The organism is Kiloniellales bacterium, from assembly GCA_030066685.1.
GTDB lineage: Bacteria > Pseudomonadota > Alphaproteobacteria > Kiloniellales > JAKSBE01 > JAKSBE01.
Map to the genome: position 1 here is coordinate 1 of JASJBF010000053.1, position 53,771 is coordinate 53,771.

General features: G+C 69.1%; 50 protein-coding genes. 30 read left to right on the plus strand and 20 right to left on the minus strand.

The genetic code is table 11. From position 1 onward, the window contains the following. A partial coding sequence (locus tag QNJ30_25850) for an enoyl-CoA hydratase-related protein (protein ID MDJ0946888.1) occupies positions 1–594 on the plus strand: 594 nt, incomplete at its 5' end. 103 nt (positions 595–697) lie between these two features. Then, positions 698–1,810, plus strand: coding sequence for a hypothetical protein (locus tag QNJ30_25855; GenBank protein MDJ0946889.1), 1,113 nt, complete (start codon positions 698–700; stop codon positions 1,808–1,810). A 26-nt stretch (positions 1,811–1,836) separates the two neighbouring features. Here QNJ30_25855 and QNJ30_25860 read toward each other — a convergent pair whose 3' ends face one another. Further along, positions 1,837–2,559 (minus strand): TIGR04283 family arsenosugar biosynthesis glycosyltransferase, encoded by a 723-nt coding sequence (locus QNJ30_25860; GenBank protein ID MDJ0946890.1) that lies wholly within the window; start codon positions 2,557–2,559, stop codon positions 1,837–1,839. A gap of 311 nt (positions 2,560–2,870) precedes the next feature. On the opposite strand from QNJ30_25860, the gene QNJ30_25865 reads away from it, so the two are divergent. Next, the gene (locus tag QNJ30_25865) at positions 2,871–3,227 is read left to right on the plus strand and encodes a DUF488 domain-containing protein (protein MDJ0946891.1); all 357 of its coding nucleotides are present in this window, start codon (positions 2,871–2,873) and stop codon (positions 3,225–3,227) included. Positions 3,228–3,315: 88 nt separating this feature from the next. Then, positions 3,316–4,359 carry a proline racemase family protein gene (locus QNJ30_25870; GenBank protein MDJ0946892.1) on the plus strand — a complete coding sequence of 348 codons (1,044 nt, stop codon included), beginning with the start codon at positions 3,316–3,318 and terminating at the stop codon, positions 4,357–4,359. Here QNJ30_25870 and QNJ30_25875 read toward each other — a convergent pair. After that, positions 4,356–4,772, minus strand: coding sequence for a PaaI family thioesterase (locus QNJ30_25875; GenBank protein MDJ0946893.1), 417 nt, complete (start codon positions 4,770–4,772; stop codon positions 4,356–4,358). The two genes, QNJ30_25870 and QNJ30_25875, sit on opposite strands and share 4 nt — an antisense overlap. Before the next feature lie 164 nt (positions 4,773–4,936). On the opposite strand from QNJ30_25875, the gene QNJ30_25880 reads away from it, so the two are divergent. The 7 genes from QNJ30_25880 to putA all read left to right on the plus strand — a co-directional run bounded on the left by QNJ30_25880 (position 4,937) and on the right by putA (position 17,164). Then, positions 4,937–5,743: a hypothetical protein gene (locus QNJ30_25880; protein MDJ0946894.1), complete on the plus strand. Its 807-nt coding sequence runs from the start codon at positions 4,937–4,939 to the stop codon at positions 5,741–5,743. Then, the gene (locus tag QNJ30_25885) at positions 5,673–7,328 is read left to right on the plus strand and encodes a DNA polymerase Y family protein (GenBank protein ID MDJ0946895.1); all 1,656 of its coding nucleotides are present in this window, start codon (positions 5,673–5,675) and stop codon (positions 7,326–7,328) included. The genes QNJ30_25880 and QNJ30_25885 overlap by 71 nt, the downstream gene beginning before the upstream one ends. A gap of 30 nt (positions 7,329–7,358) precedes the next feature. Continuing rightward, on the plus strand, positions 7,359–10,616 hold the full coding sequence (locus tag QNJ30_25890; GenBank protein MDJ0946896.1) for an error-prone DNA polymerase: 3,258 nt from the start codon (positions 7,359–7,361) through the stop codon (positions 10,614–10,616). Positions 10,617–10,654: 38 nt separating this feature from the next. Continuing rightward, positions 10,655–11,245: a DNA-3-methyladenine glycosylase I gene (locus tag QNJ30_25895; protein MDJ0946897.1), complete on the plus strand. Its 591-nt coding sequence runs from the start codon at positions 10,655–10,657 to the stop codon at positions 11,243–11,245. 81 nt (positions 11,246–11,326) lie between these two features. Then, positions 11,327–11,971, plus strand: a complete 645-nt coding sequence (locus QNJ30_25900) for a heme-binding protein (GenBank protein ID MDJ0946898.1) — start codon at positions 11,327–11,329, stop codon at positions 11,969–11,971. 113 nt (positions 11,972–12,084) lie between these two features. After that, on the plus strand, positions 12,085–13,857 hold the full coding sequence (locus QNJ30_25905; protein MDJ0946899.1) for a hypothetical protein: 1,773 nt from the start codon (positions 12,085–12,087) through the stop codon (positions 13,855–13,857). A gap of 154 nt (positions 13,858–14,011) precedes the next feature. Then, entirely contained in the window at positions 14,012–17,164 is a 3,153-nt protein-coding gene (gene putA, locus QNJ30_25910) for a bifunctional proline dehydrogenase/L-glutamate gamma-semialdehyde dehydrogenase PutA (protein MDJ0946900.1), read from the plus strand. 151 nt (positions 17,165–17,315) lie between these two features. On the opposite strand, the gene QNJ30_25915 is transcribed toward putA, so the two are convergent. Beyond that, the gene (locus QNJ30_25915; GenBank protein ID MDJ0946901.1) at positions 17,316–17,891 is read right to left on the minus strand and encodes a helix-turn-helix transcriptional regulator; all 576 of its coding nucleotides are present in this window, start codon (positions 17,889–17,891) and stop codon (positions 17,316–17,318) included. A gap of 177 nt (positions 17,892–18,068) precedes the next feature. Here QNJ30_25915 and QNJ30_25920 point away from each other — a divergent pair, with 177 nt between their 5' ends. Beyond that, positions 18,069–18,548 carry a hypothetical protein gene (locus QNJ30_25920; GenBank protein ID MDJ0946902.1) on the plus strand — a complete coding sequence of 160 codons (480 nt, stop codon included), beginning with the start codon at positions 18,069–18,071 and terminating at the stop codon, positions 18,546–18,548. 163 nt (positions 18,549–18,711) lie between these two features. Here the strand turns inward: QNJ30_25920 and QNJ30_25925 are convergent, their stop codons facing one another. Beyond that, complete coding sequence (locus QNJ30_25925) at positions 18,712–18,882, minus strand: hypothetical protein (GenBank protein ID MDJ0946903.1); 171 nt, start codon at positions 18,880–18,882, stop codon at positions 18,712–18,714. A gap of 488 nt (positions 18,883–19,370) precedes the next feature. On the opposite strand from QNJ30_25925, the gene QNJ30_25930 reads away from it, so the two are divergent. Further along, on the plus strand, positions 19,371–19,790 hold the full coding sequence (locus QNJ30_25930; protein ID MDJ0946904.1) for a hypothetical protein: 420 nt from the start codon (positions 19,371–19,373) through the stop codon (positions 19,788–19,790). Positions 19,791–19,812: 22 nt separating this feature from the next. Continuing rightward, entirely contained in the window at positions 19,813–20,313 is a 501-nt protein-coding gene (locus QNJ30_25935; protein MDJ0946905.1) for a GNAT family protein, read from the plus strand. A gap of 194 nt (positions 20,314–20,507) precedes the next feature. Here the strand turns inward: QNJ30_25935 and QNJ30_25940 are convergent, their stop codons facing one another. The 10 genes from QNJ30_25940 to QNJ30_25985 form a co-directional block, all read right to left on the minus strand. Next, entirely contained in the window at positions 20,508–21,137 is a 630-nt protein-coding gene (locus QNJ30_25940; GenBank protein ID MDJ0946906.1) for a MarC family protein, read from the minus strand. A 102-nt stretch (positions 21,138–21,239) separates the two neighbouring features. Further along, positions 21,240–22,298 carry a Glu/Leu/Phe/Val dehydrogenase dimerization domain-containing protein gene (locus QNJ30_25945; protein MDJ0946907.1) on the minus strand — a complete coding sequence of 353 codons (1,059 nt, stop codon included), beginning with the start codon at positions 22,296–22,298 and terminating at the stop codon, positions 21,240–21,242. Between the two features lie 233 nt (positions 22,299–22,531). Then, positions 22,532–23,947 (minus strand): sulfatase-like hydrolase/transferase, encoded by a 1,416-nt coding sequence (locus QNJ30_25950; GenBank protein MDJ0946908.1) that lies wholly within the window; start codon positions 23,945–23,947, stop codon positions 22,532–22,534. 13 nt (positions 23,948–23,960) lie between these two features. Continuing rightward, positions 23,961–25,139: an iron-containing alcohol dehydrogenase gene (locus tag QNJ30_25955; GenBank protein ID MDJ0946909.1), complete on the minus strand. Its 1,179-nt coding sequence runs from the start codon at positions 25,137–25,139 to the stop codon at positions 23,961–23,963. A gap of 15 nt (positions 25,140–25,154) precedes the next feature. Then, entirely contained in the window at positions 25,155–26,546 is a 1,392-nt protein-coding gene (locus QNJ30_25960) for an aldehyde dehydrogenase family protein (protein ID MDJ0946910.1), read from the minus strand. A 113-nt stretch (positions 26,547–26,659) separates the two neighbouring features. Beyond that, entirely contained in the window at positions 26,660–28,030 is a 1,371-nt protein-coding gene (locus tag QNJ30_25965) for a glutamine synthetase family protein (GenBank protein MDJ0946911.1), read from the minus strand. A 99-nt stretch (positions 28,031–28,129) separates the two neighbouring features. Further along, positions 28,130–29,188: a TRAP transporter substrate-binding protein gene (locus tag QNJ30_25970; GenBank protein ID MDJ0946912.1), complete on the minus strand. Its 1,059-nt coding sequence runs from the start codon at positions 29,186–29,188 to the stop codon at positions 28,130–28,132. Positions 29,189–29,252: 64 nt separating this feature from the next. Continuing rightward, positions 29,253–30,581 carry a TRAP transporter large permease subunit gene (locus QNJ30_25975; protein MDJ0946913.1) on the minus strand — a complete coding sequence of 443 codons (1,329 nt, stop codon included), beginning with the start codon at positions 30,579–30,581 and terminating at the stop codon, positions 29,253–29,255. Next, a complete protein-coding gene (locus QNJ30_25980; protein MDJ0946914.1) occupies positions 30,578–31,087 on the minus strand; it encodes a TRAP transporter small permease subunit in 510 nt (169 codons plus the stop codon). Before QNJ30_25980 ends, QNJ30_25975 begins: the two co-directional genes overlap by 4 nt. A gap of 1 nt (position 31,088) precedes the next feature. Then, on the minus strand, positions 31,089–31,904 hold the full coding sequence (locus QNJ30_25985; GenBank protein MDJ0946915.1) for an N-formylglutamate amidohydrolase: 816 nt from the start codon (positions 31,902–31,904) through the stop codon (positions 31,089–31,091). Between the two features lie 117 nt (positions 31,905–32,021). Between QNJ30_25985 and QNJ30_25990 the strand changes: the two genes are divergently transcribed. Further along, positions 32,022–32,894, plus strand: coding sequence for a MurR/RpiR family transcriptional regulator (locus QNJ30_25990; protein ID MDJ0946916.1), 873 nt, complete (start codon positions 32,022–32,024; stop codon positions 32,892–32,894). Between the two features lie 15 nt (positions 32,895–32,909). Here the strand turns inward: QNJ30_25990 and QNJ30_25995 are convergent, their stop codons facing one another. From QNJ30_25995 to QNJ30_26005, 3 genes are all read right to left on the minus strand, one after another. Then, complete coding sequence (locus QNJ30_25995; GenBank protein MDJ0946917.1) at positions 32,910–33,533, minus strand: hypothetical protein; 624 nt, start codon at positions 33,531–33,533, stop codon at positions 32,910–32,912. Positions 33,534–33,777: 244 nt separating this feature from the next. After that, positions 33,778–34,377: a 2-hydroxychromene-2-carboxylate isomerase gene (locus tag QNJ30_26000; protein ID MDJ0946918.1), complete on the minus strand. Its 600-nt coding sequence runs from the start codon at positions 34,375–34,377 to the stop codon at positions 33,778–33,780. Positions 34,378–34,453: 76 nt separating this feature from the next. Continuing rightward, the gene (locus tag QNJ30_26005) at positions 34,454–35,362 is read right to left on the minus strand and encodes a division plane positioning ATPase MipZ (protein MDJ0946919.1); all 909 of its coding nucleotides are present in this window, start codon (positions 35,360–35,362) and stop codon (positions 34,454–34,456) included. A 301-nt stretch (positions 35,363–35,663) separates the two neighbouring features. Here QNJ30_26005 and QNJ30_26010 point away from each other — a divergent pair, with 301 nt between their 5' ends. Both QNJ30_26010 and QNJ30_26015 read left to right on the plus strand, forming a co-directional pair. Then, positions 35,664–36,359 (plus strand): ParA family protein, encoded by a 696-nt coding sequence (locus QNJ30_26010; protein ID MDJ0946920.1) that lies wholly within the window; start codon positions 35,664–35,666, stop codon positions 36,357–36,359. Between the two features lie 221 nt (positions 36,360–36,580). Then, the gene (locus QNJ30_26015) at positions 36,581–37,168 is read left to right on the plus strand and encodes a DUF2336 domain-containing protein (GenBank protein MDJ0946921.1); all 588 of its coding nucleotides are present in this window, start codon (positions 36,581–36,583) and stop codon (positions 37,166–37,168) included. Positions 37,169–37,190: 22 nt separating this feature from the next. Here QNJ30_26015 and QNJ30_26020 read toward each other — a convergent pair whose 3' ends face one another. Then, positions 37,191–38,807 carry an acyl-CoA synthetase gene (locus tag QNJ30_26020; GenBank protein ID MDJ0946922.1) on the minus strand — a complete coding sequence of 539 codons (1,617 nt, stop codon included), beginning with the start codon at positions 38,805–38,807 and terminating at the stop codon, positions 37,191–37,193. A gap of 127 nt (positions 38,808–38,934) precedes the next feature. Between QNJ30_26020 and QNJ30_26025 the strand changes: the two genes are divergently transcribed. The 6 genes from QNJ30_26025 (at position 38,935) to QNJ30_26050 (ending at position 44,652) form a co-directional block, all read left to right on the plus strand. Continuing rightward, the gene (locus QNJ30_26025; GenBank protein ID MDJ0946923.1) at positions 38,935–39,777 is read left to right on the plus strand and encodes an SDR family oxidoreductase; all 843 of its coding nucleotides are present in this window, start codon (positions 38,935–38,937) and stop codon (positions 39,775–39,777) included. Between the two features lie 10 nt (positions 39,778–39,787). Then, positions 39,788–40,462, plus strand: coding sequence for a DUF2927 domain-containing protein (locus tag QNJ30_26030; protein MDJ0946924.1), 675 nt, complete (start codon positions 39,788–39,790; stop codon positions 40,460–40,462). Beyond that, complete coding sequence (locus QNJ30_26035; protein ID MDJ0946925.1) at positions 40,459–41,022, plus strand: hypothetical protein; 564 nt, start codon at positions 40,459–40,461, stop codon at positions 41,020–41,022. The genes QNJ30_26030 and QNJ30_26035 overlap by 4 nt, the downstream gene beginning before the upstream one ends. Positions 41,023–41,119: 97 nt before the next feature. Then, a complete protein-coding gene (locus QNJ30_26040; GenBank protein MDJ0946926.1) occupies positions 41,120–43,192 on the plus strand; it encodes a molybdopterin-dependent oxidoreductase in 2,073 nt (690 codons plus the stop codon). 10 nt (positions 43,193–43,202) lie between these two features. After that, the gene (locus QNJ30_26045) at positions 43,203–43,952 is read left to right on the plus strand and encodes a VWA domain-containing protein (GenBank protein ID MDJ0946927.1); all 750 of its coding nucleotides are present in this window, start codon (positions 43,203–43,205) and stop codon (positions 43,950–43,952) included. A gap of 7 nt (positions 43,953–43,959) precedes the next feature. After that, complete coding sequence (locus QNJ30_26050) at positions 43,960–44,652, plus strand: DnaJ domain-containing protein (protein MDJ0946928.1); 693 nt, start codon at positions 43,960–43,962, stop codon at positions 44,650–44,652. A 21-nt stretch (positions 44,653–44,673) separates the two neighbouring features. Here the strand turns inward: QNJ30_26050 and QNJ30_26055 are convergent, their stop codons facing one another. Continuing rightward, positions 44,674–45,252 (minus strand): hypothetical protein, encoded by a 579-nt coding sequence (locus tag QNJ30_26055; GenBank protein ID MDJ0946929.1) that lies wholly within the window; start codon positions 45,250–45,252, stop codon positions 44,674–44,676. A 279-nt stretch (positions 45,253–45,531) separates the two neighbouring features. On the opposite strand from QNJ30_26055, the gene galU reads away from it, so the two are divergent. Genes galU through QNJ30_26070 form a run of 3 tightly spaced genes read left to right on the plus strand, consistent with a single transcriptional unit; the run spans position 45,532 to position 49,164 of the window. Further along, entirely contained in the window at positions 45,532–46,422 is an 891-nt protein-coding gene (galU, locus tag QNJ30_26060) for a UTP--glucose-1-phosphate uridylyltransferase GalU (protein ID MDJ0946930.1), read from the plus strand. 25 nt (positions 46,423–46,447) lie between these two features. After that, the gene (locus QNJ30_26065; GenBank protein MDJ0946931.1) at positions 46,448–47,788 is read left to right on the plus strand and encodes a UDP-glucose/GDP-mannose dehydrogenase family protein; all 1,341 of its coding nucleotides are present in this window, start codon (positions 46,448–46,450) and stop codon (positions 47,786–47,788) included. Beyond that, positions 47,785–49,164 carry a phosphomannomutase/phosphoglucomutase gene (locus tag QNJ30_26070; GenBank protein MDJ0946932.1) on the plus strand — a complete coding sequence of 460 codons (1,380 nt, stop codon included), beginning with the start codon at positions 47,785–47,787 and terminating at the stop codon, positions 49,162–49,164. Before QNJ30_26065 ends, QNJ30_26070 begins: the two co-directional genes overlap by 4 nt. A 24-nt stretch (positions 49,165–49,188) precedes the next feature. Here QNJ30_26070 and QNJ30_26075 read toward each other — a convergent pair whose 3' ends face one another. Continuing rightward, a complete protein-coding gene (locus tag QNJ30_26075; protein ID MDJ0946933.1) occupies positions 49,189–50,856 on the minus strand; it encodes a serine hydrolase in 1,668 nt (555 codons plus the stop codon). 224 nt (positions 50,857–51,080) lie between these two features. Between QNJ30_26075 and QNJ30_26080 the strand changes: the two genes are divergently transcribed. The 4 genes from QNJ30_26080 to QNJ30_26095 form a co-directional block, all read left to right on the plus strand. After that, positions 51,081–51,830, plus strand: a complete 750-nt coding sequence (locus tag QNJ30_26080; protein ID MDJ0946934.1) for a hypothetical protein — start codon at positions 51,081–51,083, stop codon at positions 51,828–51,830. Between the two features lie 203 nt (positions 51,831–52,033). Beyond that, positions 52,034–52,621: a phasin family protein gene (locus QNJ30_26085; GenBank protein MDJ0946935.1), complete on the plus strand. Its 588-nt coding sequence runs from the start codon at positions 52,034–52,036 to the stop codon at positions 52,619–52,621. Between the two features lie 168 nt (positions 52,622–52,789). Next, entirely contained in the window at positions 52,790–53,122 is a 333-nt protein-coding gene (clpS, locus tag QNJ30_26090; GenBank protein ID MDJ0946936.1) for an ATP-dependent Clp protease adapter ClpS, read from the plus strand. Positions 53,123–53,129: 7 nt separating this feature from the next. Next, on the plus strand, positions 53,130–53,771 hold a 642-nt coding region (locus QNJ30_26095; protein MDJ0946937.1), incomplete at its 3' end, for a Clp protease N-terminal domain-containing protein.

A 53,771-nucleotide genomic window follows, 5' to 3' on the forward strand; every position in this document is an offset into this window, starting at 1 on the left:
GCCGGGGCCGACATCGCCGAGTTCCCGGCGCTCCGGGCCTCGGCCGCCCAGGCCAAGGCCTATGCCGAGCGCATGGAGCCGGCTCTGGAGGGTCTGAAGCATTGCCGGCACCCGAGCGTCGCCATGATCCTGGGGGCCTGCAGCGGCGGCGGCCTGGAACTGGCCGCGCTCTGCGACATTCGGATCTGCGGCGAGGGCGCGCGCCTGGGCATCCCGATCAACCGGATCGGCCACGCCTTGCCCTATCCGGGTCTCGAAGCTCTGGTCGCCCTGGTCGGCCGGGCCGGGGCCGCCGAGCTGCTGCTCGAGGGCCGGGTCCTGACCGCCGCCGAGGCCCGGGCCCGCGGCCTGGTCCAGCGGGTCCTGCCCGACGCCGAGGTCGAGGCCGAGGTCCACGCCACCGCGGCGCGGATTGCGGCCGGGGCGCCCCTGGCCGCCCACCTGCACCGGGCCTGCCTGAACCGCCTGGAAGACCCGGCACCGCTCAGCGCCGCCGAGGCCGAGCTGCCCTACAGCGCCTGCGACAGCGCCGACTACCGGGAGGGCATCGAGGCCTTCATGGCCAAGCGCCCGCCGCGCTTCCGGGGCCGCTGATCCGACCGCCCGGGCACGCTTCAAATCCCCGTGAAGTCAGGGTCCGTTAACCGGATTTTGCCCCGATGAGGCTTGAGTGGAGGCCCTTCGAGGAGGAACGGGCATGGCGGAGGTCGGCTCCACGGACTGGCATTCGGTGCGCGTCAAGGTCGACCTCTCGACCCTGCCGCAGACCGTCGACCTTTCGCCCTCGCGTGCCGGGGCGGTCGTCCAGATCGTCTTCGGCACCGCCTGGACCCTCTTCGTCTGGAGCATGGTCACCGAGGTGCGGCAAGACGATCTCCTCGTCCTCGTTTTTGCGGTGCCCTTTTCCCTGATCGGCCTCGGCATGGCCCTGCACGGGCTCGCGACCCTGCGGCGCAAGCGCAGCGTCGTGTTCCGCGGCGACGGCGTCGAGGTCGAGGGCCGGGGCCTCTGGGGCGCGGAGTCCTGGTACCAGCCCTATACGGCCTTCAAGGGCGTCCTGCATCGCGAGGAGGTCGTCAAGACCAAGAACAGCACCACGACCTATCAGATCGTCGAGCTGCTCCACGAAGACCCCAAGCGGTGCGTCCTGCTCTACGTGAAGGCTACGACCGAGCGGCCGCGCGAGCGCTGGGAGGGCTATGCCCGGCGGCTAAAGCTGCCGGCGCTGGAGGCGGGGGCCGACGGCGTGGTCGAGCGCGCCCACGGTGACCTCGACAAGTCGCTGAAAGACCTGGTCGGGGAAGGCAAGATCACCCATGCCTTCGATCCCGAAGCGGCGGCCCCCCGGGGCCTCTACGTCGAGCGCCGCGACGCGGACTCGCTCAAGGTCGTGATCACGGCGGGCCGCTATCCGATCTGGTTCCTGGCGCTCTTCATGCTCGCCGGGGCGGCCATGATGGTTGGAGCCTTCTTCAACGAGCAGAACCCCGTCGTCCTCTTCGGCGCCGGCCTGCTGTTCGGCGGCCTGCCAGGCTACATGCTGGTCCGGGACCGGGCCGCCCGCCGCGAGATCAGCCTGGACCGCCGCCGCCTTACCGTGACCGACGCCCTGCGGCTGAACCGCCACAGCCGGGACGGACTGATGCTGGACGAGATCGAATCGATCGCCATCCGCCCGGCCCGCGGAAATTCCGGGCGCGAGCTGGTGATCGCCAGCGACCGCGGTCCGATCCACGTCGGCCTGGGCCTGTCGAAGGAAGCCCTGGCCTGGCTCAAGGACTTCATCACCGCCGCCATCGCGACAGCCTGAGCCGGTCCGGCCGGCTGGCCGGAGGTTCAAGCTGTGCCCTTGTCTGCCGCCGCCCGCCTCCGGCCCCGGCGGCGCTGCGCTTCGTAGCGCCGGGCTAGCACTTCGGGCGAGATCCCGAGGTGAAACAGCAAGTGGATCTCGATCCAGCCCCAGACGATGGCGACGGGTCGGCGGCCTGCGAAGCGCCGCGACGAAGTGGTCAGGGGCGGCTCCTCGATGCAGCAGGTCCGGCCCTTCTTTTCCAGGCGCCGGGTGAAGTCGTAGTCCTCCATCAGCGCGATCCGGCGGATTCCGCCGATTTCCTCGTAGGCGCTGCGCCGCACGAAGATCGCCGAATCGCCGTAGTAGTAGCCCAGGCTGCGGATCCAGGCGTAGAAGCCGGTCAGCCAGCGGCTGAAGGGCGTGTCGCCGTCGAAGACCAGACGGAAGTTGCCGCCCGGTCGGGCCGGATGGGCGGCCAGGGTCGCGAGGATCTGCGCCAGCCCGCCGGCGGGAAAGCGCGAGTCCGCATGGAGAAAGAGCAGGATCTCGCCCCGCGCGGCCGCGGCACCGGCCGCGAGCTGCCGGCCGCGGCCGGGCGGCGAGGGTAGCACGCGCGCGCCGGCCTCACGGGCCAGGACGTCGGTTCCGTCGTCGCTGCCGCCGTCGACAACGATGACCTCGTGGGCCGGGGCCTCGGCGGCGAGATCCGCCAGGAGGCCCGGCAGGCGCTGCGCCTCGTTCAAGGTCGGCACGACGATCGAGATCATGCCGGGCCTTCCCTGGCGCGCGACGGCCTCTGACCGCTTCAAGTCACTGTGCCTCTGCGGCGGCTTCATCTGCTCTCCGCCGACGACGGCTGTGACGCCCGAAGATCGACTGCTCATGAGAGGTGACATAGACCTGAGCGGAATGCCGGAAAGACACGAATCCCTTGCAGGCTCTTCAAAGTCGCGTGAGTGCCCTGACTACTGCGCCAAGCGGCAACCGGCTTCAGGCATCATTCGAGGCGCCGTGCCCGGTTTCAGGCCGGTCGATATGATGGATATCCGTTTTCCAACTTCGAGCCCTTGGAGGTGTCATGGTCCGGATCAAGCGTGTCTATGCGCCGCCCGCGCCGGAGGACGGCTATCGGGTGCTGGTCGACCGGCTCTGGCCCCGGGGGCTCGCCAAGGAGGCCGCCGCGGTTGCGCTCTGGCTCAAGGAGATCGCGCCTTCGACCGAGCTGCGCAAATGGTTCGGCCATGATCCCGAGCGCTGGCCGGCGTTCACGCGCCGCTACCGGGCGGAGCTGAAGGCTCCCGAGCGGACGGCCGCGCTGGAACACCTGCGCCAGGTTGTGCGAGATCACCAGACGGTGACCCTGCTGTTCGGCGCCCGGGACGAGGCGCTCACCCATGCGGTCCTTCTGCGGGAGCTCCTGACCGGTCCGGACTGAGGTCAGCCGTCGCGCAGCGGCTCTGGCCTTCGCCGCGCCGATGCTCTAAGGAGCTTGAGAGTCGGACGCGGCAAGCGGGATTTCGGCGATGCGCTCAAGCAAAGCGGTCCATGTCATCGGCTGCCACGCCGAGGGCGAGGTCGGCGACGTCGTCGTCGGCGGTGTGGCGCCGCCGCCGGGCGAAACCCTCTGGGCGCAGGCGCGCTGGATCGCCGAGGACGGGCGCCTGCGGGACTTCCTGCTCAACGAGCCGCGCGGCGGCGTGTTCCGCCACGTCAACCTCCTGGTTCCGGCCGTGGACCCGCGAGCCGCCATGGGCTTCATCATCATGGAGCCCATGCACACCCCGCCGATGTCCGGCTCCAACGCGATCTGCGTCGCGACGGTGCTGCTGGACAGCGGGATCCTAGCCATGACTGAGCCGGAGACCCGCTTCCACCTGGAGGCGCCGGGCGGGGTGATCGAGGTCCGGGCGGCCTGCCGCGACGGCAAGGCGGAGCGGATCACGATCCGCAACGTCGCCAGCTTCGTCGGTCGGCTCGACGCGGCGCTGGAGGTCGAGGGCCTGGGCAGCTTGACGGTCGACACCGCCTACGGTGGCGACAGCTTCGTCGTCGTCGACGCGGCGGCCCTGGGCTTCGAATTGACCGCCGCGGAGGCGCGGGATCTGGCCGAGGCCGGCGCCCGGATCACCGCGGCCGCCAACGCGCAGCTCGGTTTCTGGCACCCCGAGAACCCGGATTGGTCGCACATCTCCTTCTGCCTCTTCGCCGGCCCCCTAGGCCGGGAGGACGGTCTCTGGAGCGGCCGCAACGCCTGCTGCATCGATCCCGGCAAGATCGACCGCTCGCCGACCGGGACCGCGCTCTCGGCCCGCATGGCCCTGCTTCACGCCCGCGGCAAGATGAAGTTGGGCGAGGGCTTCCGCGCCCGCTCGATCATCGACTCCCGCTTCGAGGGCCGGATCGAGGCCGAGACCAGCCTCGGCGGCCGCCCGGCTATCCTGCCCTCGATCTCTGGGCGGGCCTGGATCACCGGCAGCCACCAGTACCTGCTCGACCCCGACGATCCCTGGCCTGCCGGCTACCGCCTGTCGGACACCTGGCCGATGCCGCGGAAGCCGAAGCCTTAACCGGCCTCGGGCTCGCTGCCGCGGCGGTACTTGAAGACGCCGCTGCCCTCGGCGACCGGGCGGCCCTCCTGGTTGACGACCTTGCAGTCGCAGAAGAAAAGCTGCCGGCCGCCGCCGGTCCGGCGCGCCTCGGCGGTCAGATGGTCGCCTTCGCGGACCGGGCCCAGGAAGTGGCAGGTCAGCGAGACGGTCATGGCCCGGCGCGGCCGTGCCGGATCCGGGCTGTAGCAGCCGCAGTAGCCGCAGGCGGAATCGATCAGGGTGGTCATGACGCCGCCGTGCAGGACCCCGCTGCGGTTGAGGTGCTCTTCCCGGATCTCCAGGCTGACCTCGGCGTGGTCGTCCCGCCAGGCGGTGACCCGGTAGCCGACCAGCTGGGCGAAGCGGCCCTGGTAGAGGTCTTGGCTCGACATGCCCGCAGGCTGCCCGAGGCGGGCCCGACTTGTCCAGGGACCTGGGCGGAGCGCCGGGGCAGGCTCCGTAACTTGACTCCGGCAGGCGGGCTTTGTAGAACAAACATAGAACAGAACAAAAGCGGAACATCATGCCGTCGGGGCCGGAAAATTGCGAAGCGGAGTTGCCGGAAGACTGCGAAGCTTGGGGGCTCGAGGCGCTGCGGGCGCGGATCCGCCTGCTCGAGCGTGGCGCCGGCCGGGCGGCGTGCGACGGCCTCGCCCTGGGCCTGCCTGCCCTGGACGCCGCGCTGCCGGCCGGCGGCCTGCCCCTGGCCGCCTTGCACGAGATCGCGCCGGGCAGGCCGGACTGGGACGACGGTCCCGTGACCGGCTTCTGCCTGGCCCTGCTGGTCCGGCTCGCCGCCCGCCGACCGGGGCCGGTGCTCTGGCTGGCCTCGAGCGGCGATCTCTACGCTCCCGGGCTGGCGGCCTTCGGCTTCGATCCGAGCCGCCTGATCGAGGGCCGGGCCAGGGGCGATGGCGAGGTCCTCTGGGCCATGGAGGAGGGTCTGCGCTCGGGCGCCCTGGCCGCGGTGGTGGCGGAGGTCGCCGAGCTCGAGGCCACCGCCGCCCGGCGCCTGCAGCTGGCGGCGGAATCCGGCGGACTTCCGGCCTTTCTGCTGCGCCGCTGGAGCCGGCCGGGGGCCGCGGCGCCGATCGCGGCGGCGACCCGCTGGCGGGTTTCGGCGCTGCCGGCCGACAGTTCTGCCCTGCCGGACAGCGGCATCGCCGAGCCGCGGCCGCGCTGGCGGGTCGAGCTCCTGCGCTGCCGGGCCGGACGACCGGGAAACTTTCTGATGGAGTGGGATCATGCGACGGGTGATTTCAGTCTGGTTGCCCCGTTTTGCGACCGACCGGGTGAGGCAGAGGGAAATCCGGGGGCAGGGGTCCCGGGGCGAGGCGCCGCGCAAGCCCGCCGGGCCGGCTAGGCCCCGGGTCCTGCTGCGCCAGGAGCGCGGCTGCCTACTGCTGGCGGCGGTCGACGCCCGGGCCGCGGCGGCCGGGCTGGCGCCGGGGCTGCCCCTGGCCGATGCCCGGGCGATCCGGCCCGACCTGGAGACCGCCGAGCACGATCCCGCGGCCGACCTCCGGGCCCTCTCGGCCCTGGCCGCCTGGTGCGGCCGTTTCACCCCCTGGATCGCCCCCGACCGCAGCGGCTGCGACGGCGGCGGGGCGGCCGGCCTGCTGCTCGACGTGACCGGCTGCGCCCATCTCTTCGGCGGCGAGGACGCCCTGCTGGCGGCCCTGGTCGCCGGCCTGGAAAGCCAGGGCTATACCGCCCGCGCCGCCCTGGCCGACACCCCGGGCCTGGCCTGGGCGGTCGCCCGTTTCGGCCCGTCCGAAGGCACCGGCCGCGTCGTCCCGCCCGGCGCGGCCGAAGCGGCCCTGGCCGAATTGCCGGTCGCGGCGCTGCGCCTGGGCCCCGGCCAGGTCGAACTGCTGGAGCGCCTCGGCCTGCGGCGGGTCGGCGACCTCTACGATCTGCCCGCCGGCAGCCTGGCGCGGCGCTTCGGGCCCATGGTCGCGCACCGCCTGGCCCAGGCCCTGGGCCGGGCGCGCGAGGCGATCTCGCCCCTGACCCCGGTGCCGCCCTTCGTCGAACGCCTGGCCCTGCCGGAGCCGAGCGACGCGCCCGAGGCCATCGCGCTGGGCCTGGAGGCCCTAATCCTGGCGCTCTGCCGCCGCCTGGAGGAACGCGGCCAGGGCGCGCGGCGCCTGGTCTTCACCCTCTACCGGGCCGACGGCAGCCTGAATCGCCTGAGGCTCGGCACCAGCCGGCCGAGCCGCGAGCCCCAGCACCTCAAGCGGCTCTTCGCCCAGCGCCTGGAGCGGGTCGATCCCGGCTTCGGGGTCGAGGTCATGACCCTGGCCGCCACGGCGGCCGAGCCGCTCACCGCCCTGCAGAGCGTCCTGCCCTGCGCCGCCGGCCTATCGGCCCGGGGTGCGGTGGTCCCGAAGGCCGAGCCCCCGGCTTTCGGGACCGCGCTCTGCCCGGACCGGACGCGCGAAGCGGCCCCGGCCTCGGAGGCGCCCGCTCTCCAGGCGGCCCCACCCGTGGCGCCCCCTCCCGAAGCTTTGGGCGAGGTGGTCGACCGCCTGGTGAACCGCCTGGGCGCCGCCCAGGTCGCCCGGCAAGCGCCGCGCGAGAGCCATGTCCCCGAGCGGGCGGTGGCCGCGGCGCCGCCAGTGGAAGCGCCGGCCGCGGCCCCGACCGCAGCCTGGCGGCGCCCGGCGCGGCCCCGGCCGCTGCGGCTCCTGTCGCGGGCCCAGCCGATCGAGGCCCTGGCGCTGCTGCCCGACCATCCGCCGGCCCAGTTCCGCTGGCGCCGGCTGCTGCACCGGGTCGCCGCCGCCGAGGGGCCGGAGCGGCTGAGCCCGGAATGGTGGCATCCCGAGCCGGACAAGGCGGCCGAGCCGGCCCGCGACTACTTCCGGGTCGAGGACGACGACGGCCGCCGCTACTGGGTCTACCGGGCCGAGGGGCGCTGGTACCTGCACGGCCTCTTCGCCTGAGGGTCTGGGCGTGAGCACGGTCACCCGGAAATGAATGGAGCAGCGGGCTACGCCGAGCTCGAGGTCACGACCAACTACAGCTTCCTGCGCGGCGGCTCGCACCCGGAGGAGCTGGCGACCGCCGCCGCAGCCCTGGGCCTGGCCGCCCTCGGGGTCGCCGACCGCAACTCCCTGGCCGGGGTGGTGCGCGCCCACGTCGCCGCCAAGGAGGCCGGCCTGCGCCTGCTGGTCGGCGCCCGCCTGGTGCCCCGGGACGGGCCGGAGATCCTCTGCTATCCCCGCGACCGGGCCGCCTACGGCCGGCTGTCCCGCCTGCTGACCCTGGGCAAGCGCCGGGCCGAGAAGGGCGACTGCCATCTGACCCTGGCCGACATCTTGGCCGCGGCCCCCGGCGGCCCTGGCGGACAAGTCTTCATCGTCCTGCCGCCCGAGGTCCCCGACGCCGCCTTCGCCCGGCAGCTCCGGGCCTTCGCCGGGGAGGTCCCCGCCGGGTCCTGCTACCTGGCCGCCCGGATGCTCTACCGGGGCGACGACCGGCCGCGCCTTGCGCGCCTGGCCGGCCTGGCCCGGGCCGGCGCCGTGCCCCTGGTCGCGACCAACGACGTCCGCCTGCACCATCCCGGGCGCAAGCCCCTGCTCGACCTCGTCACCTGCATCCGCGAACATTGCACCATCGACGAGGCCGGCCTCCGCCTGGAGAGCAACGCCGAGCGGCACCTCAAGCCGCCGGCTGAGATGGCACGGCTGTTCCGCGACCATCCCGAGGCCGTCGCAAGGACCCTGGAGATCGCCGAGGCCTGCCGCTTCTCCCTCGACGAGCTGAAGTACGAGTACCCCGACGAGACCACCAGCGAGGGCCGCAGCCCGCAGGAGGAGCTCGTTCACCTGACCTGGCAGGGCGCCCGGGAGCGCTATCCGCCCGAACGCTTCCCGGAGGGCGTACCCGAGAACGTACGTACGACGGTGACCCACGAGCTGGCGCTGATCGAGGACCTCGGCTACGCGCCCTACTTCCTCACCGTCTACGACCTCGTACGCTTCGCCCGGAGCCGCGGAATCCTCTGCCAGGGCCGGGGCTCCGCCGCCAATTCCTCGGTCTGCTACTGCCTCGGCGTCACCTCGGTCGATCCGGCGCGGGTCGAGCTGCTGTTCGAGCGCTTCGTCAGCGCCGAGCGCAACGAACCGCCGGACATCGATGTCGACTTCGAGCACGAGCGCCGCGAGGAGGTGATCCAGTACGTCTACGACAAGTACGGCCGGGACCGGGCCGGCCTGGCGGCGACGGTGATCTGCTACCGCAGCCGCGGCGCGATCCGCGAGGCCGGCAAGGCCATGGGGCTCTCCGCCGACACGGTCTCGGCCCTGGCCGGCACGGTCTGGGGCTGGAGCGAGCAGGCCATCGACGAGGCCCGGATCCGCGAGCTGGGCCTCGACCCCGGCGACCGCCGCCTGCGCCAGACCCTGGAACTGACCCGCGAGCTGATCGGCTTCCCCCGCCACCTCTCGCAGCACGTCGGCGGCTTCGTCATGACCCGCGGCCCGCTGTCCGAGGTGGTGCCGATCGAGAACGCCGCCATGCCGGACCGCACGGTGATCGAGTGGGACAAGGACGACCTCGACGCCCTGGGCATCCTCAAGGTCGACGTCCTGGCCCTCGGCATGCTGACCTGCCTGCGCAAGGGCTTCGACCTCATGGCGCGGCACCTCGGCCAGCACCACGACCTGGCCAGCATCCCGGCCGAGGACCCGGCGGTCTACGACATGCTCTGCAAGGCGGATTCCCTCGGCGTGTTCCAGGTCGAGAGCCGAGCCCAGATGACCATGCTGCCCCGGCTCAAGCCACGCAGCTTCTACGACCTGGTGATCGAGGTCGCGATCGTCCGCCCGGGGCCGATCCAGGGCGACATGGTCCACCCCTACCTGCGCCGCCGCAACGGCCAGGAGCCGGTCACCTATCCCTCCGAGGAGCTGGCCCAGGTCCTGGGCCGGACCCTGGGCGTGCCCCTGTTCCAGGAGCAGGCGATGAAGATCGCCATCGTCGCCGCCGGGTTCTCGCCCTCGGAGGCCGACCGCCTGCGCCGCGCCATGGCGACCTTCCGCCACGTCGGGACCATTCACACCTTCCGCGACAAGTTCATCGAGGGCATGGCCGCGCGCGGCTACGAGCGCGACTTCGCCGAGCGCTGCTTCAGGCAGATCGAGGGCTTCGGCACCTACGGCTTCCCGGAGAGCCACGCCGCCAGCTTCGCCCTGCTGGTCTACGTCTCCTCCTGGCTCAAGTGCCACCATCCGGCGGTCTTCGCCTGCGCCCTGCTGAACAGCCAGCCCATGGGCTTCTACGCCCCGGCGCAGATCGTCCGCGACGCCCGCGAGCACGGGGTCGAGGTCCGCCCGCTCGACGTCAATCTCAGCGACTGGGACTGCACCCTGGAGCCCTCGGCGGGTGCCGGCGGCTTGGCCCTGCGCCTGGGGCTCCGGCAGGCCAAGGGCCTGGCCGAGGCCGAGGGCCAGGCCCTGGTCGCGGCCCGGGGCAACGGCTACGCCGATCCCCTGCAGCTCTGGCGCCGCAGCCGGCTCAAGACCCGCGCGCTGGAGGCCCTGGCCCGGGCCGACGCCTTCCGCTCCCAGGGTCTCGACCGCCGCGCCGCGCTCTGGGCGGTCAAGGGCCTGCCCGAGGCCGCGCCCCTGCCGCTCTTCGCCGCGGCCGGGGAGGAGGAGCAGGGCGAGGAGCCGGCCGTCGCCCTGCCGGCCATGGGCCTGCCCGAGCAGGTGGTCGACGACTACCGCAGCCTGCGCCTCTCCCTGAAGGCGCATCCGGTCTCCTTCCTGCGCGAGCGGCTGGCGGCGGAGGGCGTGATCCCCAACGCCCGCCTGGCCGAGCTGGCCGACGGCGCCCGGGTCAAGGTCTCAGGCCTGGTCCTGGTCCGCCAGCGCCCGGGGACGGCCAGCGGGGTCATCTTCGCGACCCTGGAGGACGAGGGCGGGATCGCCAACACCGTCATCTGGCCCAAGGTCTTCCAGCGCTTCCGGGCCATCGTCATGGGCGCCAGCCTGGTCGCGGTCGAGGGCAAGCTGCAGAAGGAGGGCCTGGTGATCCACGTCATCGCCGACCGCCTGATCGACAAGACCGCCTGGCTCGCCGACCTGGCGACCCCGGCGCGCGACCTCTTCGATCCGCCCTACGCCCGGGCCGACGAGGTCAAGCGCCCCGGCCGCGATCCGCGGAACAGCGAGCTCGGCCGGCATCCCCGCAACCTGCGCCTGTTCCGCTCCCGGGACTTCCATTGACCGCCCGGGACCACGACACTCACCTGGAGGAGACTTGCATGACGCGTTGCAGCTGGGCCGAGAAGAACGATCTCGAGCGGGACTACCACGACCGGGAGTGGGGCCTGCCGGTCACCGACGACCGGCGCCACTTCGAGATGATCATCCTGGAGGGCGCCCAGTCCGGGCTCAGCTGGCTGACCATCCTGGCCAAGCGGGAGGGCTACCGGCGCGCCTTCGCCGGCTTCGACGCCGCCAAGGTGGCCCGCTTCAGCGACTTCAAGCAGGAGCAGATCCTCGACAACGCCGAGATCGTCCGCCACCGGGGCAAGGTCGCCGCGACGGTCAAGAACGCCAAGGGCTTCCTGGCGATCCAGGAGGAGTTCGGCTCCTTCAACGCCTACATCTGGCGCTTCGTCGACGGCCTGCCGGTCAACAACGGCTGGCGGACCACCGCCGAGGTCCCGGCGGCGACGCCGCTCTCCGAGCGGATCGGCAAGGACCTCAAGGCGCGCGGCTTCTCCTTCGTCGGCCCGACCACCGTCTATTCCTACCTCCAGGCGGTCGGGATCGTGAACGACCACCTGCACGACTGCTTCCGCTACCAGGCGGTGCTCGAGGCCCAGGCGGCCTTGGGAGTCGTGGTCTGAGCGGGGCGGCGCAATCCGCCGCCGCCCCGACGACGTATTTACCCCATGACCGAAATCATGCGTCCGACCAGGAGTGACCGCATGCTGCGCTGGGCCGTCCTACTCTCCGGCACGATCTTGCTGACCGGATGCTCCGTCTTCGGCATCCGCTCGGGCACCGAGCAGCCTTCTTACGAGGTGGTCGCGGAGCTGGGCGAAGCGGTCGAGGTGCGCCGCTACGGCCCGCGGCTGGCCGCCGAAGTCGACGTCGAGGCGAGCGACGACGGCGATGCGAGGAACGCCGCCTTCCGGATTCTCGCCGCCTACATCTTCGGTGCCAACCGCGCGCAACAGGAAATCGCCATGACCGCCCCCGTCGAGGTTTCCGCCGAGTCCGAGGGCGGAAAGATCGCGATGACCGCCCCGGTCGAGACGACGTCGGGCGAGGGCGGCCGCCTGACCATGCGTTTCTTCCTGCCGGCCGGCCTGACCGAGGCGACCGCGCCGGCTCCCGAGGATCCCCGGGTGCGGATCCTGACCGTGCCGGGCCAGACTCTGGCGGTCCGCCGCTTCACCGGCCGGCGCGGCGCGGCTGCGGTCGATACCCAGGAAATCGCCCTGCGCAAGGTTCTGAACACCACCTCCTGGCGTCCCGATGGCGAGACGATCGCCTTCTTCTACGACCCGCCCTGGACTCTCCTCTTCCTGCGCCGCAACGAGGTCGCCCTGCCTGTCGCAGAGGGCTGAAAAGCAAGATTTTTGCTCTGATGACGCCTTAGGCGGCCAAGGAAGCGCCGCCTTCCGGCACCTCAACCCGTGGTAGGAAAAAGCTTAAGGAGCGGTGCTAGCCTTCTCGGGCTATGAAGCTGCCCCTGCCGACGATCGAGAGAATCTGTATCGGCCTGATCCTGGCCGTGATCGCCCTGCGCCTCTGGCACCCCGGCGGCGAAGTCGCGCCGAACCAAGCCGCGCGGGTCGAGGCCGCGTCAAGCTGTGCCGAGGCGCCGACCGTGAGCTGCCTGCTCGCGCGGGCGCGAGAGGCTGCGGACGAGATCGAAGTCGAAAAACACCGCCGCGAGGTTGAGTGCACGATCGCGACGGCCGTCGGGCGTGCCGGCATGGCCGAGGAGGCGATCGCCATCCTAGAGGAGCCAAACATCGCTTGGCGCTGCCTTTTCAACCTGCGGGAGGTCATCTTCGATGGGTTGCGGAAAGCCGGCGACAGGCAAGCGATCAGGCAGGTTCTCTCGTCGGTCGGCCGGGACCTCGAACGCCTCGACCGCCGCTGGCTCTTCATCCTCGCCCGGAACTGGATCGAGATCGGTGAAATCGAGCGCGGATTGTCCGTCTTGGATCGGGCATTGGCGAAAGAGCAGGAAGAACGCAAGGCCTGCCTCGAAGAGCGTTCCGACAGGGGCCGATCGCACTGCAAGCGCGCGAACTACGACGCGATATCGACGCAGTCGATCGTTGCCGCGCTTTTCATTGCCGGCCGGCACTCAGAGGGCCAGAGAATCTTGGCGACCCAGGAGACGCCCGGCTGGCAGATCCAGACCCTGAAGGAGACTGCGAAGCGGGCGGTCCTCCAAGCGGACGCACGTCTGGGCGGCTGGGCTTTGCGGCGGGTCCTTACCCTGACGGCTGGGCTCTCGGACAGCGACCTGCAGCTGCTTCACCTGAAGGACGTCTACAATCTGGCCGGGGATCTTGGTCGAGAGGATATCGCTTCGAACGCGCTGCAAAGTCATCGGGCGCTGGCGGCGAGCTGGGTGTCGGCCACTCCCGCCGTCGACCCCCTGATCAGGCTTGCCAGATTGGAAGCCAAGGCGGGCCATCGTGAACGCGCTCGCAACACCCTCCGACAGGCTTTCGACATCGCCGTCGGGTTGCCGCGGAGCCCGGACCGCCGGCCGCCTGGCATCGGAGGAGTTCGCGGGTTCGCGCCTTTGCTGTTGCAGGACGAAGATCCGGAGCCGCCCGACTTGCCACCCCTGCCGCGAAACCCCAGACGGGAAGCGCTGGGAGAAATCGCATCGGAGCTGGGCCGACAGGGCTTCCTGGAGGATCTGCGCGAGGTCCTCGCTGCCTACGCAGAAGAAGTCCACAGCCTCGAGCACCCGCTTCATCGGGCCGAAACCCTGGTCTACCTTGCCGCCAAGACCAGACGCTTGAGCGAGGCCCGTGCCAGAGAGCTCCTGCTCGAAGCCAAGGCCTTCATCGATGGACAAGCGAGCCAGGAAAAACGCCGTCAGGCTGTCGAGGACCTGGCGTCCTCCGTCTACGGGAGCTTCGGGTTCGAAACCATGGAAGAGATCTTCGGCCAAGACATAGCGCAGCAGCATCAAGGCAAACGGTTCTTCTGGCCCGGGCTTAAGGCCGTCAGGGACGGGCGTTACGCGGAAGCGCTCGACCATGCCGAGCGGCTGACCGATATCTTGGAGAGATTCCGGGTTGCCTCCAGGGCTTTCGTGAAGCTGAGTGCCGGTGTCCAAGGTGTCGAGCAAAGGTCATTGCTCGACCGCGCGACCGAAGTAATGCAAGAAGCGATCCGCCAGGCCGAGGCCAGCGACGACCGCTACGCTCGCGCTTTGAGCCTGGCCTCCTTCGCTTACGACTTGGCAGAGGCGCAGTAGCTCCGCCCCGATCGTGAGCCTTTCGCGGACTTCTGGGCGCCAGCTCCGACGGTCGCCGTCCGGAATTCCAATGCGGACGGCCCTTCCACCGGATCGGGGCAAGCTTTAGATTGTCGGAGTCCCTGCGGCTCACAGAGGTCCGAAGGCCCCGACCATGCTCATCGATCCTGCACTCGCCGAGGTCTCGCCCCTGCGGCAGGCCTTGCGCGCCGCCTATCACGCCGACGAGACCGAGGTCGTCGAGGCCTTGCTGGCCGAGGCCGAGCTGCCGGCGCCGGCGCGCAGACGAGTCGAGGAGCGCGCGACCCAGCTGGTCGACGAGGTGCGCCGGCGACGCCTGGGCCAGGGCGGCATCGACGCCTTCATGAACGAATACGAGCTGTCCAGCCGCGAGGGCGTGGTCCTGATGTGCCTGGCCGAGGCCCTGCTGCGGGTGCCCGACGCCGACACCGCCGACCGGCTGATCAAGGACAAGCTCGCTGAGGCCGACTGGCAGGCCCACCTCGGGCAGAGCGAGTCGCTCTTCGTCAACGCCTCGACCTGGGCCCTGATGCTGACCGGCCGGGTGATCCGCCTGGACCAGGGCCAGACCGACGACCTCGCCGACGTGCTGCGCCGGGTCGTGGCGCGCAGCGGCGAGCCCGTGATCCGCGGCGCGGTGACCCAGGCCATGCGCATCCTGGGCCGGCAGTTCGTCATGGGCCGGACCATCGAGGAGGCCCTGGAGCGCGCCAAGCCGCTGGAGGCCAAGGGCTACACCTACTCCTACGACATGCTGGGCGAGGCCGCCTACACCCTGGCCGACGCCGAGCGCTACTTCGCATCCTACCGCAGCGCCATCGCCGCCATTGGCAAGGCCGCCCAGGGCAAGGGGCCGATCCTGGCGCCCGGAATCTCGGTCAAGCTCTCGGCCCTGCACCCGCGCTACCTCTTCGCCCAGCGCGACCGGGTCATGGCGGAGCTGGTGCCGCGCCTGAAGCGGCTCGCCGCCGACGCCAAGGCGGCCGACATTGGCCTCACCGTCGACGCCGAGGAGGCCGACCGCCTGGACATTTCCCTCGACGTCATCGAGGCGGTCTCGGTCGATCCGGAGCTGGCCGGCTGGAACGGCTTCGGCCTGGCGGTGCAGGCCTACCTGAAGCGGGGCGCCCCGCTGATCGACTGGTTGGCCGAGATGGCGCATCGGCACGAGCGCCGTCTCATGGTGCGCCTGGTCAAGGGCGCCTACTGGGACACCGAGGTCAAGCGCGCCCAGGAGCAGGGCCTGGCCGGCTATCCAGTCTTCACCAGCAAGGCCTCGACCGACGTCTCCTACCTGGCCTGCGCCAAGAAGCTGCTGGCCGACCCCGAGGCCTTCTACCCCCAGTTCGCCACCCACAACGCGCACAGCCTGGCCACCGTCATGGAGCGGGCCGGCAACAGCGCCGACTACGAGTTCCAGCGCCTCCACGGCATGGGCGAGGCGCTCTACGAGCAGGTCGTGGAGGAGAGCCAGCTGGGCGTGCCCTGCCGCATCTACGCCCCGGTCGGCAGCCACGAGGACCTGCTGGCCTACCTGGTCCGCCGCCTGCTGGAGAACGGCGCCAACACCTCCTTCGTCAACCGCATCCAGGACGAGAAGCTGCCGATCGCCGAGATCGTCGCCGATCCGATCGCCAAGGTCCGCGGCTGGGACAGGATCCCCCATCCCAACATCCCTCTGCCGGCAGACCTTTACGGCGCGGCGCGGCGCAATTCGCGCGGCCTCGATCTCTCCGACGTGCCGGCCCTGGCGGCGCTGGGCACGGCGGCGGCGAAGGCGGCGGCCCAGCCCTGGCAGGCCGGGCCCATCGTCGGCGGGCAGGAGCGCCACGGCGCCGCCCGGGACCTCCACAACCCGGCCGACCGCCGTCAGGTCGTGGGCGAGGTGACCGAGGCCTCGGAAGCCGACATCGAGCGGGCCCTGGCCCTGGCCGCCGAAGCGGCGCCGGCCTGGGACGCCGCCCCGGCCGAGGCCCGCGCGGCCTGCCTGGACCGCGCAGCCGATCTCTACGAGGCGAAGACCGCCGAGTTGGTCGCGCTCTGCATCCGCGAGGCGGGCAAGACGGTCAACGACGCCATCGCCGAGATCCGCGAGGCGGTCGACTTCTGCCGCTACTACGCGCTCAAGGCGCGCGAGGACTTCGCCGCCCCCCTGGCCCTGCCGGGGCCGACCGGGGAGCGCGACGAGCTGGCGCTGCACGGCCGCGGCACCTTCCTTTGCATCTCGCCCTGGAACTTCCCGCTGGCGATCTTCACCGGCCAGGTGACCGCGGCCCTGGCCGCCGGCAACGCGGTGATCGCCAAGCCGGCCGAGCAGACCCCGCTGATCGCCGCCGCCGCCGTGCGCCTGCTGCACGAGGCCGGCGTGCCGGGCGAGGTCCTGCACCTGCTGCCGGGCGACGGCCCCAAGGTCGGCGCGCCCCTGGTCGCCGACCCGCGCATCTCGGGCGTCGCCTTCACCGGCTCGACCGAGGTCGCGCGCCTGATCAACCAGGCCCTGGCCGCGCGCGAGGGCCCGATCGTCCCGCTGATCGCCGAGACCGGCGGCCAGAACGCCATGATCGTCGACTCCACGGCCCTGCCCGAGCAGGTGACCCGCGACGTCATCGCCTCGGCCTTCCAGAGCGCCGGCCAGCGCTGCTCGGCGCTGCGGGTGCTTTTCCTGCAGGACAGCGTCGCCGACCGGATGCTGGAGATGATCTCCGGCGCGCTCCACGAGCTGAAGGTCGGCGACCCGGCCTGGCTCGCGACCGACATCGGCCCGGTGATCGATGGCGAGGCCCAGGCCATGCTCCAGGCCCACGTCAAGCGCATGACCCAGGAGGGCCGTCTGGTCGCCGAGGCGCGCCTCGGCGAGGACTGCGCGGCCGGCACCTTCGTCGCCCCCGCGGCCTTCGAGATCGACGCGCTCAGCCGCCTGCAGCGCGAAGTCTTCGGGCCGATCCTGCACGTGATCCGCTATCCCTCGGACGGCCTGGACCGGGTGATCGAGGCGATCAACGGCACCGGCTATGGCCTGACCCTGGGCATCCACAGCCGGATCGACACGACGGTCGACTACATCCACCGCCGCCTCAGGGTCGGCAACGCCTACGTCAACCGCAACATCATCGGCGCGGTGGTCGGCGTGCAGCCCTTCGGCGGCGAGGGCCTCTCCGGCACCGGCCCCAAGGCCGGCGGCCCGCACTACCTGCACCGCTTCGCCACCGAACGCACCCTCAGCGTCGACACCACCGCCGCCGGCGGCAACGCCTCCCTGATGTCGCTGGAGGAACTGCCGCGCTGACGTGCGTCCAGCCCTTCGAGGACCACCCGAACCCGAAGGCGGTACGGAGCCTGGCGGCGCGCTTCGCGACCGGCTGTCCGGCGACGATCTGCGGATCGGCGGCGCTGGGAGAGGCAAAGGGGCGGCCCCTCAGATCGAGCAGCACCCTCGGTCAGGCCCGCAAGCGCACACCGGGGCCGCCTCCGTCGGGATCGATGAAGGCGATGCCGGCGCCTTCGAGGGCCACGCGGATGGCGGCGAGGTTTTCGCTGGTCGGCGTCCGTGTGGCGCGCTCGTAGTCGGCGAGCGTCGACCGGCCAAGGCCGGCGGCGCGGGCCAGCTCTGTCTGGGACAGCTTCAGGACCGCGCGGGCGGCCCGGCACTGCTCCGGCGAGATCGCCGCCACCGTGCCACCGTGCGCCGGGATGAACTCGGCCCCGCCCTCTTCCAGGCCGGGGCGGCCGGTCCGGTATTGATCAGGTGAGATCGCCGCGTCCTTCGCTCCCTCGACGTTCGGCCCTTTGCGTAACCTCGCGCCCGGCCCGCCGCCGTTGGCAGCGATGAACGCGACCCCGGCGGACTGCAGGGCGGTGCGGATCGCCAGCAGGTTGTTGTAGGTCGGGATTCGGGCGCTCCGTTCGAAATCTGCGATCGTCGACTGTGCGACATGGGCCGACCTGGCGACTTGCGATTGAGAGAGGTTGAGCAGACCTCTGGCGCCCCGACATTGATCGGCGGTTATGGGCAAATCATTTGGTGTCATATTAAATGATTGACTAGACGGGTTCGATCAGTCATCCTATTTGATATTAAATAATTTGTCGGACGGCCTCAACATTCGGCCGGGCGACAAGGACGCGGTGTCGACGGGCCTTCGCGCAGCCCTTGTGCGCCGGAACACAATACAGTCTGTGAGAGTCCGGTCATGGCGGAACCGACCTTTGGCAAGAAACTTCCCCGACGTTCCTTGCTGGCCGGCGGCGCGGCCGCCTCAGGCATATCCGCCGTCGGAGCCTTCCCAGGCCTTGCCACGGGCGCCGATGATGACGCCCGGATCGCTGCCCTTGCCGTTCGCTATCGTCGGGCCAATGCCGCCCTGATCGACTGGATCGACGCGACGGAACGGCGGTGCGGGCCTTTGGCCTACCAGAATCGGCCCGAATACCGGGGCCGCTACGACGAACTTGCCGCGCTCGAGCGGCTTGCCACCGAGGCCTTGGCGCGGGCCCGTCCCGGCGGCCTCGAGGGCCTCGTCCTCAAGCTGCGCCCCGCATTCTATTGCGACACCCTTTACGACGCAGAACCGGACTGCCACGCCGAAATCCTGATCGCCGCCCTCCACGATTTGGAACGACTGGCCGGATACGTCGAGCCCGCCGCGGACACGGGCGTTGGCGCGCGGTGACGAACGGCGGGTCTTCCAGCTGCGGAGAGGGCAGATATCTTGGTTCCGGGCTTTGAATGTGGGCCGCAATCATGACCACGCCAGCGCAGATCGAGATTCGTCATTTCCGTTCCTCAGACGTCGAGTCCTTGCGGCAGCTGATTTGCCAAACAATTGATGTCAGCTATTCAGAGGCCACCCGCCTCGCGCCGTGGCGTTCTTCAAGGAGTTTCACGCCGAAGAGAAGATCATGGAGCGAGGTCGGGTCGGAACCGTTCTCGTTGCGGCGCGGTCCGGCGAACTCATCGCAACAGGAAGCCTGGTCGATCGCGAGATATTCGCGGTCTTTGTCCATCCGAAGCACCAGCAAGCGGGGCTCGGCAAGGCTCTGATGAAAGCCTTGGAGGACCAGGCAAGGGCAAGCGGCGCGAGGTAATCCCCGCTCAGCGTTTCGCTGCCATCCAGGAGGTTCTACCAAGGCCTCGGATACGAGATCGTCCAGGCGTGCTCGAAGGATCTTGGCGACGGGCAACACCTGGACTTCTGGCAGGCCAGGAAGCGGCTCGTCCCTCCCAAACGATGAGAGGTCAATCCGACTAGAGGCCGCCGGCGTCCAGCCACCGGGGCCGGAGGTCACCCAACGCAATCGCGTCGAACCGATCCGCGCTCTACGACGAGTTTCCGACCGATCGACGCTTCCGCCGAGCTGCTAGGCGCCGCAACCGGCGCGCGTTAACATCCTTTGGGGCTTATGCAGGGCCGCCGCTGCGTCGCCGGAACGTTGCCGAATGCAACCGCCAAAGGCGGCCGGTCACGTCCGAGCGCTTGACCGATGGGAGCACGATGAAGCACAGAATCATCCTGACCGTCGGGATCGGATCTGGCGCCTTGATCTGGCTGTTCGGTCTTGCGAATGGGTACTTCGCCGATCCGGCCCCGCTTCCGTTCGGGATCTTCTACCCCTTCTTACTCCTTTCAATCGCCGCGATTTCCGTCTCGGTTTCGATCGGCTATTGCGTTCGGCTGATCTTTGTCAGGAAAACCAAACGGAACGTTGCGCTTGCCAAGCAGGCCGAAAGCCATCGTATGCCACAGGGATACGAGTGCTTCTACCTGTCTTTGGCAGTCCGGTTCCATGACTGGACGGTAGTTCCGATGCGCGCTGCCGGGCTGAAGCTGGATTCTTCCGCAGCCCGCCCGTGTTATTGTTTTTCAGCAAAAAGCTGGGGACGTCGAGAGGGTGCCGACTGGGATTGTCGGTGAGCGCTACGTCGGGAGGCAAGCCATGGATATCCAGGTCAGACGCTTAACGGAGGACGACGCCGAAGGGTTCCGCGAGATCCGTCTGGAGGCGCTCAAAAGTCATCCCGAGTCCTTTCAGTCCACCTACGAGAGTGCTGCGGAGCTGCCTCTGGACGCCTTCGCACAACGTCTGCGCCGGTACGCGCTGTTCGGTGGCTTCATCGGCGACGAACTCTACGGCTTCGTCGGCTTCTTTCCGCTCAGAAACCCGAAGATCAGCCACAAGGGCATCATGTGGGGCATGTTCGTCAAGGAAGATGCCAGGGGCACCGGCCTGGCCGAGGCGATGGTCGGGGCCGTCTTGGACCACGCGCAGGGCACGGTCGAGCAGGTCCTTCTTTCCGTCATCGTGGAGAACAAGCGCGCCAGGCGCTTCTACGAGAAGATGGGCTTTGAACCTTTCGGGCTCGAACGCCGCGCGCTCAAGATCGATGGGCGCTACTATGATGAGGAGTTCCGCGTCAAGTATCTCGGTGAAGACTGAGCGCACAGCGGCGACACCGTCGTCGCGAACGTGAGCCCGTGACTTGACCGATCCGGGCTGGCGCGGAAGATCGGTGCTCGGACGCAGACGTCGATCACCATCGAGTTGGTCATGTCGAAGTCTTCGCCGGCGAGCCGGCGCAGGGCGTGTCCGCTGATGTTTTTCGGATAGCTGTCCTCGAGGTCGAGTCCCCGCTACGCCCCCGGCCAGACCGCGCCGAGGCCGTCGAGGATGAACTGGACCGCCAGGGCGGCCATGATGATGCCGAAGACCCGGGTCAGCACGTTGATGCCGGTCTGGCCGAGGACGCGCAACAGGCGGACGGTCGCCAGAAGGCAGAGCAAGGTGATGGCGAGGACCGCCAGCATCACCGCCAGGATGGCGCCCTGGGCGGCGAGCTGGTCCTGGGCCGCGCCCATCAGAAGGACGATCGAGGTCAGGGCGCCGGGCCCGGCGATCAGCGGGATGGCCAGGGGGAAGACCGAGACGTCGGCGCGCTGCATGCCCTCCTCGGCCTCGCCCGGCGTGGTCTCGCGCAGGCCCGAGTGGCGCACCATCACCATGTCGATCGAGAGCAAGAGCAGGAGCAGGCCGCCGGCGATCTGGAAGGCCGGCAGGCCGATGCCCATGGCGGTCAGGAGAAGCTGCCCGCCGAGGGCGAAGGCGACCAGGATGACCGCGGCGATGACGACGCCCTTGACCGCGATCTGGCGGCGCTGCGGCGCGGTGTCCCTGGGGGTGATCGAGGCGAAGATCGGGGCGATCCCGATCGGGTCGATGACCACGAAAAGCGTGACGAAGGCGGTGACCAGGGTCTCGACCATGGCGGCCATGATACAGAAAAGACGAAGGCCGAAAAGAAAACGGCCGGGCAGTGCCCGGCCGTTTCCGTCTCGCCTGTGACCTCTGGGGTCGCCTTTTTTTGTTCAGGCCGCCGCCGAGTTGTGGGGCTCGGGCTGGCGGAAGCGCTCCTCGGCGATGCGGTCGGCCGCCTCGCCGGTCGGGATGTTCTCGGCCTCGGCGCGCCGGAAGATCTCCAGCAGGGTGTCGTGGATCTCGGCGACGTGGGCGAAGGCCTTGTCCTTGTCGTAGTCGCGGCCCTCGTGGCTGATGTCGATGACGCCGCCGGCGTTGATCACGTAGTCCGGGGCGTAGAGCACGCCGCGCTGCTTGAGGATCTCGCCGTGGCGCGGCTCGTGGAGCTGGTTGTTGGCCGAGCCGGCGACCACCTTGGCCTTGAGGAACGCCAGGGTGTCGTCGTTGATCACCGCGCCCAGGGCGCAGGGCGCGAAGACGTCGCAGTCGGCCGCGTAGATCTCCTCCGGAGCGACCCGCTCGGCGCCGAACTCGGATACGGCGGTCTGGACCGCGGCCTCGTTGATGTCGGTGACGACCAGGCGGGCACCGTCCTCGGCCAAGTGCTTGCAGAGGTAGTAGCCGACATGCCCCAGGCCCTGGACCGCGACGGTCAGGCCGTCGAGCTCGTTCTGGCCCAGCCTGTGCTGCACCGCGGCGCGCAGGCCCATGTAGACGCCGTAGGCGGTGGCCGGCGAGGGATCGCCCGCGCCGCCCGCCGTGGTGCCGGCGACGTGACGGGTCTCCTGCTGCATGAGCTCGACGTCGGGCACCGAGATGCCGACGTCCTCGGCGACGATGTAGCGCCCGGCCAGGCGCTGTACGGCGCGGCCCATGGCGCGGAACAGCGCCGGCGACTTGTCGAGGCGCGGATCGCCGATGATCACCGACTTGCCGCCGCCGTAGGGCAGCTTGGCCAGCGCCGACTTGTAGGTCATGCCGCGCGACAGGCGCAGCACGTCGGTCACCGCCTCCGCCTCGCTGGCATAGGGCCACATGCGGCAGCCGCCGAGCGAGGGGCCGCGGTTGGTGTTGTGGATCGCGATGATGGCTTTCAGGCCGCTGGCCTCGTCGTGGCAGAAGACGACCTGCTCGTGGTTGTCGAAATCGGGTGAGCTGAAAACGGACATGTTCAATTCCCTGTTCGCGCCGGCTGCTATGGCCCCTGGTAAGGATCTTGGGAATCGCAATTAATTACGCAATGGCAATCACTTACAATTGCTTAAAAAGCCAGATGATTAGCGGCTACAGAGGGCAGTTGTCAGGATCGGTCCATTTGTCGGGACTTGCTGAAATTTTCTTCTCCGGAAGAAATCGACCGAAAAGGCCTCCGGGCAGAATCGGTCATCCGGCACCGCTGTCCTTAACCGAGCGGGGTGTGATTGAAGTCCGCCATCGCCCCGAGCTTCGCCGGCCCGCCCAGCGCTTCGATCCGCCGTTTCTGGTCCGCGAAGGCGCGGGCGTTGACGGCCTCGGGGTCGAGAACGCCGCGCAGCCGCGCCTCGCAGTCCCGGCGCGTGGCTTCACGAGCCGAATCCAAGCCCAGGTCGACCAGTTCCTCGGGGTCCTCGGCCAGGTTGAAGAGCTGCGGTGGGTGGCCGACGTAGTGGACGTACTTCCAGTCTCCCAGCCGCAGCATGAAGAAGCCGGCGATCGAGCCGCCGTCGTGGTATTCGCTGATCACCGTGCGCTCGGGCCGTGCGCCCCGGGCCAGCGCGAAGAGGCTGCGGGCGTGGGGCGCCTCGGCCTCGTCCGCCGCGACGCCGACCGCTTCCAGGATCGTGGGATGGAGGTCGATCAGGGAGGCCGGTGTGTCGACGGCCGCGCCCGCGGGGACGCCCTCGCCGGCCAGGATCAGGGGGATCGCCGCCGACTCCTCGTACATCACCGATTTCGTCCAGAAGCCGTGCTTGCCCAGCATCTCGCCGTGGTCCGTGGCGTAGACGACGCGGGTGCGCCCGCCATGGCCGCCGGCGTCCAGGGCCTCGAGGACCCGGCCGACGTTGTGGTCGAGGAAGGAGCAGAGGCCGTAGTAGGCCCGGCGGGCGGTCTGGCGCCCTGCCGGGTCGAAATGATCGTCGTAGTCGAAGAAGCCCCGCAGCGCCTTCAGGACCGGATGGTTGGGCGGCCCGCCGTCGTGGGGCGCCGGGATCGGGGTTCCCTCGTAGAGCCGGAAGAAGGGCTCCGGCGCGATCAGCGGATAGTGCGGGCTGACGAAGGAGACGAAGAGGACCCAGGGCTTGTCGTCCGCCGAGTCCCTGGCGCGCAGCCAGTCGCAGGCGGCCGCGCAGACGGCTTCGTCGTAGCGCGTGTAGCGGGTCCAGCCCGCGCCGACCTCCGCGGCGAGCTCCCGCGCCGCCTCGAAGCGGGGCAAAGGCGCGCGGAGCAGGCCCTTGGTCCAGCCGATCCCGTCGGCCACGTGGAGCGGCAGGATCTCTTCGGAAAAGCCGTTGGAATCCGTGGAGCTCCGGTAGTGCAGCTTGCCGATGGAGACGACCTCGTGGCCGGCATCGATCAGGCGGTGGCCCCAGCCGGGCAGCTGGCCGTGATAGGGCTCGGCGCTGCTCCAGCAGCCGGTCTCGTGCGGATAGCGCCCGGTGGCCAGGCTGGCCCGCGCCGGCACGCAGATCGGCGAGGGCGTATAGGCCTGGGTGAAGCGGGTGCCACGCGCGGCCAGGCGGTCCAGGTTGGGCGTCTCGATGAGCGCATTGCCATAGCAGCCCAGGGCGCCCCTGGCGTGCTCGTCCGACAGGATGACGAGGAGGTTGTCCGGTTTCACGGCGCCGCCCCGGTCAGTCGAGCCGCCCCTCCAGCGCGTTCTCCATCATGCCGCGCAGGGTCGGGGGGTCGAGGGGGACCGGGTTGGTCGGCGCGGTCGGGTCGGACGCTGCCATCTCCGCGATCTCGTCGATCCGGTCGTCGCCGACGCCGATCTCGCGCAGGCTGTGCGGAATCGAGAGCGCGCTGCGCAGGCCGAGGATCCAGCCCTGCACCGCCGCGAAGGAGGGCTGCGGCAGGCCGAGCCAGGCCGCCAAGCGGCCAATCTTGTCCTCCACGGCTGGCCGGTTGAAGGCCAGGACGTAGGGCATGACCACGGCGTTGGTCAGGCCGTGATGGGTGTCGTAGATCGCGCCGATCGGATGGGACAGGGCGTGGATCGCGCCCAGGCCCTTCTGGAAGGCGGTCGCGCCCATCGAGGCGGCGGCGAGCATGTGGGCCCGGGCGGCCAGGTTGCCGCCGTCCTCGACCGCTGTCGGCAGCCAGTCCTTGACCAGGCGCAGGCCCTCGACGGCGATGCCTTCGGCCATGGGATGGAACCCGGGTGCGCAGTAGGCCTCCAGGCAATGGGCCAGGGCGTCCATGCCGGTCGCCGCGGTGATCTGCGCGGGCAGCCCGAGGGTGAGTTCGGGATCGGAGATCACGATGCCGGGCAGGATCTTGGGGTGGAAGATGATCCGCTTGCTGTGGGTCTCCTCCTGCAGGATCACCGAGGCGCGGCCGACCTCGGAGCCGGTGCCCGCCGTGGTCGGCACCGCGACGATGGGGGCGATGCCCTTGGGGTCGGCCCGCTTCCAGTTGCCGCCGCCGTCCTCGAAGTCCCAGATCGGCCGGTCCTGTCCGGCCATGAAGGCGATGGCCTTGGCGGCGTCGAGCCCGCTGCCGCCGCCGAAGGCGATCACCCCGTCGTGCCCGCCCTCGCGAAAGACGGCGACGCCGTCCTCGACGTTGCGGCCGACCGGATTTGCCTTCACCTCGCTGAAGACCGCGGTCGGCAGGCCCGCCGCGTCGTTGGCGGCGACCGCCTCGGTGACCATCGGCAGCGCGGCCAGGCCGGGATCGGTGACCAGCAACGGCCGGGACATCCCAAGGCTCTTGCAGGCGCGCGGCAGCTCGGCGATGCGGCCGGGGCCGAAGCGGACCTGGGTCGGATAGCTCCAGGTGCCGTTCAGGGACTTGGGATCGATCTGCATGCCGGGGCTTTTCCTCTAGACGGCGGTGCGCAGGTGGAAGGACTTGGGCCGGGTCAGCTGCTCGTAGCCGACCTGGGAGAGGGTGCAGCCGCGACCCGAATCCTTGACCCCGGTCCAGGCCAGGGCCGGGTCGAGATAGTCGCAGCGGTTCATGAACCAGGTGCCGGTCTCGACCCGGTCGCCGATTGCCAGGGCGGCCTGCTCGTCGGTGGTCCAGATCGAGGCGGTGAGGCCGAAGTCGGAATCGTTCATCCGCTCGACGGCCTCCGCGTCGGAGGCGACCTTCATGATGCCGACCACGGGGCCGAAGCTCTCCTCACGCATGATCCGCATGGCGTGGTCGACCTCGACCAGGACCTGCGGCGCGAGATAGGGCGAGCCTTCGCGGTCGGCCGGGAACTCGGAGGGATCGATCAGGGCACGGGCGCCCTCGGCGACGGCCTCGGCGACCTGGCCGCGGACGAAGTCGGCAGCCTTGGCGCGGACCATAGGCCCCAGGTTGGTGTCCGGATGCAGCGGGTTGCCGAGCTTGTAGGACCGGGCCGCCTCGACGAAGCCCTCGACGAAGGCGTCGTAGAGGCCCTCCTGCACGTAGATGCGCTCGATCCCGCAGCAGGACTGCCCGGCGTTGAAGACCACGCCGTCGACCAGGTTCTCGACCGCGTGCTTGAGCACGGCGTCGGCGCGGACGTAGGCCGGGTCCTTGCCGCCGAGCTCCAGGCCGACTCCGATGAAGCGCCTGGCGGCGGCCGCCTGCACGGCGTGGCCGCCGGGCACCGAGCCGGTGAAGGCGACGAAGTCGACGGCGTCCTGGCCGATGACCTCGGCGGTCGCCGCGTGGCTCAGGTGCAGGAACTGGAAGACGCCTTCCGGCAGCCCGGCCGCCGCGAAGGCCTCGGCGTAGCGCTCGGCGCAGAGCGGGGTCTGGGCCGAGGCCTTGAGGATCACCGCGTTGCCCGCCATCAGCGCCGGGACGACCGTATTGACCGAGGTCAGGTAGGGATAGTTCCAGGGCGCTATGACGAAGACCACGCCCAGGGGATCGCGCCGGATGAAGCGGGTGAAGCCTGCCTTGGGCGCGACCGCGAGGTCGGCCAGGTGGCGCGGCGCGATCTCGATCATGTGCCGGGCCCGCTCCTCGAAGCCGTGGATCTCGCCCGGCGTATGGCTGATGGGCCGGCCCATCTGATGGGTGATCTCCTCGGCGATGGCTGCGCCCCGGGCGACGAAGGCGTCGACCGCCTCTTCGAGCAGGGCCTGGCGCTCGGCCAGCGGTCTGCGGCGCCAAGCCTCCTGGGCCCGGCGGGCGCGCAGGACGGTCTCGATGACCTCGGCCTCGCCGGCCAGCTCCCGCTCGACATAGACGCTGCCGTCGATCGGCGTGATGCACTGCAGTCTCTCGGTCATGCCGATTTTCCTATCTTGGAGGCGGCGCCATCCTCATGCTTCGACAGGCTCAGTACCAGGCAGGTCTTTCACCTCGTCCTGAGCTCGTCGAAGGGCGAGGTCGGGACCAAGCCCTAGGACCGCTCGAAGCCGCGCTGCAGCTCCCAGCTGGTGACGCGGCGGTCGTATTCGAACTGCTCCCATTCGGCGGTGTGGACGTAGTGGTCGACGACCTCGTCGCCGAAGGCGGCGCGCAGCATCTTGGACTTCTTCATCAGCGCGGTCGCCTCGCGCAGGGTCTTGGGCACCTCGCGCAAGCGCTTGCCATAGTAGGCGTCGCCCTTGAAGGGCGCTTCCAGCTCCAGCTTCTCCTCGATGCCGGCCAGGCCCGCGGCCAGCAAGGCCGCGAAGGCGAGATGGGGGTTGAGGTCGGCGCCGCCGACCCGGCATTCGATGCGGATCGACTTGCTGTTCTCGGCGCAGAGGCGGAAGCCGGCGGTGCGGTTGTCGCGGCTCCAGATCGCCTTGGTTGGGGCGAAGGTCCCGACCTGGAAGCGCTTGTAGGAGTTGATGAAGGGCGCCAGGAAGTAAGTGATCTCGCGGGCGTACTTGAGCTGCCCGGCCAGGTACTGGCGCATCAGCGTCGACATGCCGAACTCGGCCTTGGGATCGTGGAACAGGGCCTTCTTGCCGGCCTTGTCCCAGAGCGAATCGTGGATGTGGCAGGAGTTGCCGGCCAGGTCGTAGTGCCACTTGGCCATAAAGGTCACGGCCTTGCCCTGCAGGTGAGCGATCTCCTTGATGCCGTTCTTGAGGATCGCGTGGCGGTCGGCCATGTCCAGGGGATCGGCGTAGCGGACGTTGATCTCCTCCTGGCCCGGGCCCCACTCGCCCTTGGAGTTCTCGACTGGGATGCCGGCGCCCTGCAGGCCGGTGCGGATCGCCCGCATGACGCCCTCTTCCTTGGTTGTCTGGAGGATGTGGTAGTCCTCGATGTAGGTGCCGGCCGTCGCCAGCTCGGCGTAGTGCTTGGCCCGGGCGCTCTCGTAGGTCTCGTCGAAGAGGTAGAACTCCAGCTCCGAGGCGAAGAAGGCGCGCATCTTCATCGCGTCCAGGCGCGCCGTCTGGCGCTTCAGGATCGCCCGCGGCGAGACCGAGACGTCTTCGTGATGGTGGTGATCGAGCACGTCGCAGAGCACCAGGGCCGTGCCCTCAAGCCAGGGGATCCGGCGCAGGGTCGAGAGGTCCGGCTTGAGCACGAAGTCGCCGTAGCCCTTCTCCCAGTTGGTCAGGGCGTAGCCGGGCACCGGCTCCATGTCGATGTCGTTGGCCAGCAGGTAGTCGCAGCCGTGGGTCTCGCCGTGGGCCTCCTCGGCGAAGTACTCCGCCTGGAAGCGCTTGCCGACCAGGCGGCCGAACATGTCGACCATGCAGACCAGCACGGTGTCGATCTCGCCGCCGGCGACGGCCTTCTTCAGTTCGTCGAGGGTGATGTTGCCAGACACGGAGCGCCCCTTGTCGATGGGGATGGGAAGGCGGAACGGCCGCCGGAAGACGGCTGCCCCCGGGGAAGCGTTCCCCGGGGGTGCCGATAGAAGCGCCGGTCAGGAGTAGCGGTAGGGCTTGCCCGCTTCGGCCATGACCGCGGCGTATTCCTTGAAGATCTTGATCACCTTGGCGCTGCGCTCGCTCTTGGCGGCGATCTCGTCCCAGAACTTCAGGGCCTCGTCCTCGACCTTCTTCCACTCCTCGTCGGGAATCGTGGTCAGCTTCAGCTTGGTGCCCTTGGTCCGCAGGTGCGCCTCGCCGCCCCAGTACCAGTGCTGTCGGTAGTAGTGCGAGGAGTCCATGCAGAGCCGGAACAGCTCCTGCAGGTGCGGGGGCAAGGCCTCCCACTTCTCGGTGTTGGCGAAGTAGGAGCCGCACCAGGCGCCGGAGATGTTGTTGGTCAGGAAGTAGTTGGTCACGTCCGCCCAGCCGACGGTGTAGTCCTCGGTGATGCCCGACCAGGCGATGCCGTCGAGTTCGCCGGTCTGCACGGCGACCTCGATGTCCTCCCAGGGCAGGGTCACCGGCACGACGCCGAAGCGGCTGAGGAACTTGCCGGCGGTCGGAAAGGTGAAGACCCGCTTGCCCTTGAGGTCCTCCAGGCTGCGGATCGGCTCGACCGTGTTGAAGTGGCAGGGATCCCAGGCGCCGGCGCTGAGCCAGGTGACGTTCTCGACCTCGCCGTAGGCCTCCTCCCAGATCTCCTTCAGGCCGTACTGGTTGAACAGCACGGGCACGTCCAGGGAATAGCGGGTGGCGAAGGGGAAGTAGCCGCCGAAGACCGATACGTCGACTGGCGCCGCGATGGAATCGTCGTCGCTCTGCACCGCGTCGATGGTGCCGCGCTGCATGGCGCGGAACAGCTCGCCGGTCGGCACCAGCTGGTCGGCGAAGTAGAGCTCGATCTCCATCTGGCCGTTGGCGACCTTGTTGAAGGAGTCGATCGAAGGCTTGATGACGTGCTCGGCCAGGGCCGCGCCGGCATAGGTCTGGAGGCGCCACTTGATGGTCTTGCCCGACTGCGCATGCACGGCGGGTGCAGCCAGGGTGGCGGCGCCCGCGGCGGCGGCCGTCGCGGCCCCCGCGGTCTTCAGGAATTCACGTCTGTTGGTCATGTTTCTTTTCTCCCTGTCGGTGTCGTGTTTGGAATTGAACCACATTCCACGGCGCCCTTCCGCACTAGCGTTGCTTGTCGTAGTGCCACTCGGGCAGCCAGAGCGCGATATCGGGGAAGATCGTCACCAGGGCCAGGCCCAAGGTCATGACCAGCACGAAGGGCAGGATCGAGCGGTAGATGTCGGCCAGGGTCACCTCGGGCGGCGCCATGGCCCGCATCAGGAACAGATTGTAGCCGAAGGGCGGCGTCATGTAGGCGATCTGGCAGGTGATGGTGTAGAGCACGCCGTACCAGATCAGGTCGAAGCCGAGCGCCCCGACCAGGGGCACGTAGAGGGGGGCGACGATCACCAGCATGGCCGTGTCGTCCAGGAACATGCCCATCAGGATGTAGGAGAGCTGCATCATGATGAGAATCTGCCAGGGCCCCAGGCCGAGCTGGCCGACGAAGAAGGCCTCGATCGCCTTGACCGCGCCCAGGCCGTCGAAGACCGCGCCGAAGCAGAGGGCGGCCAGGATGATCCACATGAACATGCAGCTGACGCCCAGGGTCTTGCGGGTCGTGTCGTGGATCACCTGCCGGGTCAGCCGGCCGCGGAACAGGGCGGCGAGGGTCGCGGCCACGGCGCCGACGGCCGAGCTCTCGACCAGGCTGGTGACGCCCATCAGGAACAGCCCGGTCATGCAGAAGAAGATCAGCAGCGGCGTGATGCCGGCCTGCAGCAGCCGGAACCTCTCTCCCCAGCTCACCCGGCGCTCCGCCTCGGGCAGGGGCGGCCCCAGGTGGGGCTGCAGCCGGCAGCGGACGACGATGTAGAGGATGAAGAGGCCGGCCATCAGCAGCCCCGGGAAGACGCCGGCGAGCCAGAGCTGGCCGATCGGCTGGCGCGCGATCATGCCGTAGAGCACCAGGACCACGCTCGGCGGCACCAGAATGCCGAGCGAACTGCCGGCCTGGATCACCCCGGTGACCATGATCTTGTCGTAGCCGCGGCGCAGCAGCTCGGGCAGGGCGATGGTGGCGCCGATCGCCATGCCCGCGACGCTGAGCCCGTTCATCGCCGAGATCGCGACCATCAGGCCGATCGTGCCGATCGCCAGGCCGCCGTTCAGTGGGCCCATCCAGACGTGGAACATGCGGTAGAGGTCGTCGGCGATCCCCGACTCCGAGAGCATGTAGCCCATGTAGATGAACAGCGGCAGGGTCAGCAGCGGATACCACTTCATCAGCTTCATGGCGGCGCTGAAGGCCATCTCGGTGCCGCCGTCGCCCCAGAGCAGCAGCGCCGAGGCGGCGGCGACGAAGCCGATGGCGCCAAAGACCCGCTGCCCGGTCAGCAGCATCAGCATCATGGTGGAGAACATCATGAGCGCGATGGACTCGTAGCTCATGACAGCTCCTCGCCCCGAGCCTTCGCCAAGTCCTTGAAGAAGGTCGCAATCACCTGCAGCAGCATCAGGGTGATGCCGACGCACATGATGATCTTGATCGGCGCCATGGGCGGCGCCCAGGCGGAATAGCTCTCCTCGCCGTATTGGATCGCGTAGCGGGTCGAGGAGATCCCGCCGAAGAGCAGCAGCACCATGTAGACGAACAGGAAGAGGACGGTGATGGCGTCGACGATGGCCTTGGTGCGGTCCGACCAGCGGCTGTAGAGCAGGTCCATCCGGACGTGGTCGCCGGTCTGCATCGAGTAGCCGCCGCCGAGCAGGTAGTAGGTGACCATCGTGAACTGGGCCATCTCGAGGGTCCAGAGCGACGGGTCGAAGAAGTTCTTGCTGATGGTCGAAAAGAACAGGATTCCGATCATCGCGTAGACCAGGTACATCGCGATCAGGCCGAAGACCCGGTTCACCGCGTCGACGTACCTCACGAAGAGCTTGATCGGCTTCGGCATCTCACCCGAGTCCGTCGAGGGCTTCGGTCAGCCAGCCCGCCAGGCGCTCGGCCATGGCGGACTGGCTCCGCGGATCGGCGACGAGGTCGCTGCGGATCTCGATCATCACGTTGAGCAGGCCGCGCGGCACCGCCTGCGCCTTCAAGGTGTGCGTGACCCCGTCCGCCGGGCCGTAGGGTTCGTTGCGCCGTACGTCGAGCTCGCCCGCCGCGGCCAAATCCAGCAGCGCCTCCGCGAGACGCGGGTCGCTGTCGTGCAGGATGCCGAGCTCGACCTTGCGCGGCCGCCCGTGATAGCGCGGTACGAAGGAGTGTATCGTGGCCAGGACCGGTCGCCTCTCGGCCTTCAGGCGCCGGTCGAGCAGGCCGCCTAAAGCGTCGTGGAAGGGGGCGTAGACGGCCGCACCGCGGGCCTTGCGCGCCGCCGCGTCGAGGCCCCGGTTTCCGGGGATCTCGAAGGTCTCGCTGCGGGCCGGCACGGCCTCCGCCGAGCCCGCCGGCCGGTTGCAGTCGTGCACGAGGCGGGAGAAGCGCTGCAGGATCGCGGCCGCGTCGAGCCGCCGCGCGAGCGCGCGGGCGACCTCGGCGGCACCGGGATCCCAGGCGATGTGGCTCTCCAACGCCTCGGCTTCGAGGCCGAGGCTGCCGAGGGCGCGGGGAATGCGGTTGGCGGCGTGCTCACAGGCGACGACGACCTCGGCGGCGCCCTTAGGGTTCACCACCTCGACCGGCGGACCGTCCTCGGGGCTGAGGAGGCCATTGGCTTCATCAAAGCTCGCAAGTCCTGGTTCCGCGCCATCGCGGACCGAAAGCACCATGACGAAGCGCGTCCTACCGCCATCCCCTAGACTTGTAACGAGTATTCCAGATGTGACAATCATGTCAATTATGGAATACTGAATACAACACCCGAAGCGGGGGAAAGGTCGGCGGCCTTGACCGTTGCACAGCAGATCCACGATGCCCTGCCCGGCATGACCGCGGCGGAGAAGAAGACCGCCCGCGTCCTCTTGGCGCGCTATCCCATCGCCGGGCTGTCTTCGGTCGCCGAGTTCGCCGATCTGGCCGGGACCAGCGGTCCGACGGTGCTGCGCTTCGTCGCCAAGCTCGGCTATCCGAGCTATCCGGAGTTCCAGCGGGCCCTGCGCGGCGAGATTCACGAGAGCCTGATGTCGCCGCTCGACAAGGACCGGACCGACCTTGGGGACGCGGCCGTTCCCTCCGTCCTGAGCCAGATCTTCGAGCGGGTGCGCGCCAACCTTGCCGAGACGGCCCGCGACCTCTCGGACTCCGAGCTCGATGCGGCCTGCGCCTTGCTGGGCGACCTGAAGCACCAGTGCTACTGCCTGGGCGGCCGCTTCTCGGATTCGGTCGCCGCCTACATGGCCTCGCACCTGCGGATCGTGCGGCCCGGGGTTCGGCGCTTCGAGGGCCAGGTCTCGACCTGGCGGGACCAGATTCTCGACGTGCGGGCCGGCGATGTCGCCGTCATCTTCGACATCCGTCGCTACCAGGAAGACCTGCTGGAGGTCGCCGGGCTGCTGAGCGAACGCAAGGCGCGGATCGTCCTGGTCACCGATCAATGGCTCTCGCCGATCGCCCGCCACGCGCAGGTGGTCCTGCCCTGCCGGATCGACACCGGCCGGACCTGGGATTCCAGCGCCGCCCTGCTGGTGGTCGCCGAGGTCATCGTCAATCGGGTGACCCAGGAAGGCTGGGCCACCTCCAAGGAGAGGATCAGGAAGCTCGAGACGCTCGCCAAGGTCTCTGGCGGCTCGCGGACCGATGACGGCTGCGAGGATGGGTGACGGCGGGACCGGTCGTCAGGGCAGGGCCGGCTGGTGGACCCAGAAGCCGTCGATGTAGGCGTGGGCTTCCAGGGGCAGGTGATGCGGCTCCAGGGACAGCAGGGGCCGCGCGGTCACGGCGGCCAGGAGGTGGGTCACGCCGCCGTCGGCCTCTCCGAAGGGCAGCAGCAGCGTGCGGAAGCGCGCCCGCTGGCCGTCTTCCCGGCGGAAACCGCCGCCCAGGGTGATCGGCCGGCGCGCCTGGAAGGCGAGGTCGAACCAGCGCAGGATCCGGCTCTGCAGGCTGGACCCGAGCCTCGGGTTCGGACTCCCGCTGGGGTCGAAGCCCGTCGCGGCGAAGGCCTCGCCCAGGTATTCGAAGCTCCAGCTCTCCTGGAGCGGCTCGCGGCGGGCCAGCAGGCAGTTCCGCCAAGCCACCGGCAGGGCCTCGGGGTCGAGGGCGCCGATCCTTGGCAGCGCGGCGTCTCCGGCCAGGTTCGCCCAGTGGCAGAGGACGCCGACCACCAGGCTGCGCTCGCGCGGCAGCGGGATCACCCGCCAGGACTCCCGGAACGCGACCGGCGGCCTGTCGAGGGTCTCGGTGGTGAGATCGGGATGGTCGAGGTCGAGAACTTGGGCGGGGACTGCGCTTGGACTCATCTTCTTGATATCTCCTCGGCGCGGCAGCGGCCGTTCGCTTATGTGCAGGCTTGATCGGACTGGCGCTCCGGCGGGGTGCGAACCGAGCCAGGCCGCTCAACGCGCTGCGCGGCGGCTTTGCCGTCCTGGCCTCGGCCGCCGTGCTGCAGGTATGGCGCCGGCCGCGCCGGCGCCATACCTCGCGGGCAGAGGCTAGGCGAAACAGGGTTAACGTTGCGTTAACCAAGGGCGCCAAAGGCCCTGGTCAGCTAGCTTTCAGGGCTTCGTCCAGGAAGTCGATCCGATCCTGGCCCCAGAAGAGCTCGCCCTCGTAGATGTAGGTCGGAGCGCCGAAGACGCCGCGCGACAGGGCCTCCTGGGTCAGGGCCTCGTAGGCAGCGGCCGTCTCCGGCCGCTCGGCCAGGGCCAGCAGGGCGTCGCCGTCGTGGTCGTTTTCCTCGGCGATCGTCTTCAGGGTCGCGGGGTCGTCGATGTGGCGCTCCTCGGTCCAGACCGCGCGCAGCACGGCGTGGGCGAGGCGCAGGGGATTGCCGCCGCTCTGGCCGGCCGCGATGACCAGCCTGGCGGCCGGCGCCTCGTCGACCGCAAAGCCCCTGGGCTCAAGGTTCAGCGGCAGGCCCAACCGGCTGCGCCAGCGCCGCAGCTCCATCAGCCGGTAGGCCTGGCGCGCCGGCGCCCGCTTGGGCAGGGGCAGGCCGCCGGTCTGCGGAAAGATGGTGCCGTAGTCGACCGGCTTCACCGCGACCTCCGCCCCGTGGCGCGCCGCGATCTCCTCCAGCCGGCCGCTGCCCAGGTAGGCCCAGGGCGAACGCAGTGAGAGGTAGTAGTCGATCGACTTCGGCATGGTGCAGGGCTCCGGCAGAACTTTTGGTGGGCGGCCCCTAGCCTGCCCTACCAACTACCCCGAGCCAAGGCGAAGGTCACTCGGCCGCCGGCCGGGAGGCCTTGTCGCCGACCTTCGGGAACTCCGAGACGTCGAGCTGGCCGGCGAACTCCCAAATCTCATCGCGTGCGCTGTCCAGGCTCTTGCAGGACAGCTTGCGCAGCTTTTCGTAGGGCAGGTCCAGGACCGTCAGGCCGTAGAGGAAGGCGTCGCGGTAGATCACCCGGTCGGACAGCCCCGGAATGATCCGGTAGCCCAGGGGATCGGCCAGCTCTTCGAGCAGGGCCGAGGTCTGCCGGCGATTGTGGCTTCTCGTCTTGGACACCCGGTTGCGCGCGACGCACCATTCGATCGGCCTGCCGCCGGTACGCATCCTGTGTCCCCAGCGGCTCAGGACCGAGAGGGCGTAGGTGCTCGGCCCGAAGACGGTCTGCGCATCGGCGTCGACCCGTGCGAAGACGTCCAGGTCCAGGAAGCTGTCGTTGATCGGCGTGATCAGCGTGTCGGCGACGATGTGGCCGAGGCGGGAAGCGTTGCTCTCGTTCCCGGGCGTGTCGACCACGACGACGTCCTTGTCCGAAAACTCCTCCAGCGCTTCGAAGAAGCACTGGGCTTCCTCCCGATCGGCCTTGTGCCGGCTTGTCTTCGCAGAGGGCGCGATCAGGTAGTGCTTGGGCAGGTCCAGCTCGATACCCGGCGTCGACCTGAAGCGGTGGCGGTTCTCGAAGAAATGCGTGAGCGTGGCTTGGTTGCCGTCAAGGTCGATGCTGCCGACCGAATAGCCGCATTTCATCAGGCCGACGCTCAGATGAATGGCGGCCGTCGACTTACCCGATCCGCCCTTGAGGTTGCCGAGCACCACCACCCTGGGCCGGTAGATCTTGCCGAACCAACTTCGCAGGAACGACTCGATCAGGCTCGCACCGGTCCGGCGGAGAGGGAACATGGCCGTTGCATTGCTCCTGCTTGATTTCCAAGGGATTTCAGCCGGACCTTGACACAAGCTGGGCCGCGTGGCAACGAAATGTTGCGATAATTGTGTTTCAATCTACTACATATGGGGTCTCGCGCTTGTTGAACCTGCCCGATGCGTCCACCCATCGACCGCCGCCGCTCGCGGACGTGGGTGCGGCGGTAGGGCGGTGGATCGACCATGACCCGAACACGCAGTCCCGCAGAACCAACTCGATACCTGCATGCCGTGGCTTGGGAAGTCGGTCGGCCGGAGGTGAAGGAGAACGCGCGAAATGAAGATTCTTGTGCTTGCCGCGCAGAAGGGTGGCTCCGGCAAGACGACTCTGGCCACCAACATCGCCGTCGAGGCCGAGCGCATGGGCGACGGTCCGGTCGCGCTGATCGACACGGACCCGCAGGGCAGCCTTGCCGAGTGGTCGGAAGAGAGGGAGTCGCGCACCCCGATCCTCGCGCAATGCTCCACCCACAAGCTGGCGCAGAAGCTGACAGAGATGCGGGACGCCGGCGTCGGGCTGGTGGTCATCGACACCCCGCCGGCGATCAAGGCCGCCATCGCCCAGGTGATCAGCGCCTCCGACCTGGTCGTTATCCCGATGCGCCCCAGCGCGCACGACCTGCGGGCGGTCGGCAAGACCATCGATATCGCGGAGAACCTCGGCAAGCCTTTCGTCTTCGTGGTCAACGGCGCACACCCGACCGCGCGGATCACGATGCAGGCCGTCCTGGCGCTGTCGGAGCACGGCCCCGTCGCACCGAGCATCATTCACCAACGGATGGACTTCGCGGCCAGCGCCATCGACGGCCGCGCGGTGATGGAGGTTGCGGGACGGTCGCGCTCGCCCAGCGAAATCGCCGCGCTCTGGCAGTACCTGAAGGACTGCCTCAGCGGCACCCGGGATCGGTCCCGTGTCAGGCCAGTGCCGTCGCGGGAGCCGGTGGCGGCGCCGGTCGGAGAGGCAAGGGCTTGAGCAAGCGGAAACCCAAACCCTTGAAGCGGGCCGCGTCGCTTTCGAGCGCCCTGCTCAAGACCGGCGGGGCGGCGCGCGAAGCCAGCGCCCCGAGGCCGGTCGCGAAGCGGCCGAGCTTCGCCCAAGAGCCGGGGCCCTCGACGCAAGAGCCGGGGCTCCAAGCAAAGGCGCCCCAGCCTCTGGCGCAGGAATCAAGGCCTATGGCGCAAGAGCCGAGGCCCTTGGCCAAGCAGACGCCCGCAGACCCGCCCGTTGAGCCAAAGCCCTCGGTTTCGGGGCTGGAGCCGGATGCCTTCGACGGCTTGCTGCCCGGCCTGCTGAGGTCCGAGCCGGAGGCGGCGCCGGCGAAGAAGCGCCCTGCAGAGCCGTCGCCTCCGCCGCGACTGCTGGATCAGTTCGAGTGCCTGCAGTCGAGGAACCAGGAACTGGCCCTGAAAGAGGCGGGCAAGGCCGGCTCCTTCTCGACGAGTTTCCTGAGAAATCTGCGCGCCGGCCGCTTTGCCGATGCGGAGGTCGACTTCGCCCGGGTCATGACCCTCGAACCTCAGATCGCGCGGAAGGTCCTCTACAACGCCGAGCTTGAGGATCTCGCCATCATTTGTCGCGCGATCGGCTTCAAGCCCCTGGAGTTCGCCACCATCGTCGCCTTGCTTCGGGGGTCGAAGGGGACCAGGGGCCTCTCCGCGCCGGACCAGCTCAAAGCCTCGCTTGGCATCTTCGAGAGCATCGACCGCGACTGCGCCCTGGGGCTTCTGGAGCACATCCCCTGGCTGCCGCAGCGGGACTGGCAAGCCCTGAAGAGCGCCTGAAGCGGGATCCGAAGAGCCCGCGTCACGATCCCGAGTCCGCCTCCCGCAGCTTGCGGCGGATGATCTTGCCCGTTGCGGTCATCGGCAGGCTGTCGACGAAGGCCACGTCGCGCGGGTATTCGTGGGCGGCGAGGCGGGTCTTGACGAAGTCCCGGATCTCGGCGGACAGGGCCTCGTCGGCCTCGAATCCGGGCTTGAGGACCAGGAAGGCCTTGACCCTCTCGCCGCGCAGCGGATCGGGCACGCCGACCGCGGCGGCCAGGGCCACGGCCGGGTGCTTGATCAGACAGTCCTCGATCTCGCCCGGACCGATGCGGTAGCCGCCCGAGGAGATGACGTCGTCCTCCCGGCCCTGGAACCAGAAATAGCCGGCCTCGTCTTGCCGGGCCGTGTCGCCGGTCAGCAGCCAGTCGCCGGCGAACTTGGCCGCCGTCGCCTCCGGGTTGCGCCAGTACGCCAGGAACATCACCGGGTCGGGGCGGCGCACGGCGACGATGCCGGGCTCGCCGGGCGGCAGCGGCCGGCCCACGGAATCGACCACGGCCAGCTCGTGGCCGGGCACGGCGCGGCCCATGGAGCCGCCGCGCACCGGCAGGATGCGGGCGCTGTTCGAGACGATCAGGTTGCACTCGGTCTGGCCGTAGAACTCGTTGATGGTCAGGCCAAAGACCTCGCGGCCCCAGTCGAGCAGCTCCTCGCCCAGGGTCTCGCCGCCGCTGCCGATCGAGCGCAGCTCGTAGGCCCAGCGCGCCTTCGGATCGGCCACGCCGCGCATCATCTTCAGCGCGGTCGGCGGCATGAAGGCATTGCGCACGCCGAACTCGGCCAGGATCGCGAAGGCCTCCTCCGGGTCGAACTTGGGGAAGCGGTAGGCCAGCACCGGCACGCCGTGATGAAGCGAGGGCAGGAGCACGTCCAGCAGGCCGCCGATCCACGCCCAGTCGGCCGGGGTCCAGAAGAGGTCGCCCGGCTGCGGGAAGAGATCCTGGGGCATCTCGACCCCGGGCAGGTGGCCGAGCAGGACCCGCTGGGCGTGCAGCGCGCCCTTGGGCGGGCCGGTGGTCCCCGAGGTGTAGATGATCAGCGCCGGGTCCTCGGCCGCGGTGTCGCAGGGCGCGAAGGCCTCCGAGGCCCGCGCCAGCTCGGCGTGGAAATCGAGGGCCGGGCCGCCGTCGATCGACAGCAAGGCGCCGAGCGCCGGCAGGCGGTCGCGCAGGGGCGAGACCTTCTCCAGGCCGCCGCGGTCGGTGATCAGGGCCGCGGCGCCGCTGTCGCTCAGCCGGTACTCCAGGGCCTCGGGCCCGAAGAGGGTGAAGAGCGGGACCGCGATCGCGCCCAGCTTGTAGGTCGCGATGTGGGCGATTGCGGTCTCGGGCGCCTGGGGCAGCAGGATGCCGACCCGGTCTCCGCGGCCGACCCCCTGGGCGGCCAGGACGTTGGCCAGGCGGTTGCTCAGGCGCTTCAGCTCGAGGAAGCCGTAGCGCCGGACCGCGCCGTCCGCCTGCTTGTGGATCAGCGCGGTGCGGTCCGGGTCCTCGGCCCACTTGTCGCAAGCGTCGACGCCGATGTTGTAGCGGGCCGGAACCTGCCAGCGGAAGCGGGCGCGGAGGTCTTCGTAGGTGTCGGCGCTGGGCAGCATGCGTCCTGACCTTTGTTCCCACAAGGCGGCGGATTTCTCGGGCCGGCGGCAAATGACGCCTTGCCTCGCCTAGCCCGCTGATGTTTAGAGAGGGCGGGCAGGGCGGCGAAATCAAACAGGAAAAGAGATGTTCGTTTCCGACCTTCTGAAAGACAAGCGCGTCCTGGTCACGGGCGGCGGCACCGGCCTCGGCAAGTCCATGGCCCGCCGCTTCCTCGAGCTCGGTGCCGGGGTGATCCTCCTGGGCCGCCGCGAAGAGGTCCTGGGCGAGACCAAGGCCGAGTTCGACCGGGACTTCGACGGGCGTACCGCGACCGCGTCCTGCGACATCCGCGATCCGGAGGCGGTCGAGGCCACGGTCGGGACGCTCTGGGCCGAGCAGGGCGGGCTCGACGCCCTGGTCAACAACGCCGCCGGCAACATCCTGGCGCCCAGCGAGAGCCTGTCGCATCGGGCGGTCGACGCGGTGCTCGGCATCGTGCTCCATGGCAGCGCCTACATGACCCTGGCCTGCGGCCGGCGCTGGCTCGAGAGCGGGACCGCTGGCAACGTCCTCAGCATCGTCACCACCTACGCCTGGACCGGCTCCGGCTACGTCCTGCCCTCGGCCATGGGCAAGGCCGGCGTCCTGGCCATGACCCGCAGCCTGGCCGTGGAATGGGGCGGCCGCGGCATCCGCCTCAACGCCATCGCGCCGGGGCCCTTCCCGACCGAGGGCGCTTGGTCGCGCCTGGTCCCCAACAAGGAGATCGAGAAGACCTGGCTCAACCGGGTGCCCCTGGGCCGGGTTGGCCGGCACGAGGAGCTGACCGACCTGGCCGCCTACCTGCTCGCCGAGCAGTCCGGCTACGTCAATGGCGAGGTCGTGACCATCGACGGCGGCGAGTGGCTCAAGGGGGCCGGCCAGTTCTCGGTCATGGACCAGCTCAGCGACGAGGAGTGGGCGGCCTTCCGTCCGAAGAAGGGATAGCCACCGCCCGATGGGACTCGCCCCGCGCCGCGCCCTGGCCGCTGCCTTTGCTTGCGCCGTCCTTTCCCTGGCCGCCTGCCAGGCCTCCGAACAGCGCCGGGAGCGGATCTACCGCTTCGTGGACGAGATCTCCTTCGGCGGCCCCCTGGACCCGGTGACGCGGCGCGACCGACGTCTGGCGCGCTGGGACGAGCCTCTGCGGGTGGCCTTCCTCGAAGGGGAGACGCCCGAGCGAATCACTCTGGTCCAGGAGCATCTGGAGGTCTTCACGCGCCTGACCGGGGTGGCCGTCGCCTATCTGGACCAGGGTCAGGACGCCAACGTCACGGTGAGCTTCAAGGCCGATCCCGACTTCCTGGCCAACCGAGAATACGTGCCCTGCTATGTGGGCCTGCGCTCGACCGGCAGGGAGTTGAAGCAGGCCGATATCGAGATCAGCGTCGCGGATCCCGAGCGGGTGCAGCGCTGCGTCGCGCACGAGCTGATGCACAGCTTCGGCTTTCGCTATCATTCTGGGGTTGTGCGCTCGATCCTGTCTCCGGCCCACGACCAGGAGACTTTCAGCGAATGGGATGAACTCGCGGTGCGAATCCTTTATCATCCCTCGGTTGAGGCCGGAATGACCCGGGCCCAGGCCGCGCCCGTCTTCCGGCGCCTGATCGCGGAGCTCTTGGAGGCGTCATGAGTCCCTCGCGCGCCGGCGGGGTCGGCCTGCTGGTTTCCCTGGTCGCCGGGCTCGCCGCCTGTGCGGAGGATCTGGGGCGCGAATGGCAGGCGCTCGACGCCGAGAACAGCGCGATCGTGTTTCGCGCGCCGGGGCTTGAGAACCAAAACGTGAGGTTCATGCGGTCCTACAACGAGCGACAGTCGCTGCTCGTCGAGAACGCCATGTGGGTCGGGCCGAAGGCCCGCCATGCCAAGGCCATGGTGCAGTACTACCGCACCAGCCCGGGCTACCACTTCCGGCGCGACGTCGACCCCCAGGACCTGGTGGAGAGCTCCGAGAGCTTCAAGGACAAGGCGGTGAGCGTCGGTCCCCTGAAGTCCGAGGTGAACGGGCTCGGCCGGATCAGCCATCGAAGCTTCGACTTCGACAACGTCCGCTGCGTCAGTTTCCAGCAGCTCTGGGGGGCCAGCGAAGGCGCCGGGGACCAGCAGGTCGTGGGCTACTACTGCGCGGACCCCGGGCAGCCACTCGACGACGGCGCGATCAAGCAGGTCGTCAAGTCGATCGACATCAGGTAGCCGCTCCTCTCGGCGGCACTGTGGTCGCCGCTGCCGAATTGCGCGCCTTCGGCGCCGGGGATAGATTGTCGGCGGGATCCAAGAAGCGGAAGGAGCCATGCCCGACAGCGCCGCCGTCCAGTTCGTGCAGTCGACCTGCCCGCACGATTGTCCCAGCACCTGCGCGCTCGAGGTCGAGCGGCTCTCGCCGACTCGCATCGGCAAGGTCCGAGGGGCCCGCGACAACCCCTACACGGCCGGCGTGGTCTGCGCCAAGGTCGCGCGCTATGCCGAGCGGGTGCATCACCCTGAGCGCCTGGCGACCCCGCTGCGCCGGGTCGGCGACAAGGGCCGGGGTATCGAGGCCTTCGAGCCGATCGCCTGGGACGACGCCCTCGACCTGGTCGCCGAGGGCCTGCTCAAGGCCGAGCAGAAGCACGGTCCCGAGGCGGTCTGGCCCTACTTCTACGCCGGCACCATGGGCCATGTGCAGCGCGACGGCATCGAGCGCCTGCGCCACGTCAAGGGCTATTCCCGGCAGTGGTCGACGATCTGCGTCATGCTGGCCGAGTCCGGCTGGCTGGCCGGGGTCGGCGCCAAGAAGGGGGTCGACGCGCGCGAGATCGCGCTCTCCGACCTGATCGTGGTCTGGGGCGGCAATCCGGTCAGCACCCAGGTCAACGTCATGACCCACATCGCGCGCGCCAGGAAGACTCGGGGCGCCAAGCTGGTCGTGGTCGATCCCTACCGCACCGGGACCGCCGAGCAAGCCGACCTGCACCTCGCGCTGCGGCCCGGCACCGACGGCGCCCTGGCGGCGGCCGTGATCCACGTCCTGCTGACGGAGGGCTTCGCCGACCGGGGCTACCTGGCGGCCTTCACCGACTGGAGCCCGGAGGTCGAGGCCCATTTCGCCGAGACCACCCCGGCCTGGGCCAGCGCGATCACCGGCCTCAGCGTCGAGGCGATCGAAGGCTTCGCCCGGCTCTACGGCCGCCACAAGCGCAGTTTCATCCGCGTCGGCTACGGCTTCTCCCGCTCGCGTAACGGCGCGGCCAACGTCCACGCCGCGTCCTGCCTGCCCGCGGTCACCGGCGCCTGGCAGGAGGAGGGTGGCGGCGCGCTCTGGGGCAACGGGCCGATCTATCACCTGGACAAGACCCTGGTCGAAGGCCTGGACCGGCTCGATCCCTCGGTCCGGCTCCTCGACCAGTCGCGCTTCGGGCCGGTCCTCACCGGCGACAAGCGGGATCTGGGCGAAGGCCCGCCGGTCACCGCGCTCCTGGTCCAGAACACCAACCCCGCCGTGGTCTGCCCGGAATCGCGCAAGTGCGTGGAGGGCCTGGCGCGCGACGACCTTTTCGTCGCTGTGCATGAGCAGTTCATGACCGACACCGCGGCCTTCGCCGACGTGGTCCTGCCGGCGACGAGCTTTCTGGAGCACGACGACTTCTATACCGCCAGCGGCCACACCTTCTTCCAGGTGACCAAGGCGGTGATCGAGCCGCTGCCGGACTGCCGCTCCAACCACGAAGTCGTCTGCGCCCTGGCCAAGCGCCTGGGGGCCGAGCACCCGGGCTTCGAGATGACGGCCTGGGAGATCATCGAGGCGACCATGGCGGCCTCGGGCCTGCCCGACGCCGAGAGCATCCATCGCGGCCGCTGGCTGGACTGCGCTGAGCCTTTCGAGGAGATGCATTTCCTCAATGGCTTTCCGCAGCCGGACGGCCGCTTCCGCTTCCGTGCGGACTGGGCGGGGGTCGGCCCGGACCATGACGGCATGCCGGCCTTGGCCGGGCATCACGGCAACATCGACGCGCCGGATCCCGAGCACCCCTACCGCCTGGTGGCGGCGCCGGCGCGCAGCTACCTAAACACCAGCTTCACCGAGACTCCAGGATCTCTGAAGCGCGAGCGCCGGCCGGAGGCGATGATCCACCCGGAGACCCTGGCGGCCCTCGGGCTGGCCGAGGGCGATCGCCTGCGCCTGGGCAACCGTCTAGATTCCATCGTGCTCCACGCCCGCGCCTTCGACGGCCTGCAGCCCGAGGTGGTCGTGGTCGAGAGCATCTGGCCCAACGCAGCCTTCGAGGAGGGCCTCGGAATCAACGCCCTGGTCAGCGCCGATCCCGGCCCGCCGCGCGGCGGTGCCGTCTTCCACGACACGGCGATTTGGATCAAACCCGCCTGAAGCGGCGCCCTTGCCTCTGGACCCGGCGCCCCGGGCAGCCTACGTCTTGATTGCTATGGCCAAGGACAAGAGCCTTCAGACCAGTTCCTCCGGCGCCGAGGTCGAGGCCTTTCTGAAGAAGGTCGCCCTGACGGCACGGCCGACCCTCTCCGAGGGACGGGGACGCCTGATCTTCGCCATGGACGCGACCGCGAGCCGGGAGCCGACCTGGGACCGCGCGTGCCATATCCAGGCCGAGATGTTCTCCGAGACCGCCAGCCTCGGCGGCCTGGAGATCCAGCTCGTCTACTACCGGGGATTCCGGGAGTTCAAGGCCAGCCCCTGGGTCGCCGAGGCCAAAGCCCTGCTCCAGCAGATGACCGCCGTCTCCTGCCTGGGCGGCCACACCCAGATCGAACGGGTTCTGCGCCACGCGATCCGCGAGACCAAGGAAAAGAAGGTCGCCGCCCTGGTGTTTGTCGGCGATTGCCTGGAGGAGGACCTCGACCGCCTGGCCAACCTCGCCGGCGAGCTCGGCGTCCTCGGCCTGCCCTGCTTCCTTTTCCACGAGGGTGCCGACCGGACCGCCCGGCGCGCCTTCGAGCAGATCGCCCGCCTTTCGGGCGGGGCTTGCTGCAGCTTCGATTCCGGCAGCGCGCAGCAGCTGAAGGACCTGCTCTCGGCGGTCGCGGTCTTCGCCGCCGGCGGGCGCAAGGCGCTGGCCGACTTCTCGGAGCGCAAGGGCGGCGTGGTTCGCCTGCTGACCCATCAGATCACCTGAGCGGGCTATGTTCACCTACTTCCTTCTGGGACTGGTCCTGGTCGCGGCAGTCTACTTTCTGCTGCGCTGGTTCATCGCCGCGCCGCCGGCGCAGATCCGCAAGGTTCTGCTGGCCGCCGGCCTGGTCCTCGGGCCCGTGCTGCTCGTCGCCCTGGCGCTCGGTGGGCGCCTCACCCTGGCCTCGCTGCTGGTGCCGGCCCTGATTCTGCTGCTGCTGATGCGGCCTTTGAAGCGCATGCAATCCGCCCAGCGCGGGCCGGCGCCCGGGCAGGGCTCGGAAGTGACGACCCGCTTCCTGAAGATGCGGCTCGATCACGACAGCGGCGAGCTCTCCGGCACGGTGCTGGAAGGCCCCTACGCCGGTCGGACGCTGGAGGCGCTCGGCGAAGAGGACCTCTTCGCGTTGTGGCGGCATTGCCTGGCGGAGGACGAGCAGTCCGCACGGATCCTGGAGAGCTACCTGGACCGCCGGCTGGGTGGCGGCTGGCAGTCCGAGGCGGGCGCGCCCGCGGCCGCCTCCGGCGAGCCCATGACCCGGGAGGAGGCCTTCCGGATCCTCGGCCTTGAGCCTGGCGCCGGAACGGAAGAGATCCGCGACGCCTACCGCCGGATGATGCGGCGGCATCACCCGGACCAGGGCGGCTCCGACTACCTGGCCGCGAAGATCAACCAGGCCAAAGCGCTGCTTCTTGGGGATTGACGGCCGCGCGGCGCGGCCGGCTCAGTCGCGTCTCGGCCCGCGGCGCAGGTAGACGACGATCAGGCCGACGAGGAGTCCAAGGGTCGTGAGACCGCCGCCCGCCACGGGCGACGCCGGGGCCGAGACGACGTCCTTCACATGCCGTGCGGCCGTCTCCGCATTCAGACCCGTCAGGAAGCTGTCGCCTTCCTTGAAGAGCTTCACGACGTTCTTCATCAGGTCCGCATCGGTCGGGGTCCTGCCCCGCTGGTCCAGGGCGTTGAGCTCCCGCAGCACGCGGAGGGCCTTGTCTTGAACCCTTTTCAAGTGGGTCTGATGGTCGCCGATCGACTGCGCCGCGGAATAGCGCCGGTCGCGCGGCAGGCTCCAGAGGCCCCGCCGCCGCAGGTCGATGGCATGTCCCATGGAGGCGAGCTCGCGCCGGATGCTCTCGATCCTCGGTCGAAAGGCTTGAACGCGCCGCCAGAAATCATGGTAGAGCATGTCGGTGATCTGCGGCGTCGTGCCCTTTGCGGCGAGCTTGAGTTTCTCCTGGTCGATTGCGACCCGTAGCTGATCCAGGACGGTTTCGATCGTGTTCAAGCGCTGGCCCAGGCTCATGGTCTCGACGCCTTTCCTCTGCCCGACGGTGCCCGCGCTATTCTGGCGGCGGCTCGGCCGGCCGCAACCCGTGATTCTCGTAACGGTCCGCTGGCAGACGCGCCGGCCTTGCGAGATCTCGCCTGCGACCGGGCCTTTCGGCATAGCCTCTAAGGCGAGATCCAGCGGCGCAGGTTGCGGGCCCGGAACCGGAGCGGCCGATCGCTTGTTTCGCCACAGGCGCTATGGCACAACTCCGCCGCCAGCTACCTTTCATCGCGAAGCGGAATCACCCGAGCCATGGCACTCCCCGTCCGCAAGGCGGTGTTTCCCGTCGGCGGCCTCGGCACGCGTTTCCTGCCGGCGACCAAGGCCGTGCCCAAGGAAATGCTGCCGGTCGTCGACAAGCCGCTGATCCAGTACGCCGTCGAAGAAGCCCGTGCCGCCGGAATCGAGGAGTTCATCTTCGTGACCGGCCACGGCAAGACCGCGCTGGAGGACCACTTCGACCGCCACTGGGAGCTGGAGACGACCCTGAACCAGCGCGGCAAGACGCTCGAGATGGGGCTGCTCGCCGAGACCCAGCAGACGGCCGGCTCGGTGGTCTACACCCGCCAGCCGGAGCCCCTCGGCCTCGGGCATGCGGTCCGCTGCGCGGCGAAGCTGGTCGGCGAGGAGCCCTTCGCCGTGCTGCTCGCCGACGATCTGGTGCTCGCCAAAAGGCCCTGTCTCGCCCAGATGGTCGAGGTCCACGCCGAGACTGGCGGCAACGTGGTCGCGGTCATGGACGTGCCTCGCGCACACACGGCCCGCTACGGCGTGCTCGACGTCGTCTCCGACGACGGTCGCCTCGCCAAGGCGCAGGGCCTGGTCGAGAAGCCCAAGCCGGAAGAGGCGCCCTCGACCCTCAGCATCATCGGCCGCTACATCCTCCAGCCCGAGGTCATGACCGAGCTGGACCGGGTCCGCGAGGGCGCGGGCGGCGAGATCCAGCTGACCGACGCACTCGCGGGGACCTTGGACCGGGTCGACTTCTACGGTCTGCGCTTCGAAGGCACGCGCTTCGACTGCGGCGACAAGGCCGGATACCTGGAGGCCAATGTCGCCTTCGCCTTGGCCCGGGACGACCTTCGGGACAAGGCGCGGGAGATCCTGGCGCGCTACGCCACGCCGGGCGGCGCAAAGGGCTGAGGCCGAGAGCCGGAGGAGGACCAGCGTGCGGATCGCGATGATCGGAACCGGCTACGTCGGGCTCGTCTCGGGGGCCTGCTTCTCGGAGTTCGGCATCCATGTCACCTGCGTCGACAAGGACCGGGACAAGATCGCCCAACTGGAGACCGGCGGGATCCCGATCTTCGAGCCCGGCCTGGAGCGCCTGGTTCGCTCCAACGTCGCAGCCGGGCGCCTCGACTTCACCACCGACCTGGGTGCCGCCACCAAGGCCGCGCGCGCCATCTTCATCGCGGTCGGCACGCCCAGCCGGCGGGGCGACGGCTTCGCCGACCTCAGCTACGTCTTTGAGGCGGCACGGGAGGTCGCCGCTCACCTCAACGGCCCGACCGTCATCGTGACCAAGTCCACGGTGCCCATCGGCACCGGACGCAAGGTCGCGGAAGAGATCCGTAAGGTTCGGCCTGACGCCGACTTCGACATGGTCTCCAACCCGGAGTTCCTGCGCGAAGGCTCGGCCATCAACGACTTCATGCGGCCGGACCGGGTCGTGATCGGCGCCGAGACCGAGCGCGCCCGACAGATGATGCGCGAGCTCTACCGGCCGCTGTTCCTGATCGAGACGCCGATCCTCTTCACCGGCCTGGAATCCGCAGAGCTGACCAAGTACGCCGCCAACGCCTTCCTGGCGACCAAGATCACCTTCATCAACGAGATCGCCGACCTCTGCGAGAAGGTCGGCGCCGACGTTCACGACGTCGCCAAGGGCATCGGCCTGGACGGCCGGATCGGCGCCAAGTTCCTCCACCCGGGCCCGGGCTATGGCGGCTCCTGCTTCCCGAAGGACACCCTGGCACTGGTGCGCTCGGCCGAAGAGGTCGGCGCGCCGCTCGCCATCGTCGACACGGTCACGCGCCTGAACAAGGCGCGCAAGGCGCGCATGGCGGAGCGGGTGATCGCGCACTGCGGCGGCTCGGTCGCCGGCAAGACCATCGCGGTCCTCGGCGTCACCTTCAAGCCGAACACCGACGACATGCGCGAGGCCCCCAGCCTCGACATCATCCCCACGCTGCAGGCGGCCGGGGCGGAGATCAGAGCCTATGATCCGGAAGGCATGTCCGAGGCCGGGAAGCTGCTCGAGGGCGTGACCTGGTGCCGGGATGCCTATGACGCGCTGAGGGAGGCCGAAGCCCTGGTGATTCTGACCGAATGGAACGAGTTCCGCGGCCTCGACTTGGTGCGGGTGAAGCAGTCCATGCGCAGACCGGTGATGCTGGACCTCAGGAACATCTACAACCCGGCCGAGATGCTGGCCGCCGGCTTCGATTATGTCTGCGTCGGCCGGCCTTTCGCCTCGACCGGGGCCGGTCCGGAGGTGGCGCCATGAACGGCCATCGCTTTCAGCCCAGCCTGCTGCGCGAATACGACATCCGCGGGATCGTCGGCGAGACCCTGCACGAGGCCGACGCCGGCGCGATCGGTCGGGCCTTCGGCACCCTGGTGCGCCGCGACGGCGGCGCCTGCGTCGCGGTGGCCTACGACGGCCGCCTGTCCTCGCCGGCCCTGGCCGAGGCCGTCGCCGCCGGCTTGAAGGCTTGCGGCCTGAAGGTGCTGCGCTGCGGCCGGGGACCGACCCCGCTGCTTTATTTCGCGGCCCAGCGCCCGGAGGTCCATGCCGGCATCATGGTCACCGGGTCGCACAACCCGCCGGACTTCAACGGCTTCAAGTTTGTCTTCGCCGGCAAGCCCTTCTTCGCCGAGCGGATCCAGGAGCTCGGGGCGATCGCTGAGGCCGGCGACTTCGAGACCGGCGAGGGCAGCGAAGAGACCATTGCGCCGCTCGAGGACTACGTCGCACGCCTGGTCCGGGACTACGACGGCGACCGGCCCCTGAGCGTCGCCTGGGATGCCGGCAACGGGGCCGCGGGCGAGGCGATGGCTAATCTGACCCGGCGCCTGCCCGGACGGCATTTCCTGCTCTACGAGGAGATCGACGGCCGCTTTCCCAACCACCACCCGGACCCGACCAAGGAGGAGAACCTGGCGGACCTGCGCGCGCTGGTCGCCAGGGAGGGCTGCGACCTCGGCGTCGCCTTCGACGGCGACGGCGACCGGATCGGCGTGATCGACGATACCGGACGCGTGCTCTGGGGCGATCAGCTCCTGATCCTCTTCGCCCGCGACGTCCTGCGCGACCACCCCGGGGCGCCGATCATCGCCGACGTGAAGTCGAGCCAGGTCCTCTTCGACGAGATCGCCAAGGCCGGCGGCCGGCCGATCATGCACCGCACCGGGCACGCGCCGATCAAGGCCAAGATGGCCGAGGAGTCCGCGCCCCTGGCCGGCGAGCTCTCGGCGCACATCTTCTTCGCCGACCGCTACTACGGCTACGACGACGCGCTCTATGCGGCGGTCCGGCTGCTCGGGATCCTCAGCCGCTCCGGCCAGAGCCTCTCGGCGATCCGCGCGGCCTTGCCGGCCGTCGTGAACACGCCGGAGCACCGGCTGCACTGCCCGGAAGACCGCAAGTTCGCCGTGGTCGAGGAGGTCGGCGCCCGGCTGCGGGCCGCTGGCGCCGAAGTCAACGACATCGACGGCGTCCGGGTCAGCAGCGCGGACGGCTGGTGGCTGCTGCGCGCGTCCAACACCGAGCCGGCCCTGGTCCTGCGCTGCGAGGCCAGCGACGAGGCCGGCCTGGCGCGCCTCAAGGCCGAGGTGGCGGCGCGGCTCGCGGAGAGCGGGCTGGAGGTCCCGGCCTTCTGACTCGCCGGCGCGGCGCGGCCGCGATCAGTTGGCGGCGACGGAGGTCCGCGCCGGACTGGCCGCGACCTTGGTGCTGCGCCCGACCCGCACGACCATACAGTCGATCTTGAGTGAACGGAGCTTGCGGCAAGCCTGGCGAGCGTTGCGTTTCGACAGGCCGACCAGACGGCTGCGGTAGAGCTTGCCTCGGGCGCCCCGCACGTGGGTCACCGAGACCTCGGCCTCGGCCAGGAGCTTGGGCGCTTTCCTGAAGGCCTTCTGGGCCGCCTTTTGGGCCGGCCGATAGCGGTAGAAGGCGCCGACCTGAACCCCGTAGGCCCCCGGCTTGCGGCGCGGCTCCACGACTTGGTTCTCCAGGGAGGTCCCGGCCTTGGCCGCCGCGATGGTGGCCGGCTTCGAGGGCGGTGTCGGCGCGGCGTCGGCCGGCTTGGCCGTCACCGGCGCCGGCGTTTGGGCCGCCGCGACCGGGTTCCGGTCCGGCTGCGGATCGGCCAGGGGTACGCTCTCGACGGCCACGGGCGGCGGCACGGCCGCATCTGTGGCCAGGGCTCCGGGGCCGGCCAGCGGCTGCGCGGCGAGATCCTCGGCGGTCAAGCTGCCGACCGCCACCTCGGCCTCGGGCCTCTTGCCGTTGTGAGGCTGCCCCGCCTTGAGCTCCGCCAGGAGGGCCTGCGGGTCCAGCCCGGGCCCCGAGCCCGGCGCCGGCGGCCTGAAGGTCGCCACGGTCTCGGTCTCCAGCGAGGTCCCGCCGTGACGTTGCGGCGGGATCGCCGGGGCCGCGGCGGTCGGCAGGGTCGCCCCAGGCGTCACCGGCACCAGGGCGGTTTGGGTCTCGCGCGCTTGGCGGGCGGCCGCGATGGCCGTCGGCTTGCGCGGCGGCGGCGGCGGGTAGGTCTTGGCGATCAGGGTCAGGCGCTTGAAGCCTCGGTCCAGCAAGCTCGCGGTATGGCGGTTGCGGGATCGCGATGTCTTGCCGCCGAAGACCACGGCGATGACCCGGCGGCCATTGCGCACGCTCGAAGCCACGAGGTTATAGCCGGACGCGCGAATGTAGCCGGTCTTGATGCCGTCGGCGCCGGCATAGGTCCGCAGCAGCTTGTTGTGGTTCCGGTACCTGCGCCCGCGGTACTTGAAGCTCTTGGTGCCGAAGTAGTGGTAGTACTGCGGAAAATCCCGGATCAGCGCCCGCGCCAGGGTCGCCATGTCCCGCGCGGTGCTGAGCTGCCGGCGGTTGGGCAGGCCCGAAGCGTTGCGGAAGGTGGTCCGCTTCAGGCCGAGCTTGCGGGCCTTCTTGGTCATCTTCTGGGCGAACTGGCTTTCGGTGCCGCCGATCGACTCGGCCACGACGACGGCCACGTCGTTGGCCGACTTCGTCACCAGAGCCAGGATCGCGTCCTTCACGCGGATCGTCTGGCCCCGGCGCAAGCCCAGCTTGGAGGGCGGCATCCCCGCGGCCCGGCGTGAAACCCTAAGGCCCTGATTCAGCTTGAGCCGGCCCTTCTCCAAGGCGTCGAAGACCATGTAGAGGGTCATCATCTTGACTAGAGAGGCCGGATGGTTGCGGGTGTTGCTGTTCTTGGCGTGCAGGACTTCGCCGGTCTCGGCGTCAATGACGACCGAGGCGTATTTCGCCTGCGCCGGTGCGGCCGTCAGAAGAGCGGCGCCCGCGACCAGAAGGCAGACCAGAGCCAAGGCGACGACGCGCGTCGCAGGGCCAAAACGGATAACGCCGTCACCTGAGATAGTGGTCAAGTGCCAGTCCCCGAAAACCGCCGAATCGCTAAAAGACGCCGAAACTCTAAGCAATTCTGGATTCGCTGTCCAGAAATGGCGTTCTAGCTTCGAACAAAATGGTTAACCATTCTCTAGTCTCGTGAGATGTTCTAAAGATGACATACGCTCCAAGGCGTCAAGATATGCCGAAGAAGGCGCCTAGGCGCTTCCGAATTCTGCGCCGCGTCGGATCCGTCGCCGGGGTTACGGGCGGTCTGCTCCTCGTGGCCTGCGTCTACGAGGGTGCGATCGATTCCCCCGCGACCCAGAAGTTCACCTGGTTCAGCTACGTCAGCGGCGACGATATCCGTGCCGACTGCGAGCCCGGCAGCCCCGAGACCTATCGTTTTGTCTACAATGCCCGCTATGACGAGCAGATCCGCAGCTACGAGGTGCTGGTCGACGAAGCCGAGGGGAGCGCCTCGATCACTGCCCGGGCCCAGGGCAAGGCGTCGATCTCGACCCTGCGGCTCGACGACATCCTGGCCCCCTGGCGGTGGAAGAAGGCGCAGAGCCGGCTGGACGGCCAGGAGATGTCGCAGCTGCGCGAGGCCCTGGCCGAGGCCGGGTTCTACGGCCGGCCGGAGGTCGGGCTGGAGCTGAACTCCAAGGCCTTCTACTGGGCCGTGGTCGGTTGCATTGAGGGTAACTTCTACTACGGGGGCTGGCAGGATCCCGCCGCGTCCTTCAAGGACCTGCGCTTTCCGGCGATGCTCTTGGACCAGGACGGCACCGGCCTGGCGGTCAACCCGCCGCGGCCCCTGGACCCGATCGAGCTCGGGCGCTCGAACGGACCCGCTCAGGACCGGGGCGGAGACATCCCGCGCTTCCTGATCACGGTGGGCGAGGACGGCCTCGAGGGCGGCGGCCTGGGGCTGCGCGACCCCTTCTGACCCCGGGCGGGACCGGGCCGGCCGCAAGCCAGGAGCAAGCCGCCAAGAGCCTCAAATACGGGTCAAAATTTCTTTTGTTGCAGTGCACAATAATCCTTGACTTCGGGCTTGTCCGGTCTAATTATTGGGCCATGCTGCAACGCAGCAATGGATAGATCGCCGACCCGGTGGCTGCACTGGGTCCGAAGCAGGAGGAAGCCAGTATGGCCGTCAGGAAGAGCACCGCCGCGAAGAAGCCCAGGGCCGCGGCGCGGAGCACCCAGAAGAAGACCGAGACTGTCGTAGCGGCGGGCACCGAGGTGGCGCAGAGCGTCGTCGACGCCGGCGTCGAGACCGTCGAGGCCGCCGTTAAGACCGGCACTGAAGCCGCCGCTCAGAACGTGGAGCGGGCGGTGACGACTACCAACGCGCAGGTCAAGAAGGCCTCCAAGGCGATGTTCGCCGGCTATGGCGACTTCTCGGCCATGAGCCAGGAGAACATCGACGCCGTGGTCAAGGCCGGGCAGATCATGGCCGTCGGCATGGAGAGCGTGAGCCGCGAGCTGATGAGCTTCGCCAAGGCCCATGCCGAGGCCAACGCTGCCGCGGCGACCAAGATGTTCAGCGCCAAGACCATGCAGGAAGCCATCGACCTGCAGAACGCCTACGCGCGCGAGAGCTTCGACAAGGCGGTCGCGGAGACCGGCAAGCTGACCGAGATGTCGGTCAAGTTCGCCACTGACGCCTTCGCGCCGATTCAGAGCCGCGTCAACGTCACGGTCGAGAAGCTGCTGAAGCCGACCGCCGTCTGACGCTTTGTCCACAGATTATGGACGACCGGGCCCGGATCCAGCATCCGGGCCCTTTTTTTGCTTCCATCACCCCTTTTCCCCATCCGGTAAAATCCAATATGATTCGCAGGATGCGGCGTCGAGCGGCGCGGCATCCTTTGTTAACGGTGCCGTCAGACAATCGCGGATATGACCGACAAGCGCAAAGATCAGGGCCCGGACAATGGGAACGCCACCGGCGTCGTCGTCGAAAGCAAGCCCAGGACCAAGAAGCCGTCGATGTACAAGGTCCTGATGCTGAACGACGACTACACGCCGATGGAGTTCGTCGTTCACGTTCTGGAACAGTTCTTTTGCAAGAACCGCGAAGAGGCCACGCAGATCATGCTCCACGTCCATCGGCGGGGCGTGGGCATCTGTGGCGTCTACACCTATGAGGTGGCTGAGACCAAGGTGACCCAGGTGGTCGATTACGCGCGTCGCCACCAGCACCCCCTTCAATGCACTCTGGAGAAGGAATAGGCCTCCCGTGTTATCGAGCAACCTGGAACAGACCCTTCACCGAGCCCTGGCCGCGGCCAACGAGCGGCGTCACGAGTACGCCACGCTCGAACACCTCATGCTGGCGCTGACCGAGGATCCGGACGCGGTCGCGGTCCTGCGCGCCTGCGGGGTCGAGCTCGACCGCCTGCGCAGTGATCTGCTGGACTACATCGACAACGAGCTGTCCAACCTGATCACGGCCCAGCCGGGCGACGCCAAGCCGACGGCGGGCTTCCAGCGGGTCCTCCAGCGCGCCGCGATCCACGTCCAATCCTCGGGGCGGGAGGAAGTCACCGGCGCCAACGTCCTGGTCGCGATGTTCTCCGAGCGGGAGAGCCATGCCGTCTACTTCCTGCAGGAGCAGGAGATGAGCCGCCTCGACGCGGTCAACTACATCAGCCACGGCATCGCTAAGGTCCAGGGCCAGACCCAGGAGCGCACCGTTCACGGCGCCGACGAGGACGTGGCGGCCGAGAACGTCGTGCGCCGGGGCCACGAGGCGCTGGACTCCTACTGTGTTGATCTGAACAAGAAGGCGCGGGACGGGAAGGTTGATCCGCTGATCGGTCGAGAGCTTGAGATCGAGCGTACGATCCAGGTTCTGTGCCGTCGGACGAAGAACAACCCG

Bases quoted from the DNA above. Each gene is read 5' to 3' on its own strand.
- QNJ30_25855 (MDJ0946889.1), top strand. From the start codon at position 698: ATGGCGGAGGTCGGCTCCACGGACTGGCATTCGGTGCGCGTCAAGGTC.
- QNJ30_25860 (MDJ0946890.1), bottom strand. From the start codon at position 2,559: ATGATCTCGATCGTCGTGCCGACCTTGAACGAGGCGCAGCGCCTGCCG.
- QNJ30_25865 (MDJ0946891.1), top strand. From the start codon at position 2,871: ATGGTCCGGATCAAGCGTGTCTATGCGCCGCCCGCGCCGGAGGACGGC.
- QNJ30_25870 (MDJ0946892.1), top strand. From the start codon at position 3,316: ATGCGCTCAAGCAAAGCGGTCCATGTCATCGGCTGCCACGCCGAGGGC.
- QNJ30_25875 (MDJ0946893.1), bottom strand. From the start codon at position 4,772: ATGTCGAGCCAAGACCTCTACCAGGGCCGCTTCGCCCAGCTGGTCGGC.
- QNJ30_25890 (MDJ0946896.1), top strand. From the start codon at position 7,359: ATGAATGGAGCAGCGGGCTACGCCGAGCTCGAGGTCACGACCAACTAC.
- QNJ30_25895 (MDJ0946897.1), top strand. From the start codon at position 10,655: ATGACGCGTTGCAGCTGGGCCGAGAAGAACGATCTCGAGCGGGACTAC.
- QNJ30_25900 (MDJ0946898.1), top strand. From the start codon at position 11,327: ATGCTGCGCTGGGCCGTCCTACTCTCCGGCACGATCTTGCTGACCGGA.
- QNJ30_25905 (MDJ0946899.1), top strand. From the start codon at position 12,085: ATGAAGCTGCCCCTGCCGACGATCGAGAGAATCTGTATCGGCCTGATC.
- putA (MDJ0946900.1), top strand. From the start codon at position 14,012: ATGCTCATCGATCCTGCACTCGCCGAGGTCTCGCCCCTGCGGCAGGCC.
- QNJ30_25920 (MDJ0946902.1), top strand. From the start codon at position 18,069: ATGGCGGAACCGACCTTTGGCAAGAAACTTCCCCGACGTTCCTTGCTG.
- QNJ30_25925 (MDJ0946903.1), bottom strand. From the start codon at position 18,882: ATGGACAAAGACCGCGAATATCTCGCGATCGACCAGGCTTCCTGTTGC.
- QNJ30_25930 (MDJ0946904.1), top strand. From the start codon at position 19,371: ATGAAGCACAGAATCATCCTGACCGTCGGGATCGGATCTGGCGCCTTG.
- QNJ30_25935 (MDJ0946905.1), top strand. From the start codon at position 19,813: ATGGATATCCAGGTCAGACGCTTAACGGAGGACGACGCCGAAGGGTTC.
- QNJ30_25940 (MDJ0946906.1), bottom strand. From the start codon at position 21,137: ATGGTCGAGACCCTGGTCACCGCCTTCGTCACGCTTTTCGTGGTCATC.
- QNJ30_25945 (MDJ0946907.1), bottom strand. From the start codon at position 22,298: ATGTCCGTTTTCAGCTCACCCGATTTCGACAACCACGAGCAGGTCGTC.
- QNJ30_25955 (MDJ0946909.1), bottom strand. From the start codon at position 25,139: ATGCAGATCGATCCCAAGTCCCTGAACGGCACCTGGAGCTATCCGACC.
- QNJ30_25960 (MDJ0946910.1), bottom strand. From the start codon at position 26,546: ATGACCGAGAGACTGCAGTGCATCACGCCGATCGACGGCAGCGTCTAT.
- QNJ30_25970 (MDJ0946912.1), bottom strand. From the start codon at position 29,188: ATGACCAACAGACGTGAATTCCTGAAGACCGCGGGGGCCGCGACGGCC.
- QNJ30_25975 (MDJ0946913.1), bottom strand. From the start codon at position 30,581: ATGAGCTACGAGTCCATCGCGCTCATGATGTTCTCCACCATGATGCTG.
- QNJ30_25980 (MDJ0946914.1), bottom strand. From the start codon at position 31,087: ATGCCGAAGCCGATCAAGCTCTTCGTGAGGTACGTCGACGCGGTGAAC.
- QNJ30_25985 (MDJ0946915.1), bottom strand. From the start codon at position 31,904: ATGGTGCTTTCGGTCCGCGATGGCGCGGAACCAGGACTTGCGAGCTTT.
- QNJ30_25995 (MDJ0946917.1), bottom strand. From the start codon at position 33,533: ATGAGTCCAAGCGCAGTCCCCGCCCAAGTTCTCGACCTCGACCATCCC.
- QNJ30_26000 (MDJ0946918.1), bottom strand. From the start codon at position 34,377: ATGCCGAAGTCGATCGACTACTACCTCTCACTGCGTTCGCCCTGGGCC.
- QNJ30_26005 (MDJ0946919.1), bottom strand. From the start codon at position 35,362: ATGTTCCCTCTCCGCCGGACCGGTGCGAGCCTGATCGAGTCGTTCCTG.
- QNJ30_26010 (MDJ0946920.1), top strand. From the start codon at position 35,664: ATGAAGATTCTTGTGCTTGCCGCGCAGAAGGGTGGCTCCGGCAAGACG.
- QNJ30_26020 (MDJ0946922.1), bottom strand. From the start codon at position 38,807: ATGCTGCCCAGCGCCGACACCTACGAAGACCTCCGCGCCCGCTTCCGC.
- QNJ30_26025 (MDJ0946923.1), top strand. From the start codon at position 38,935: ATGTTCGTTTCCGACCTTCTGAAAGACAAGCGCGTCCTGGTCACGGGC.
- QNJ30_26030 (MDJ0946924.1), top strand. From the start codon at position 39,788: ATGGGACTCGCCCCGCGCCGCGCCCTGGCCGCTGCCTTTGCTTGCGCC.
- QNJ30_26035 (MDJ0946925.1), top strand. From the start codon at position 40,459: ATGAGTCCCTCGCGCGCCGGCGGGGTCGGCCTGCTGGTTTCCCTGGTC.
- QNJ30_26040 (MDJ0946926.1), top strand. From the start codon at position 41,120: ATGCCCGACAGCGCCGCCGTCCAGTTCGTGCAGTCGACCTGCCCGCAC.
- QNJ30_26050 (MDJ0946928.1), top strand. From the start codon at position 43,960: ATGTTCACCTACTTCCTTCTGGGACTGGTCCTGGTCGCGGCAGTCTAC.
- QNJ30_26055 (MDJ0946929.1), bottom strand. From the start codon at position 45,252: ATGAGCCTGGGCCAGCGCTTGAACACGATCGAAACCGTCCTGGATCAG.
- galU (MDJ0946930.1), top strand. From the start codon at position 45,532: ATGGCACTCCCCGTCCGCAAGGCGGTGTTTCCCGTCGGCGGCCTCGGC.
- QNJ30_26070 (MDJ0946932.1), top strand. From the start codon at position 47,785: ATGAACGGCCATCGCTTTCAGCCCAGCCTGCTGCGCGAATACGACATC.
- QNJ30_26080 (MDJ0946934.1), top strand. From the start codon at position 51,081: ATGCCGAAGAAGGCGCCTAGGCGCTTCCGAATTCTGCGCCGCGTCGGA.
- QNJ30_26085 (MDJ0946935.1), top strand. From the start codon at position 52,034: ATGGCCGTCAGGAAGAGCACCGCCGCGAAGAAGCCCAGGGCCGCGGCG.
- clpS (MDJ0946936.1), top strand. From the start codon at position 52,790: ATGACCGACAAGCGCAAAGATCAGGGCCCGGACAATGGGAACGCCACC.